Origin of the sequence: Micromonospora sp. CPCC 205561 (assembly GCF_036906775.1) — a bacterium.
In the GTDB taxonomy this organism is placed as follows: Bacteria; Actinomycetota; Actinomycetes; order Mycobacteriales; family Micromonosporaceae; genus Micromonospora.
The window spans coordinates 1-55993 of the sequence record NZ_JBAKHV010000021.1 but is presented as its reverse complement, the minus strand read 5'-3'; the positions used below and the strand labels follow the sequence as shown (position 1 = coordinate 55993).

The following is a 55993-nucleotide window of genomic DNA, read 5'->3' as shown; positions in this document are numbered from 1 at the left end:
GCCGGGCCACCAGTTCCTCGCCGCGCGCCTTGGTCTCGACGATGGCCAGCTTGCAGTACTCGATGCCGGTGCAGGCCATGGTGCCCCGCCGCCAGGCCGAGGGCCGGGCCTCCAGCCCGATCCCGCGCAGCTCCCGCGCCAGCGAGTCGGTCCGCTCCGGCGGCACGTCGAGCACCAGCAGCTTCTGGTACGGGGTGAGCCGCACCCGCCCGCTGCCGTGCGCCTCGACCACGTCGGCCAGCCGGGCCAGCTGCCCCCCGGAGACCCGCCCGACCACCGGGGCGGCCCCGACGTAGTTGCGCCCGTCGCGCTGCGGGTGCACCCCGATGTGGTCCACCGGGCGGTCGGGCAGCCGGGGAGACGGGCCGTCGAGCAGGTCCCGGCCCAGGTACTCCTTCTCCAGCACCTCGCGGAACTTCTCCACGCCCCAGTCGGCCACCAGGAACTTCAGCCGGGCGCGGTTGCGCAGCCGGCGGTAGCCGTAGTCGCGGAAGATGCCGACCACACCGGCCCAGACGTCCGGCACCTCGGCCAGCGGCACCCAGACGCCGAGCCGCTGGGCCAGCATCGGGTTGGTGGCGAGGCCGCCGCCGACCCAGACGTCGAAGCCGGGGCCGTGCTCCGGATGGTCCACCCCGAGGAAGGCGACGTCGTTCGCCTCGTACGGCGTGTCGACCAGCCAGGAGATCGAGGTCTTGAACTTGCGGGGCAGGTTGGAGAACTGCTTGTCGCCCACGTACCGCCGGACGATCTCGTCGATCGCCGGGGTCGGGTCGAGCAGCTCGTCGCGGGCCACGCCGGCGACCGGGCTGCCCAGCACGATCCGGGGGCAGTCGCCGCACGCCTCGGTGGTCTGCAGGCCGACCGACTCCAGCCGGCGCCAGATCTCCGGCATGTCCTCGACGCGGATCCAGTGGTACTGGATGTTCTGCCGGTCGGTGATGTCGGCGGTGTCCCGGGCGAACTCGCGCGAGATGTCGGCGACCACCCGCAGCTGCGCCAGGTCGAGCTGGCCCCCGTCGACCCGGACGCGGAGCATGAAGAACTCGTCCTCCAGCTCGTGCGGCTCCAGCACGGCGGTACGGCCGCCGTCGATGCCCGCCTTGCGCTGGGTGTAGAGGCCCCACCAGCGGAACCGGCCGCGCAGGTCCTGCGGGTCGATCGAGGCGAACCCGCCGTGCGCGTAGATGTTCTCGATCCGGGCCCGCACGTTCAGCGGGTCGTCGTCCTTCTTGATCCGCTCGTTGGGGTTGAGCGGCTCGCGGTGACCGAGCGCCCACTGACCCTCACCGCGAGGCCGGCGGGGGGTCCGGGCCGGTCGGGGGGATGTCGGATCCCCGGCCCGGGCCGGAATGCTGCTGACCGCCATGGCGGCGTCCTCCGTTGTCTGCGGTGCCTCGGGGATACGCGGGGCGCGCGGCCGACCCGTGGGAACGGGCTGGCGACAACGGTGTCGGAACAGCCGGCGCGAGGCGCGCCCGAGACAGATTTGTCGGGCGTCGTCAGTGGGCCGGACAGATCGCGCTGCGCACGCGGCCGTAGTCGACGTGGCGACGGGCCACGAAGCGGCGGACGACAGCGGCGGTCATGGCAGTCATGCTGCCACACCCGGTGGGGGCCGGCCAACGAGCGCGTGCGGGATCCCACATCACGGGCCCGGGCGGCACGAGTCGCGGTCGCCGGGTGACGGGGGCGGCGGATCGGCGTACCGGACGGCCGGACTGTGTGACGCTGCGGTATGTGACCGGTTCCGCTGACCCGCCCGGCGACCGCGTCCCGCCGGTCCGCGAGGCGGCGGGCGGCCCGGATCGCACGGGTCGGATGGTCTGCATCGGACCGGCGCTGGCCACCCTGGCCGTCGTGCTGACCGGTATCGGCCACGCGCAGCCGTGGCGCGACGAGCTGGCCACCTGGAGCGCGGCGAGCCGGTCGCCCGGGGAGCTGTTCCGCCTCGCCGGCACCATCGACGCCGCCACCAGCCCGTACTACCTGTTCATGCACGCCTGGGTGGCGGTCCTCGGCGACTCGGCGACCGCGCTGCGGCTGCCCGCCGCGCTGGCCATGGCCGGCACGGCCGGGCTGACCGCGCTCCTCGGGCGGCGGCTGCTCGGCGCGCGGGCCGGGCTGCTCGCCGGGCTGCTCCTCGCGGTGCTCCCCGGCACCTCCCGGTACGGCCAGGAGGCCCGCCCCTACGCGCTGGCCGCCTTCCTGGCGGTGCTGGCGACCCTGCTGCTGGTCGAGGCGACCGCCCGACCCGGCTGGGCGCGCTGGGCCGGGTACGCCGCCGCCGTGGCCGCGCTCGGGCTCACCCACCTGGTCGCGCTCACCCTGCTCGCCGCGCACGCGGTGGCGGTGCTGGCCGACCGACGCGCCGGGGCGTCCGGGCGTACGGTGCGCTGGATGCTCGCCCTGCTGCCGACCGGGCTGCTGCTGGCCCCGCTGGCGCTGCTCGCCCGGGGCCAGCGGGCCCGGCAGCTCGGCTGGGTGCAGGTCGCCCGCCCCGACGACCTGGCCGCGCTCGCGGGCGGGGTGGCGCAGAGCGGCGTGGTGGGCGGGGTGCTGGTCGGCCTCGCGGCGCTCGGCGCGGCACGGCTGGGCCGGCGCGCCCTGCTGCCCGGGCTCGCCGTGCTGCTGCCGGTGCTGCTGGTCTTCGCCGTCGCGCTGGTCGTGCCGCTCTGGGTGCCCCGCTACCTCGTCTTCGTGGTGCCCTTCGGCTGCCTGCTCGCCGGCGCGGCGCTGGCGATGGTGCCGCTGCCGCCCGCGCTGGCCGTCGTCGCCCTGGCCGGGCTGCTCGGGCTGCCCGACCAGGCGGCGCTGCGGCGTACCCACGAGTGGCCGCGCAGCGCGACGGTCGACTACCGGGGCGTGGCCCGGATCGTCGCCGACGGCCGGCGACCGGGCGACGCGGTGGTCTACTCGCCCCGGGAGAGCTGGCTCTTCCTCGACCTGGGGCTCGCGTACCACCTGGGCGACCGCCGCCCCCGCGACGTGCTGGTGACGGAGGACCAGGCCCGCCGGGGCGACCTGTGGGCCGCCGAGTGCGCCCGTCCGGCCGAGTGCCTGGCCGGCGCGGATCGGGTCTGGCTGGTCGTGGCCGGTCGCCGCGACGATCCGCTGGCCGCCGTCGCCGGCGCCAAGGGCGACGCGCTGCGCGCCGGGTACACCGTCGAACGGGTCTGGCCGCGCCCGGGACTGACCGTCGCCCTCCTCACCCGCTGACAGACCCGCTCCCGGCTTCCGCCCGGGTTCCCGACTGCGGCTCGGTCGTTGACGGTGGGCGGGTCCGGCGGGCTTCCGCGCGGGTTCCCGATCAGCTGATCGTGACGCCCCCGCGCCCGGCGGCGCCACCGCCAAGGTCGGGGCCAGGGCCGGCGCCCGGCGGCGCCACCGCCAGCGTCAGGTCGACCGTGCCCCGGGTCAGCCGGCGGGGCGTCCCTCGGGGGCGCTGCGGGCCAGGGGCACGACGAGGGTGGCCTCGGTGCCGCCCTTCGCGCCGTCGCGCAGCTCGATGGTGCCGCGCAGCTCGCCGGTGATCAGCGCCCGGACGATCTGGAGCCCGAGGTTGCCGCCCCGCTCCGCGTCGAAGCCCGGCGGCAGCCCGCCCCCGTTGTCGGTGACCGAGACGTGCAGCATCTTGCGGAACCGGTGCACCGACACCACCACCTCGGGCTCGACGGGAGCCGGCGGTTCCTCCGGCACGGCCGGCAGGGGCCCGCCCGGACCGGTCGGGGCGGCCGAGCCGCCGGGGTGCGGCGCCGCGGGGCCCGGGGTCTCGGCGGGCGGTGGGAAGCCGTGCTCGACGGCGTTGAGCAGCAACTCGTTGAGCACCATCACCAGCGAGGTGGCGACCTCGGCGGGGAGCACCCCGAAGCTGCCCTCGCGCCGCATGCCGATCGTCGACTCGGTCGCGGCCACCTCGGTCGCGGCGCTGGCCACCCGGTCCACGATGCCGTCGAACTCGACCGCCTCGTCGCTGGACATGGAGAGGGTCTCGTGCACCAGCGCGATGGAGGCGACCCGGCGTACCGACTCCTCCAGCGCGACCCGGGCCTCCGGCATGGAGACCCGGCGGGCCTGGAGCCGCAGCAGGGCGGCGACGGTCTGGAGGTTGTTCTTCACCCGGTGGTGGATCTCCCGGATGGTGGCGTCCTTGGTGATCAGGGCGCGGTCGCGGCGGCGTACCTCGGTGATGTCGCGGACCAGCACCAGCGCGCCGATCGGCACTCCCGCCGGCATCAGCGGCAACGCCCGGGTGAGCATCGTCGCGCCGCGCGCGTCGATCTCCCGGCGGGGCGGGGCCTCGCCGCGCAGCGCGGCCAGGATGCCGTTCGCCGCGTCCGTCCCCTCCAGCGGGTCGCCGGCCAGCCGACGGTGCAGCACCGCCAGGTCCTCGCCCACCAGGTGCGAGGCGTAGCCCAGCCGCCGGTACGCCGACTGCGCGTTCGGGCTGGCGTAGGTGACCTTGCCGCCGGCGTCGAGCCGGACCAGCCCGTCGCCCACCCGCGGCGCCGAGGTGGTCTCCCCGGGGTGGCGCGGCGGCGGGAAGGTGCCGTCGGCGATCATCTGGGCCAGGTCGTCGGCGGTGGTGAGGTAGTTCAGCTCCAGCTGGCTCGGGGTGCGCGCGGTGGAGAGGTTGGTGTCGCGCCCCACCACGGCGACCACCTCCCCGGCCTCGCCGTCGGCGGTGCGCAGCCGGACGGGGATCGCCTCGTGCCGGGCGGGCACGTCGCCGTACCAGACCGGGTCGCCCTCCCGCCAGATCCGGCCCTGCCGGTGGGCCACCTCCAGGTGCGCCACCTCCGGGCCGCCGACGATCCGCCCCACCTGGTCGTCCAGGTACGCGGTGGGGGCGGTCGTCGGCCGGACCTGGGCGACGCAGAGGAACGCCCCGTCGCCGTCGACGGGCACCCAGAGCAGCAGGTCGGCGAAGGAGAGATCGGAGAGCAACTGCCAGTCGCCGGCGATCCGGTGCAGGTGGTCGATGTCGGCCGGACGGAGGCGGGTGTGCTCCTCGGCGAGGTCGCGCAGCGTGGACACGTCGACCAGCGTGCCACGCCGGGCGTCACATCGTCGCGGTGACCTTCTTCAGGCCGCGCGGCGCGTCCGGGTCCTCGCCCCGGGCGAGCGCCAGCGCCAGCGCCAGGCGCTGCAACGGCAGGATGTCCAGCAGCGGCGCGTACCGCTCGTCGACCTCCGGGACGGCCATCCGGGTGGCGCCCTCCACGTCGGCGGAGCCGACCACCACCACGTCGGCACGACGCTCGCCGAGGCGGGGCAGCACCTCGCCCATGGAGCGGCCGCCCGGCCCGGAGCCGACCACGGCGAGCACCGGCACGTCCGGGTCGGTCATGGCGAGGGGGCCGTGCAGCAGGTCGGCGCCGGAGAACGCGAGCGCCGGCAGGTACGAGGTCTCCATCAGCTTCAGCGCGGCCTCGCGGGCGGTCGGGTACGCGTACCCCCGCCCGGTGGTGACGAGCTGGCCGGCGAAGCGGTAGCGGGGCGCGAGCTGGGCCGGAGTGGGGTCCTCCAGGGTGCGGGCGGCCAGCTCGGGCAGGCCGGCGAGCGCCTCGCGCTCCTCGGCGGGCAACGCGCCGTCGCCGGCCCGGACGCCCTCGACCAGCATCAGCAGGGCGAGCAGCTCGGCGGTGTAGGTCTTGGTGGCGGCCACCGCGCGCTCGTGCCCGGCGGCGATGTCGACGCTCAGCTCGGCGACACCGGCCAGCGGGGAGTCGGGCGCGTTGGTGACCGCGAGGGTCAGCGCGCCGGACGCGCGGGCGGTCCGCAGCACCTCGGCGAGGTCGGGCGAACCGCCGCTCTGGCTGACGCCGACGACCAGGGCGTCGGAGAGGTCCGGCTTGGCGCCGTAGAGGGTGACGACGCTGGGCGAGGCGAGACCGGCGGGCAGGCCGAGCCGGATCTCGGTCAGGTACGCCCCGTAGAGGGCGGCGTGGTCGGAGGTGCCCCGGGCGGTGAAGACCACGTGCCGGGGGCGGCGCTGCGCGATGACCGCCGCCACCCGGGCGATCGCCCCGGCGTTATCGGCGGAGAGCAGCCGGTCGTAGCCCGCCGGCTGCTCGTCGATGTCGGCGGCCATGCCGGCCCCTGCACGTGTCACGGAAACTCCTCCCACTGCGCGGTTGCCGCGCGTTTCCTGCTCAGTCTTGCAGGTTTACTCGCCACCAAGCAATCGAACGCGCAGGAGTGCGCAGATGATCACCATGTCGGCCCAACATCACCTAGGCTTGCCCGGCCCCACCGCAAGCCCGACGAGCGAGAGGACCACGTGCCCGAGGACGACCGGCCGCTGCCGCCGGCGGAGGAACTCACCCTGGCCCGGCTCGCCATCGACGACGGCGACCTGGCGCACGCCGCCGGTCACGTCGCCGCCGCGCTGGCCCAGGCGCCCACCCTGCCCGAGGTGCACGAGGCCCTCGCCCGGCTCGCCGCCGCCGACGGCGGGGGCGGCGTCGAGCTCTTCCCGCTGCGGGGCCACGCCTTCGTCGGCGCCGTGGTGGCCCGTGCCCACCTGCTCGCCGCCGCCGGGCGCCCCGCGGAAGGGCTGGACCTGCTGGTCGCGGCGACCGGACACGCGCCGGGGACGGACTGGGCCGGGGTGCCGTGGGTGACCGCCCCGGAACTCGCCGACCGCCTCGAAGCGGACCGGACCGCGCGGATCCTGATGCAGGTCTGCGCCGCCGTCACCGACCCGGTGCCGAAGGCCGGCCGGGCGGCCCTGGCCCCCTACCTGACGCTGGCCCGCAACGCGGTCACCGTCCACCCCGGGCACGCCCTGCTGCTGGGCGCGGCGTCCGCGCTGGCCCGGCGGGTCGGCGAGGTCGCCCTCGCGATCCACTGGGCCGCCCGGGGCGTACGCCTGGAGCCGTCGAAGATCGGCGAGGTCTGGCTCGGGTACGCGTACCGCAGCGCGGGGCGCACCCGCGAGGCGCTGGCGGCGCTCGGCCGCGCCGTGGCGCACGACCCCGACGACCTCACCGTCTACGCCGACATCGCCGGGACCCTCGCCGACACCGGGCGGCTCGACGAGGCGCTCGACTGGATCGACCGGGCCCTCGCCCGCGACCCCACGTTCGACTGCGCGGTGCACACCGGCCACCGGCTGCGGCACCAGCGCGACGGCGACGTGGCGCACCTGGTCGCGCTCGCCGACTTCGTCCGGGAGCACCCCGACGACACCCACGAGCACGGCGACCTGGCCGAGAGCTGCCGCGGCCGGCCCTGGCTCGGGCAGGTCACCCCGGCCACCGGGGCGGTCGTGGACGCGCTGCGCCGGGCCGTCGCGGGCGACCAGCGGGATCCCGACGTCGTGCGACTGGACGCGCCCGCGCCGCCCAGCGCGACGCGTACCGCCGCGACGGCCGCGCCGGAACTGCGGATCGAGGTCGCCGCCGTGCCCGAGCCGGACCCGCGCGAGCCACGGCGGGCGGGCGCCCGGCAACTCTGGCACCACGACGGGACGCGACTCGTCCCCGCCGTGCCGGCGCCCTCGCCGGAGGCCGTCGCGCGGCTGCGGCAGCTCGCCCACCCGGCCTGGCCACACCCGCCGGCGGCGTACGACGCGGCGGTGGGCCTGGCCACGCTGACGCTGCCCGACCTGCTCGGCCTGCTGGCGCATCCGCCGGAGGCGCCGCCCACCGCGCTGGGCCGGGTGTTGGGGCAGGACCCGTCGCTCTGGGTGCGCTGCGTCCAGGTGTGGAGCTGTCTCGGCCTGCTGCACCACCGCACCGACGAACCGTGGGCGACCTCGACGCGGCGCCGGGTGCTGCTTGAGCTGGTCTGGGGCGTCGAGGACTGGGTCACCGAGGCGGCCCTGTTCGCCCTGGTCACCGCCGCCTGGGTCGATCCCGGGGTGCGCCCCGACGTGGCCCGGGTGGTGACCGCTCGGCTGGCCGACGCGGCCGTGGTCGCCCGGTCCCGGCCGGTGCCGATCGCGCTCTCGCTGGCCCACCTCGCCCTGGCCAGCCCGGCCCTGGACCCGGAGACGGCGGCCCTGGCCGCCGCGCTGACCGCCACCAACCGCCGGGTGCCCCGGCCGCGTTCCCGCCTGGGCCGCCTCTGGCGGCGCCTGACCCGCCGGTGAGCCCGACCGTCCGCCGGTGCGCCCGCCTCACCCGCCGGTGCGCCCGCCTCAACCGCCGGTGAGCTCCAGCCGGAGGCCGAGCAGCTCCACCCCGTCCAGGGGCGCCCAGTCCAGCCGGGGCACCCGGACGAAGCCCCGCCGCCGGTAGAGCCGCTGGGCGGCGGCGGCGAAGCCGCTGCGGACGCAGATGACCAGGGCGGAACAGCCCAGCCCGGTACCCCGCGACACGCAGGCCTCGACCAGCGCCGCACCGACGCCCCGCCCCTGCGCGGCCGGGTCGACAGCGAGCATCCGGAACTCCGCCTCGCCCGGCCCCGACAACTCGGCGTAGCGGGTGCCGGGCAGGACGAAGGTCACCGAGCCGAGCGCCTCGCCGGTGGCGTGGTCGACGGCGACGAGCACCTCGCCGTCCTCCGCCCGGGACGCCACGTCGGCGAGCACGGCGGCGTACCCGTGCTCGTTCTTGAGCTGGCCGTCCGCCTCGTACGCGGCGACCGTCAGCCGGGCCACCGCCGGGAAGTCGGCCGGCTCCGCCCGACGAACCGAGAGGCCGGTCAACCGATCACCGCGATCAGGTCCCCGTCCTGCACGACGTCGCCCTCGTTGACCGCGAGCTGCGTGACGACACCGTCGGACTCGGCGACGACCGGGATCTCCATCTTCATCGACTCCAGGATCACCAGCGTGTCCCCCTCGGACACGGTGTCCCCGGCCGACGCGACGACCTTCCAGACGTTCGCCACCATCTCGGCGCGGATCTCCTCGGCCATCTCCACGGCCCCTTCTCTCGCGGTTGCCCTGCCGACGTATCCAATCATGCGGGCGCCCGCCGACGGGCGTGGAGCGGCCCGGGACCGCGCCCCGCCGCCCGGGGCACCCGAGCACCGGCCGGGACCGGACCGTGGCTCGTCGGGCGGTCGGCCGGCCCCGGCGTGTCGGCGGCGCGGCGCGGCCCCGCCCGCCCCGGCGCACCACGGCGGATGCCGGCGGCACTAGCATCAGCGGGTCGGACCCCGGCGCCGGGAGGACCGGTGCCCGCACCGGCTCCGAGGTCGTGCGCAGGCGGATCCGACCATCACGAGGAGGTCACCATGGCGAAGAAGGCCCGCAAGAAGAAGGCCCGCAAGAAGAGCGGCGCGAACCACGGCAAGCGCCCCAACTCCTGACCGGCGGCCGGGCCCACGGCCCGGCGTCGATCAGCCACCGGCGGTTGCGTCCTGTCCGCGGCCGACCTCAGTCGGCCAGCTCCCGCGACTCGGCGCTCTCGAAGACCACCAGCTCGGTGAGGCGCAGCCGCAGCCGCTCCCGGAGCTGGTCCGGCGCGGTCTCGTTGCCGCAGCAGCGCGCGACCAGCGCCCTCACCTCCTGCTCGATGCCGTACTCGCGAAGGCAGGGCCCGCACTCGTCGAGGTGGTGCCGGATCAGCGTGCGCCGTTCCTCGGCGCACTCCAGGTCCAGGTAGAGGTAGACCTCCGCGAGGACCTCTCGGCAGTCCGTCGCGTGCGGCTCTCCACAGCTCATGTCACACCTCCCGGCCGGCGGCAGCGGTGGAGCCCTTCTTCGACGCCGCGGCGCTGAAGCCCCGCTCCGCGGCGTACTGCTCGAGCAGCTTGCGAAGGTTGCGCCGGCCGCGGTGCAGGCGCGACATCACCGTGCCGATCGGCGTGCCCATGATGTCGGCGACCTCCTTGTAGGAGAAGCCCTCGACGTCGGTGAGGTAGACGGCCAGCCGGAACTCCTCCGGCAACTGCTGGAGGGCCTCCTTGACGTCGCTGTCCGGCAGCCGGTCCAGCGCCTCGGTCTCGGCCGAGCGCAGCCCGCTGGAGGTGTGCGACTCGGCCTCGGCGAGCTGCCAGTCGGTGATCTCGTCGGTCGGCGCCTGGATGGGCTGGCGCTGCCGCTTGCGGTAGGAGTTGATGTAGGTGTTGGTCAGGATCCGGTAGAGCCAGGCCTTCAGGTTCGTGCCCTGCTCGAACTGGTGGAAGGCGGCGTACGCCTTCAGGTAGGTCTCCTGGACCAGGTCCTCGGCATCCGCCGGGTTGCGGGTCATCCGCAGCCCGGCAGCGTAGAGCTGATCGACGAAGGGCATCGCGTCCCGCTCGAAACGGGCCCTGCGCTCGTCCGTCTTCTCGGTGGTCAACCGCACATCCCCTCGCGTCGGATGCTTTCCCGCCGAGGATACGCGTACGGACGTGCCCGCAGATCCACTTCCGACGGGTGTGCTCGTACTCACCGCGACCGGGCCGACCGGCGGCACCACCGCGGGCCATTCCGGGCCGCCCAGCAGCCGACGCAGCTGCCGCGCTCCCCCCTCGTCCCGTTCCCGGACCCGCGTGTCGGTCGGCACCGGTCTCCCCCCTCGCCAGAAATGTCTTCCCGCGGGGTGCAACACCCACAGCGGTGCGGGGCATTCCGGCCGACCGTCCCGTTCCGGGTCCCGACCTCGGCGGCAGCCGCCGTCCCGTTCCTGGTCCCGGCCCCGGCGGAGGCCGGCGCTGGGACCAGGAAGGGCCTGGGAGGACCGGTGCCGCCACCCGGACGGGCACCCGGCACCAACCGATGCAACGAACGCCGCCGCGACCGGACACGGTCCGCCGGACCGCCGCCGCCGGCGGGCGCCGGGGCACCCACCCGGCGGCGGCGTGGCGCCGGCGGTGTCGGGGCCGGGCGGGGGCGGCGGTCAGGGCCGCGCCCAGCCCTGCCCGCGCAGCCAGTCGCGCACCGCCTCGGCCGTGCCGGCCGGGTCCCCCCGCAGGTCGTGCCGCTCCCCCGGGCGGATCAGCACGCGCACCCCCGGCGCCGGCGCCGGCACCCCGAAGGGGTCCCGATCGCCGTTGACCACGAGGGTCGGCACGCCGGTGTCCAGTTCCGCCGCCCGCGACCGCTCCGGGCGGCCGGGCGGATGCAGCGGGAATGCGAGCGCGACGACGCCGGCGGCGCCCACCGCCCGCGCGGTGCGGCAGGCCACCCGCGCGCCGCTGGAGCGTCCACCCACCAGCAGGGGTACGCCGGGATGCCGCGCCCGCAGCCGGGCGAGCACAGCGGTCCACGCCTCGTCGAGGTGCCCGGCCGGCGCCGGGGCACGTCGGCCCGCGACCCGGTAGGGCTGGGTCACCCGGGCCACCGCCAGGCCGGCGCCGACCGCCGCGTCCCGCAGCGCGCGCAGGTCCGGCGCGTCGACGTCGCCGCCCGCGCCGTGGCCCAGCGCCAGCAGCGCCACCGGCGGCCCCTGCGGCAGGTCGGTGACGACCCGGGCGGGCCCGCGCGGGGTGGGGATCTCGTCGTCCTGCGGCACCGGCCCATTCTGGGGCGTGCCCGGCACGACGCACGGCCGCCCCGCCGGCCCGGCGGGGCGTCAGCCGGTGGTCAGCTCAGCGGCACGGCGGCGGGCGAGGCGGTCAGCCGCACCGGGTGCGGCGCTCAGCTCAGCGGCACCAGGGTGAGCAGCCGGTCCCGGACCGGTGGACCCGCCTCGTCGACCGCGTCCGGATCCGGTTGCACCTCGTCGCGCCAGGCGACCAGCATCGCCCGTCGCTCGCGGGGCGTGGTGCCGCCCCAGACGCCGTGACAGTCGCCCACGTCGAGCGCCCAGGCCAGGCAGGAGCCCTGCACGTCACAGCCTCGACAGAGCGCGACGGCCGCGTCGGCCGGCTCGTTCGGCGCCGGAAAGAACGTTTCCGGGTCGACGTTCTGGCATGTTCCTCTGGTCCGCCATGCCTCGTCCTGTCGCCGCTCCCGCAACGCCCGCAACAGCCGCGGATCCCGTCGCGCGGCGGCCACCTCGTGCGGCCGGGGCATACGAGCCCGTGTCATCCACCCACCTCCCCCGTGGGACCGGCAAGATCGGTGGGCATCGTCCGCCCCGTGCGAATCGGCGCCCACTACCGGCGCTGTGTTGTATCGCACTTGCGGACACCGGGACAAGACTCTGCGGCGAATACGGGTGGACGACAGCGCGACGTTTCGCCCGCAACTCTGGCAAATCACACCCGACAATGTGTCTCGCTGTCAGAAAAGCGTCAGCTCCTCCGGCCCCGCCGCGGGGGCGGTCGGCACCCGCTCGGTCAACTGCGGCCCGTCGTTGCGCACGTCGCCCACGGCCGCCCCCACCGGGCGGATCTCCAACCCCGCCAGCCACTGCGGCGAGGGTGGGGCGAGCAGCTCGGCGGGCTCGCCGGTCGACGTCAGCCACGCCTCCCACCGCTGCCGGGGCAGCAGCAGCGGCATGCGGTCGTGCACCTCGGCCAGCTCCCCGCGGGCGGCGGTGGTGAGCACGCTGAAGGTGAGCAGCGCACCGGCCGGGCCGTCCCAGACCGACCAGATGCCGGCCAGGGCGAGCACGGACCCGTCGAGCGGGGTCATGAAGTAGGGCTGCTTGCGCCCGTCGGCCGCGCGGACCCACTCGTACCAGCCGTCGGCCGGGACGAGGCAGCGGCGGCGGGCGAACGCGCCCGCGTACGCCCGGCTGGTGGCGACCGTCTCGGCACGCGCGTTGATCATGCGGGCGGCGCTGGCGGCCGACCGGGACCAGGACGGCACCAGCCCCCAGCGCCCGACCGACAGCGCGCGGTGCCCCTCCGGGCTGACCCGCACCAGCGGCACCGGATCGGTGGGCGCGACGTTGTGGTCGGGGCCGAGACGGCCGTCGGTCTCGTCGAGGGACTCGAACAGCCCGCTCAGCTCGCCCGCGCCCCGGGTCGTCGCGTACCTCCCGCACATGCCGCACACGCTAACGCGCCGCTCGCCGCCCGGCTGTCCCGCTGGCCGGGAGGAACGGGTGGCGGCCGGCGTCGCGCGCCGCCGTACGCGGCAGAATGTAACCGTGGGGAACCTGATCGCGACCCGGCCGCCGCAGCCTTGGACCGCTCCGACCGCCTCCGACCCGGTGGCGGTCACACTGCGCCTGCCCGGTTCCAAGTCGATGACCGCGCGCGCCCTGGTGCTGAGCGCGCTCGCCAGCGGCCCGTCGACCCTGGCCGGGCCGCTGCGGGCACGGGACACCGAGCTGATGGCCGCCGGGCTGCGCGCGATGGGCGCGCACATGTCGATCAGCGACGACGAGCGCTGGCTCGTCCGCCCCCACCCGCTGGTCGGGCCCGCGCACGTCGACGTCGGCCTGGCCGGCACGGTGATGCGCTTCGTCCCGCCGGTCGCCGGCCTGGCCGACGGGCGGATCACCTTCGACGGCGACCCGCAGGCCCGCACCCGGCCGCTCGGTCCGCTGATCGGGGCGCTGCGCTCCCTCGGCGTACGGGTGGACGCCCCCGCCACCGGCAGCCTGCCGTTGACCGTGCTCGGCGCCGGGCGGGTGGCCGGCGGCGAGGTGGTGATCGACGCCTCCGCCTCCAGCCAGCTGGTCTCCGGGCTGCTGCTGGCCGCGCCGCGCTTCGACCGGGGCGTGGTGGTCCGGCACGTGGGCCCGCCGGTGCCCTCCGCGCCGCACCTGCGGATGACGGTGCAGATGCTCCGGGCGGCCGGCGCGGCGGTCGACGACGGCACGCCCGACGTCTGGGTGGTCGAGCCGGGCCCGCTCACGGGGCGCGGCTGGGAGATCGAGCCCGACCTGTCCGGCGCCGTCCCGTTCTTCGCCGCCGCCCTCGTCACCGGCGGCGAGGTGACCCTGCGGGGCTGGCCGCGCAGCAGCTCCCAGCCGGTCGAGCAGCTCCGCTCGCTGCTGCAGCGGATGGGCGGCGAGGTGACCCTCTCCACCGGGGGGCTGACCGTGCGGGGCACCGGCACGGTGCACGGCCTGGCGGCCGACCTCTCCGACGTCAGCGAGCTGACCCCGGCCCTGACGGCCCTGGCCATGCTCGCCGACTCGCCGTCCCGGTTCACCGGCGTCGGGCACATCCGGGGCCACGAGACCGACCGGTTGACCGCGCTCGCGCGGGAGTTCGCCGCGCTCGGCGCGGACATCACCGAGTCCCCCGACGGGCTGGAGATCCGGCCCCGGCCGCTGCACGGCGGGGTGTTCGAGACCTACCACGACCACCGGATGGCGCACGCCGCCGCGGTGGCCGGGCTGGCCGTCCCGGGCATCGAGCTGAGCGACGTGGCATGCACCTCGAAGACCATGCCCGAGTTTCCGGCACTATGGTCGGCGATGGTGACCGGCAAGAGCTGACACGACGGGGGGGCGGTCCTGGCGACCAGACGGCGGGAGTACGACGAGGACGACGTACGGGTCCGACCCGGTAGGGCGTCGCGCCCGCGCACCCGCACCAGACCCCGGCACGACGACGCGGTGGACGGCTTCGTGATCGCCGTCGACCGGGGCCGCTACACGTGCGTGCTGTCCGCCGCCGGGGCGGACGTCCCCCTGGTCACCGCCATGCGGGCCCGGGAACTGGGGCGCAAGTCGGTGGTGGTCGGCGACCGGGTCAACCTGGTCGGCGACACCTCGGGCGCGGCCGGGGCGCTGGCCCGGATCGTCCGGATCGCCGAGCGGACGTCGGTGCTGCGGCGCACCGCCGACGACGACGAGACCACCGCCGAGGGACGGCTGGAACGGGTGGTCGTCGCCAACGCCGACCAACTGGTGATCGTCAGCGCGCTGGCCGACCCTCCGCCGCGTACCGGGTTCATCGACCGGTGCCTGGTGGCCGCGTACGACGCCGGCATCGAGCCGCTGCTCTGCCTGACCAAGGCCGACCTCGCCGGGCCGGAGGCGGTGCTCGGCTACTACGCCGAGCTGGAGCTGCCGTACGTGCTGGTCCGCCCGGACTCCGACCTCGACGCCCTGCGCGCCCTGCTCGCCGGGCGGGTCTCGGTCATGGTGGGGCACTCCGGGGTGGGCAAGTCGACGCTGGTCAACCGCCTCGTACCGGACGCCGCCCGGGCGGTCGGCACGGTCAGCGCGATCGGCCGGGGCCGGCACACCTCCACGAGCGCGGTGGCGCTGCCGCTGCCCCTGCTGCCGGGCCCCGACGACCCGCGCGGGCCCCGGCCCGACGCCGGACGCACCGCACCGGGACCGGGCGTCGCCGCCGGCTGGATCGTGGACACCCCGGGCGTACGCAGCTTCGGGCTGGCGCACGTCTCCGCCGACAGCCTGCTGCACGGCTTCCCCGACCTGGTCGAGGGGACGGTCGACTGCCCCGCCAACTGTCCGCACACGCCGGACGAGACCGACTGCGGGCTGGACGCCTGGATCGCGGCCGGCAAGGCCGATGCGCGCCGGCTGGCCTCGTACCGCCGCCTGCTGGCCTCCCGGTCCGGCGAGGGCGACGCCAGAGAGCCCGACCAGCGGAATCCGGGCGACCCGCTGGCGGGGTCCTGAGCCGGACGCCGCTACCGTTTGTCGCATGCCCGGGTACGCCGACGACATCGCCCTCGCCCACCAGCTCGCCGACGCCGCGGACGCCGTCTCCACGGCCCGCTTCCGCGCGCTCGACCTGCGGGTGGAGGCGAAGCCCGACCTGACTCCGGTCTCCGACGCGGACACCGCGGTGGAGCGGGAGATCCGCGCGCTGCTCGCCGCGCACCGGCCGGCGGACGGCCTGCTCGGCGAGGAGTACGGCGAGCAGCCCGCCACCGGCCCCGGCGGCCGGCGCTGGGTGGTCGACCCGATCGACGGCACGAAGAACTTCATCCGCGGCGTGCCGGTCTGGGCCACCCTGATCGCCCTGCTGGAGCACGACCGCCCGGTCGTCGGGCTGGTCTCCGCGCCGGCGCTCGGGCGCCGCTGGTGGGGCGCGCTCGGCGAGGGGGCGTACGCGGGGCCGGACGCCGCCGGTGGCGCCCCGATCCGGGTCTCCGCGGTCCGGGACCTCGCGGACGCGAGCTTCTGCTACTCGTCCCTGACGGGCTGGGAGTCCGCCGGCCGGCTGGACGCGATGCTCCAGCTCATGCGGGACACCTGGCGCAGCCGGGCGTACGGGGACTTCTACGGCTACATGCTGCTGGCCGAGGGCGCGCTGGACGTGATGGTGGAGCCGGAACTGTCGCTGTGGGACGTCGCCGCGCTGGTGCCGATCGTCACCGAGGCGGGCGGGGCGTTCACCGATCTGGCCGGACGGCCCGCCCCCTCGGGCGACGTCGGCACCGAGAGCAGCGCCGTGGCCAGCAACGGCGCGCTGCACGCCGACATCCTCACGCGGCTGGGTCGGCCAACCGAGCACTGACCCCCGGCAGCCTCTATCCTCGCCAGGTGGTCTCCTCCGGCTGGTGCTTCCTCGCGGCGATGATCATCGCGTACGGCGTCGCCAACCTGCTCCAGTCGGTCGCCGCCGCCCGCACCACCGTGCACCACACCTTCGATCCGGGGCTGCTGCTGCGGCTGGCGGGGCACCGCACCTACCTGGTCGGGCTGGGCTGCCAGGTGGCCGGTTTCGTGCTGGCCCTGCTGGCCCGCCGGGACCTGCCGCTCTTCCTGGTGCAGTCGAGCGTCGCCGCCGGGCTCGGGGTCACCGCACTGCTCGGCGTGCTGGTGCTGAAGTGGCGGCTGCCGGCCGCCGAGGTGGCCCTGCTGGTGCTGCTGTTCGCCGGGATCACCGCGCTGGTGCTCTCCGCCGAGCCCGCGCCGGCCAAGCCGCTCGGCACCGCCGGCATGATCGCCCTGGCGCTGGCGCTCGTCGTGATCGCGGTGGTCGGCTTCTTCGCGGTACGCCTGCACGGCGCGCCCGGCTCGGTGGCGCTCGGCGCGCTGGCCGGGTTGGCGTTCTCCGCCGCGGCGGTGGCCGCCCGGCCGCTCGCCTCCGCCCCGACGGCGGAGGCGTTCGTCCAGGATCCGCTGCTCTACCTGCTGGTCGTCCACTCGGTCGTCGGGCAGCTGCTGCTCGGCCTGGCCATGCAGCGGGGCTCGACCACGGCGGCCGTGGCGGCGATGGACGCCGCCGGGGCGGTGCCCGCCGCGATCGTCGGCCTGCTGCTGCTCAACGACAAGATCTGGCCCGGCCGGGAGTGGCTCGCCGCCGTCGGCTTCCTGGTCACCCTCGCCGCCGTGATCGGCCTCACCCGGTACGCGGAGCCCCAGCACCACCACGCTGTCGTCGGGGAACCCGACCGGGGCATGGTCGGCGTCGGGGCCCCCGGCCGCCCCCTCTGAGGAGGCGGGGCGGGGTCCGGCCCCTCACGCCGCCTCGACCGGCTTGCGGCGCCCCACCACCCGCTCGTAGAGGCGCTCCAGCGCGCCCGCCGTCCGCTCCCAGGTGTAGCTGCACCGCACCCGGTCCACGGCGGCGTGCCCGTACGCGAACCGCCCGGCGTTGTCGGCGAGCAGCCGGCGCAGCGTCACGCCCAGCACGCGGACGTCGCCCGGCGGCACCAGCCGGCCGGTGACCTCGTCGACCACCGCGTCGGCGATCCCGCCCATGGCGTAGCCCACCACCGGCACCCCGCACGCCATCGCCTCCAGCGACACCCGGCCGGCGGAGGAGTAGTGCGGCGTGCACGCCACCACGTCCGCCGAGCGGTACCAGGTGGCCATCTGGTCGTGCGGCACCGCACCCACCAGCTTGACCTGTTCGGCCACTCCGTTCCGCTCGGCCAGCTGGCGCAGCCGGGCTGCCTCGGCGTGGTTGGCGAGCTGCTCGGCGGGCGGGCCGCCGGCGATCACCAGCTCGGCGTCGCCGACCAACCGCATGGCCCGGATCAGGTCCTCCTGGCCGTGCCCGGGCGAGAGCCCGCCGACGGAGAGGATCCGGGCCCGCTGGTCGCGGGGGGCGGCCTCGCCGTCGGGGTGGAACTGGGCGATGTCGACGCCGGCCGGCACCATCGCCACCGAGGCGCGTTGCAGCCCCATCCGGGTCAGCTCGTCGACCTCGTCGTTGCACTGGGCGACCGCGATGTCCACCGCCCGGGTGAGCGCCCGCTCCAGCGGGATCCGCTCCCCCGGCCCGTCGTACTGCCGGCCGAGGTGGCGCAGCTGCTCGACGCCGAGGGAGTGGAAGGTCTGTACCACCGGCAGGTCGGTCTCGCGGACGGCGTGCGCGGCGGCCAACCCGCCGATCCAGTAGTGCCCGTGCACCACCTCGGGCCGCCACTCGCCCGCCCACCGGTCGGCCAGCCAGGCGCCGAAGGCGGCCACGTGCGGGACCAGCTCGGCGGTGGGCAGCGGGGCGGCCGGGCCGACCGGCACCCGCTCCACCCGGTAGCCGTCGAGGGCCGCCCTCTCCGGCAGGCCCGGATCGGCACGGCGTTCGTACACCCGGACGTCGTGGCCCCGCGCGGCGAGTTCGGCGGCGACCCGGGCGATGTGCTGGTGGGTGCCGACGGTCGGGCCGTCGGTACCCCTGGGCGGGCCGGCGTGCGCGCAGACGAGGCCGACGCGCATGGGTCACCTCCATGCGATCTTCTCAAGCGGTGGTCCTCGGTCAGAGGGTCCCATTAACCAGACCCCCGGGAGCCGAAACCTGGCAGATCGGGAAGAGCCCGGCGGGTGCTTGCGCGAGGGCAAGTGTCCCGCCGACGATCGCGGCTGGGCGAACGCGGGCATCCCGCCGAAATCGGTCGCATGACCCCTGCGATCGGGGGTACCGATGAAGAATGCCCCTGACGCGCAGCCTCGCCGACGCGACCGTCGTACTCACCGGTGCCTCCAGCGGCATCGGCACGGCCACGGCGTACGCCCTCGCCCGCCGCGGCACCGCCGTCGTGCTGGCCGCCCGGAGCGAGGCCGCCCTGGAACGGGTCGCCGAGCGCTGCCGGGAGCTGGGCGGCCGGGCACTGGTGGTGCCGACCGACGTGACCGACCCCGCGGCCGTCGAGCTGCTCGCCGCCCGCGCGGTGGCCGAGTTCGGCCGGATCGACGGCTGGGTCAACAACGCGGCGGTCGGCGCGGTGGGGCTCTTCGACGAGATTCCCGTGGCGGAGTTCCGCCGGGTGATCGAGGTGAACCTGCTCGGCGCCGCGTACGGCATCCGGGCGGCGCTGCCCCACCTGAGCGCGGCCGGCGGCGGGGTGCTGGTGAACAACGCCTCGGTGCTGGCCGAGGTGGCGATGCCGTACCAGTCGGCGTACAACGCCGCGAAGCACGGCATCCGCGGCCTGGCCGACACGGTCCGTCAGGAGATGCGGGTCACCGGGCGGGGCGACATCTCCGTCTGCACGGTGCTGCCGGCCACCATCGACACCCCCTTCTTCCGGCACGCCGCCAACCACAGCGGCCGGGAACTCGTGCCGCCGCCCCCGGTCTACCCGCCCGAGATCGTGGCCGAGACGATCGTCCGGCTGCTGCGCCGCCCCCGGCGCGAGGCGTACGCCGGCGGGGCCGCCCGGCTGATCGGCCTCCAGTGGCGGCTCGCCCCGGCGGTCGCCGAGCGGGTCCTCGGCTGGTACGCGCACCACACCCAGTTCGGGCCCGCCCCGCAGCCGGAGAGCACGGGCAACGTCTTCCACGCCGACGCAGCGGCGCGGCGCGCGGGCGGCTGGCACGGCCGGCGGCGGCACCTGGTCCGGATGACCGCCGCCTTCGGACTGGCGGCGGCGGGGACGGCGGTCGGGACGGTGGCCGCGATGACCCGCCGAGCGAGGACGGACCGCTGATGCCCGCCGCGGAGCGCTCGCGTGCGGGGCCCGGGCCCCGGGTGCACAATGAGGCGATCATGCCAACCCACGTGCCCTGCCTGGTGGAGACGGACGAGGCGTCCGGCGTGGTCCGGCTGACCGGCGTGCTCGACCGCTCCGGCGTCGACGCGGTCCGCGACGGCCTGCTGGCCCGGCTCTGCGAGCGGCCCGGCCCGGTGGTGGTCGACCTGTCCCACCTGCGGGTGAGCGACCCCGCGGCGGGGGACGTCTTCGCCGAGGTACGCCGGGAGGTACGGGACTGGCCCGCCGCGGACCTGCTGGTATGCGACCCGGCGGGGGCGGTCAGCGGGGTACCGGCCTGGCCGACGCTGGGCGGGGCGATGGCGGGGCTGGCCGCCGAACCGATGGTCGCGTCGATCGTCACCGACCTGCCACCCGTCGTCGGCGCCGCCCGGCAGGCCCGCCAGCTCGTCAACGAGGGATGTGACCGCTGGGGCCTGGCGGAGCTGGCCGAGCCGGGCTGCATCGCGGTCACCGAGATGGTGAACAACGTGGTCGCCCACGCGCACACCGGGATGACGCTCCGCCTGGCGCCCCGGAACGACACCCTGCATCTCGCGGTACGCGACCACTCCCCGCGGCAGCCCACGTTCGCCGGGCCGTCCCCGCCGGACACCGCCGGCGGTCGCGGTCTGCTGCTGATCGACACGATCGCCCGCAGCTGGGGCACCAGCCCGGTGCCGGACGGCAAGGTCGTCTGGTGCGTGCTGCACGCCGCCGACGAGACCGCCGCCCGACGCGGCTGACCCGGCGGCCCCGATCCTGCCCCGGCGTCACCCCAGGTGCCCATTGCGCCCGGATGCCACGGCCGGTGCCGGTTATGCCGGGAGGGAGGTGGGTAGTGGTCAGACATGCGCGACGACGAGTACCCGACCCCCGTGTCCGACCCCGAGGCGGAGGGCCTGCCCGACACCGCCGACGACGACTCGACCGCCAACGACGACGTCCTGACGGGGCGCGAGGCGGACGGCCCGGAGCCGGCACAGCTGCCGGGTGACCGGACCCCGGTCGCCGTGGACCGGTTCGGGACCACCGCGGAGGAGCAGCTCGACGGCGAGTCGCTCGACTACAAGCTCGACCGGGAGCAGCACGAACGCCCCTCCGACGACCCGCTGGCCGGCCCCGTGGACCCGGACATCGCCGCCGAGGCCGACAGCGAGGAGGCCGCGGCACAGGCCCAGTTGGACGCCGACGTGATCGACCCCGGCCCCACCTCCGACCCGAACTCGCCGGTCTCGCTCTACGACCACGGCAAGCTCGGCAGCGTCGCCGACGGCCAGGTCGGCCGCCTCGTCGAACCGGACGAGGGGGCGCACACCGACCAGGAGACCGACTCCGTGGCGTACGACGCCGGTTCGGCCGGCGGCGGCGCGAGCGCCGAGGAGCTGGCCATCCACGAGACGCGCCCGCCGCACTCGGTCTGAGACGGCCCCGGGGGCCGTCGGGAGTCCCTCCGGGTCCTCCCGGCGGTTCCCGGACCCGGGGCCCTCAGTCGTCCAGTCCCCGCTCGATCGCGTACCGGGCCAGCTCGACCCGGTTGTGCAGCTGGAGCTTGCCGAGCGTGTTCTGCACGTGGTTCTGCACGGTCCGGTGGGACAGCCCGAGCCGCTCGGCGATCTGCTTGTAGGAGAGCCCCTTGGCTACCAGGCGCAGCACCTCGGTCTCCCGGTCGGTCAGCCGGGGTGCCGGGCCGACGCCCGAGGGTTCCCGGCCGGCCGTGCCGGCGTCGCCGGGGGCGGCCGCGAGCCGCCGGTACTCGCCGAGGACCAGCCCGGCCAGCCCGGGCGTGAAGACCGGCTCCCCGGCCGCCGTGCGGCGCACCGCCTCCAGGAACTCCGTCGGGGCGGCCGACTTCACCAGGTAGCCGGTGGCCCCCGCCTTCACCGCGTCCAGCACGCTCTGCTGCTCGCCGCTGGCCGAGAGCATCAGCACCCGCACCTCCGGCAGCACGGCGCGCAGCCCCCGGATCACCTCCACCCCGGAGACGTCCGGCAGTTGCAGGTCCAGCACCACCACGTCGGGCCTGGTCGCGGCGGCGACGCGGACGGCCTGCCGCCCCTCGCCGCTGGTGGCGACGACCACGTGCCCGGCCTCGGTGAGGTCCCTGGCCACCCCCTCACGCCACATCGGGTGGTCGTCGACCACCATGATCCGCACCGTCATGTCGGCCTCCTCGGGACGATCAGTTCCAGCTCGGTACCGGCGCCGGGCGCTGAGGTGATCCGCACCGTACCGCCGAGGCAGGCGAGGCGGCCCCGGATGGACCGGGCGACGCCGAGCCGGCCCTCGGCGGCGGCCTCCTCCAGCCGACCGTCCGGGAAACCCGGACCCTCGTCGCGCACCGACACCGTCACCGTCGCCCCCTCGTCCTCGACCAGCACCCAGGCCCGCCCGCCCGCGTGCCGGGCGACGTTGTCCAGGGCGGCGGCCGTCGCCGCGGCCAGTTCGTGGGCGACCCGCCCCGGCAACGGCACGGGGGTCGCCGGCGCGGAGAGCGAAACCGTCGCCGAGGCGTACCGGCCGAGCAGCCCGCGCAGGTCCACCGGCCCGCCGTCGGCGTTGGCCGCGACCGGCGCGGTGCCGGCGATCAGGGCGCGCAGCGCGGCCTCCTGCTCCCCCGCGAGCCGGGCCAGCTCCCCCGCCTCGCCGTCCAGGTGGGCGCCGCGCCGCTGCACCAGCGCCAGCACCTGGAGCACCGAGTCGTGGATGTCGCGGGCCAGCCGCTCCCGCTCCCGGGTGGCGGCCTCCAGCTCCACCGCCCGGTGCAGCCGCTCCTCGGCCGTCCCGGCCAGCCGGGCGACGTGCCCGACCACGGCCCCGGCGAGCAGCAGCAGGATGACCCCGGTGAGCGACGACTGGCCGATCCGTTCGCGGGTGGCGAGGTCCGCCGCCCCGAGCGCCAGGGCCGCCACGGTGCCCCGGCGCCGGCCGCCGGAGACCGCCCAGGCCAGCACCGGGCCGGCCATCCAGGCCACCGCCAGGGTGGGCACGCCGGCGGCGAGCGCCGCGCGCCCGACCACCCACGGAGTGGCCAGCAGGATGCCGAGGACGACCGCCAGGTCCGCCAGGAGCAGTGGCCAGCCCGGCCGGGCGGGGCGGGCGTAGCCGACCGCGGTCACGCCGGTCCAGAGCGCCATCAGCAGGACCAGGCCGCCGGCCGCGAGCGGGTGCGCGTACCGGTCGGCGTCCCGAACGGCCAGCGCGCAGACGTACGCGAGGGAGGCCACCCGGAACACGGCGATGGCCCGCCAGAGCGGGACCTCGAAACCACCGGTCGGCGTCGGCACGCCCGTCACGATGCCACAGCCCCGGGAGCGGCCCACGTACTGCCGGATGCACCCCGGGAAAACCTGGCGTACGGTGGAAAAGCCGCGAAAACCTCCGAGATCCGCTGTCGGGACGGGGCCATGACGAATGCGGAACCGGGTGCACAGCGTACGGTTGTGCCCATCGAATCTTCCCTCCTCATCGCCGAAGCCTTCGATCAGGCTCAGGTGACCGAGCTTCGACACTCGGTCACCTCCTACGCGCGTGCGGCGGGGCTGAACGGTCAACGCCTGGACGACTTCGTGCTGGCGGTCAACGAGCTGATCACCAACGCCGTCCGGCACGGCGGGGGCCGGGGCTGGCTGCGACTGTGGCGACAGTCGGAGCAGCTCGCCTGCGAGGTCTCCGACCACGGGCAGGGGATCAGCACGCAGCGGCTCGGCGACCGGAGCCGGCCGGCGGCCGACACCGCCGGCGGCTGGGGCCTCTGGCTGGCCCGGGAGCTGAGCGACAGCATGGCCGTCGAAACCGGCGAGCACGGCACCACGGTCCGGATCACCGCCGCGGTCACCACCCCCGAACACGCATCCCACCCCCACCACGCCTGACCCCCACCACGCCTGACCCCCACCCCCGCCCTCCCCCCGCCCTCCCCTCGCCCTCCCCCCACTCTCCCTCGCGATCTTGCACTTTCGGCCCCCGTAAATCGGGGTAAAGCGCCCTCCCTCCGGGCCGAAAGTGCAAGATCGGCGGCCGAACGGGGGCCGGCGGGGGCGGGAGCGGCGGGCCGGGCGGGAGCGGGCAGGGAGCGGGGTGGCGGCCGGAATGGGTGGGGGTCAGGCGAAGAGGGCGCTTACCGATTCGCCGTTGTGGATGCGACGCATCGCCTCGGCCAGGGCCGGCGCCACCGAGAGGACCTTCAGCTTCGGCACCCGCTTGTCGGCCGGGATCGGCACCGTGTTGGTGCAGACGATCTCCAGTACCCCCTCCTGCTCGCTGAGCCGGTCCAGCGCCCCGCTGGAGAAGAGGCCGTGCGTGCAGGCCAGCCGGATGGAGCGGACCTTGAGCCCGCGCAGGTGCTCCATCAGCTCGATCACCGTGCTGCCCTTGGCGATCTCGTCGTCCAGCACGATGACGTCCCGGTCGGCCACGTCGCCGATCACCGCACTGATCTTGACCCGGTCGTCGCTGAACCGCTGTTTCGCCCCGGCGGCCACCGGGGTGCCGAGCCGCCGGGCGAACGCCGCCGCCTCCTTGGCGTTGCCGAGGTCCGGCGAGACCACCACCGTGTTGCCCAGGTCGTGCCGGGAGAAGTGGTCGGCCAGCTCGCGCAGCGCGTGCAGGTGGTCGACCGGCACGTCGAAGAACCCGTGCACCTGCGGCGAGTGCAGGGTCATCGCCAGCACCCGGTCCGCGCCGGCCGAGGTGAGCAGGTCGGCGACGAGCCGCCCGCCGATCGAGATGCGCGGCGCGTCCTTCTTGTCGGAGCGGGCGTACGCGTAGTGCGGCAGCACCACGGTGATCCGGCCGGCCGAGGCGCCCCGGGCCGCGTCGATCATGAGCAGCAGCTCGACCAGATTCTCCTGCACGGGCGGCACCAGCGGCTGGATCAGGAAGACGTCCCGCTCCCGGCAGTTGGCCTGCAACTGCACTTCCAGGCAGTCGTTGGCGAACCGGGACACCCGTACCGGATGCAGCGGAACGCCGAGGTGGGCACAGATCTCGGCGGCGAGTTCGGGATGGGCTGTTCCACTGAACACGGCGATGTCACGCACGTCTGCACATCGTACGGACGACGGGCCGGTTGCGACGCGTCGGCCGGCGGGACCCGGCCGGTCCGGGTACGGTGCTGCCGTGACCCCCGAGTACGTCGCCGCCATCGACCAGGGCACCACCTCCTCGCGGTGCATCGTCTTCGACCGCGCCGGGCAGATCGTCTCCGTGGCGCAGCGCGAGCACCGGCAGATCTTCCCCCGGCCGGGCTGGGTGGAGCACGACGCCGAGGAGATCTGGGACAACGTCCAGCGGGTCGTCCGGGAGGCGCTGCGCGATGCCGGCACCGACGCCGCCGGGCTCGCCGCCGTGGGCATCACCAACCAGCGGGAGACCACCGTCGTCTGGGACCGGGCCACCGGCCGGCCGGTGGCCAACGCCGTCGTCTGGCAGGACACCCGCACCGGGCCGCTGCTGCGCGAGCTGGACCAGGCGTACGGCGAGCAGCGGTTCCGCTCCCGCACGGGGCTGCCGCTGGCCACCTACTTCGCCGGGCCGAAGCTGCGCTGGCTGCTGGATCACGTCGACGGGCTGAGCGGGCGCGCCGAGGCCGGCGAGCTGCTCTTCGGCACCATGGACAGCTGGCTGATCTGGAAGCTCACCGGCCGGCACGTCACGGACGTCACGAACGCCAGCCGCACCATGCTGATGGACCTGGAAACCCTCGACTGGCACCCGGAACTGCTCGACGCGTTGGGCGTGCCGGCCGCGATGCTGCCGCAGATCCGCAGCTCCGCCGAGGTCTACGGGGAGGCCACCGGCGTGCTGGCCGGGGTGCCCGTGGCCAGCGCGCTCGGCGACCAGCAGGCCGCCCTGTTCGGGCAGACCTGCTTCCAGCCGGGCGAGGCCAAGTGCACCTACGGCACCGGCAGCTTCCTGCTGCTCAACACCGGCGCCAGCCCGGTCCCCTCCACCCACGGCCTGCTCACCACGGTCGCCTACCGCATCCACGGCCAGCCCGCCGCGTACGCCCTGGAGGGAGCGATCGCGGTCACCGGCTCGCTTGTGCAGTGGCTGCGGGACAACCTGGGGCTGATCTCCACCGCCGCCGAGGTGGAGGAGCTGGCCCGCACCGTCGACGACAACGGCGGCTGCTACGTCGTGCCGGCCTTCTCCGGGCTGTTCGCCCCGCACTGGCGCAGCGACGCGCGCGGCGTGGTCGCCGGGCTGACCGGCTACATCACGAAGGGCCACCTGGCCCGGGCGGCCCTGGAGGCGTCGGCCTGGCAGACCCGCGAGGTGGTCGACGCGATGAACGCCGACTCCGACGTGGCGCTGCGCCGGCTCCGGGTGGACGGCGGGATGACCGCCAACGGGCTGCTGATGCAGTTCCTCGCCGACGTGCTCGACGTGCCGGTGGTCCGCTCCCGGATCGCCGAGACCACCTGTCTCGGCGCCGCGTACGCGGCCGGCCTGGCGGTCGGCTTCTGGCCGGACCTGGCCACGCTGCGCGCCCAGTGGCGCTCCGACGCGCAGTGGGAGTCGACGATGGACCCGGCACACCGGGAGCGGGAGCTGCGCAACTGGCGCAAGGCCGTCGAGCGCACCCTGGACTGGGTCGACTGACGGGGACCGACCGGCCGGTTTCGGCGTGCCGGCCCGCGCGCACCGTGGGAATCAGGCCCAGCGGTTGCCGGTGAGCTTCTCGTAGACGTCCACGTAGCGGGCGCGGGTCGCCTCGACCACCTCGGCCGGCACCTCGGGCGCCGGCGCCTGCTTGTCCCAGCCGCTCTCCACGGCCCAGTCCCGCACGTACTGCTTGTCGTAGGAGAACTGCGCCCGACCCGGCTGGTACGACTCCGCCGGCCAGAACCGGGACGAGTCGGAGGTCAGCAGCTCGTCGCCCACGGTCAGGGTGCCGTCCGCCGCCCAGCCCAGCTCGATCTTGGTGTCGGCGATCAGGATCCCCCGGTCGGCGGCCAGCTCCGCGCCCCGCCGGTAGACGTCGATGGTGATTCCACGCAGCCGCTCGGCCGTCTCGGCGCCGACCTTCTCCACCACGTCGGCGAAGGTGATCGGCTCGTCGTGCTCCCCCACCGGCGCCTTGGTGGACGGGGTGAAGATCGGCTCGGGCAGGATGGACGCCTCGACCAGGCCGCGCGGCAGCGGCACGCCGGAGACCGCGCCGGTGCGCTGGTACTCCTTCAGGCCGCCGCCGGTCAGGTAGCCCCGGGCGACGCATTCCACCGCGACCATCTCCAGCCGCCGGCAGCGGATCGCCCGGCCGGCGAACTCCGCCGGCACGTCGGTGGCGGAGAGGACGTGGTTCGGCACCAGGTCGGAGAGCTGCTCGAACCACCACAGGGAGAGCGCGGTGAGCAACCTGCCCTTGTCAGGAATCGGCGTCGGCAGCACCACGTCGTAGATCGAGATGCGGTCGGAGGCGACCAGGATCAGGTCCTCGCCGTCGGCGTAGACGTCCCTGACCTTGCCCGAGTGCAGAAGTTCCACGCGCCCTAGTACACCACGCGGGCCCCGTACGGCGTCCGCCGGTGGCCGCGCGCATCGATGCGTACGCCCGGTCCGCGGCGGTGTGGCCGGTCGTACGTTGACACCCTCCCGGCCCGCCTGCGTGAATGGTCCGGCCGTCCGCCCCCTCGGCCCACCAGGAGCCTTCCGTGCCCGCTGCCCGATTCCCGCTCGCCCGCGCCGGGGCGGAACCGGGCCGGCGCCGGGTGCTCGCCGCGTTGCTGGGCGCGCCGGTACTCGCCGCCGGGTGCAGCGAGGACCAGACGGCGGCGGTGGAGACCGGGCCGGTCGAGCTGTCGGTCTTCTGGTACGGCGGGGCGAAGCGGGCGGAGCTCACCGAGCGGGTCCTGCGGCTCTACACCGACCGCAACCCCCGCGTCAGCTTCCGGATCACCTGGCAGGGCGCCGACGGCTACTACGCCCGGCTGGCCACCCAGGCGGCGGGCGGCAACGTGCCCGACCTGATCCAGCTGGACGACAGCATGCTCACCGAGTACGCCCGCCGCGAGATCGTCCTGGACCTCAGCGGGTACGTCGCCGACCACCGCCTGGACCTGCGCACCCTCCCCCCGGGCCTGGTGCGCTACGGGCAGGTCGACGGGCGTACGGTCGGCGTCGCCGCGGGACAGACCGCGGCGGCCCTGGTCTACGACCGCACGCTGCTGCGCCGGCTGCGGCTGCCCGAGCCGGAGACGGGGATGTCCTGGGCGGAGTACGTCGCCTGGGCGCGGCGGGTCACCCGGGTCGGCGAGGGCAGGGTGGCGGGCACCATGGACGCGTCCGGCGACACCCGGGCGTTCTGGCTCTGGCTACGCGGCCAGGGCGGCGAGCTGTACCGGGGCCGGCAGCTCGGTTTCGGCGCCGACGCGCTGACCGAGTGGTTCGAGCTGTGGCGGCGGGCGCGCTCCGGCCGGGCCACTCCGAGCGCCGCCCTGGTGGAGCAGGCCGACGGCGGCGAACCGGTCCGGCAGCTCGTGGTCACCGGCGCCACGGCCGCCTCGTTCGTCTGGTCGCACCAGCTCCCGGAACTCCAGCGGCTGACCCGTGCCGAACTCGGCCTGGCCGCGATGCCGGGGCCGCCGGAGGCGCAGTGGCACCGGGCGTCGATGTACTGGGCCGCCTTCCGGGGCACCCGCCACCCCGCCCTGGTCGCCGACGTGATCAACTTCCTCACCGGCAACGGCGAGGCGGGGACCGTACTCGGCCACGAACGCGGGCTCAGCCCGAGCCTGGCGGTGCGCAGCTACGTCGCGGGCAGCATCACCGACGCCGCGCAGCGCCGCGCGGCGGCCCTCGGCACGGCACTGGCCGACCGGCTGGGGCCGGCGCCGAGCCCACCGCCGCCGGGTCACCCGCGGGTGCGTGCGCTCCTGCTCGCGGCCGCCGAGAGCATCCGCAACGGCGCGGCCGGGCCCAGGACGGCCACGTCCCGTTTCATGGCACAGGCGGACGCCGCGCTGGCCGGCTAGCGTGCCCGCCGACCAGCCCGGCGCGTGCCGGTGGCGCTGTGCGGACTCAGCGCGGCGGTCCGCCGCGGCGGTTGCGCATCATCCGCAGCAGCAGGAAGACGACCACGGCGACCACGACCAGGCAGCAGAGCAGGCCGAGGAAGCCGAAGCCGCCGCCACCGCGCCGCCGCCGGGCGGCCTCGACCACCAACTCGCCCGTGCCGGTGGACGCCCAGGCCGCGACGGGGACGAACACCGACAGCGCGACCGCACCGAGGACCGCGCTCAGCCGGCCCCACCACTTTCCGAATGAAGACATACCCACATCCTCGCCGACAACCGCAAACACGGCACGTCGGTCGGCGGGAACGCCCTGTCGGTGTGGTCGCCGGCCCTTCCCGGCGCGCGTCCCACCGGGGGCCGAAGGGCGTCCACCCAGGCCCGGAGATGCGGAAAGACCCCGGAGATGATCTCCGGGGTCTTTCCGTCAGTAGCGGGGACAGGATTTGAACCTGCGACCTCTGGGTTATGAGCCCAGCGAGCTACCGAGCTGCTCCACCCCGCGTCGGCTCACATAGCTTAGCGCACCCGCCGCCCGGATGATCAGCGGACCCCCCGATGCCGCCGTCCGCCGTCCGCCGCCCGCCCGGTGCCCCGTCGAGCCGCCGCGGGCGCCCGACGAGCCACCGCCCGGTCAGTGCCGCAGCGGCGCCCGGACAAACCGAACGGCCCCGAGGGAGTCCCTCGGGGCCGTTCGACGTGGTAGCGGGGACAGGATTTGAACCTGCGACCTCTGGGTTATGAGCCCAGCGAGCTACCGAGCTGCTCCACCCCGCGTCGGTTCGTACACCGTATCCCACCGACCCCGGTCGCCGCAAAACGACCCCGGACGCCGTACGCGTCAGCGCAGCCAGGCGTCGATCGCGGCGACCGCCCGCCGGCTGTCGGCGTCGACCTGTGACCGCGTCGCGGAGGTGCCCTCCCAGCCCTGTTCCCAGAGCACGGTCACCACGTCGCCGACCCGGATCGCCCGGACCAGCCGCAGCTCCTCGCCGCCTGTGGGGTTGCCGTCGATGTCGCGGACCGGCGCCCGGATCTCGAACAGCACCGACCCGTCGCCGAGGCCGCCGTCGGCCAGCAGCCGCGGGCGCTCGGTCGTCGCGTTGCCGCCGGCCACCCCGGACTGCTCCGGGCAGCCCCGCACCGCCGCCCGCAGCTCACGCAGGAAGTCGGCGGCCCGCCCCGGGCGGTAGATGGTGATGCTGTGCGCGTAGCTGCCCTCCGGGACGTACCCCGTCGGGGTCCCCGGCAGCCTGTAGGCCAGGTGCCGGGTCCGGCGCTGCACGATGCCGGCGTCGCTGCGGTAGCGGGCGCCGCAGAGCGCCGGCAGCGCGGCGGTGTCCCGGAAGACGGGTTCCATCCCCGTCCGGTTCTCGGCCGCCTGGGCGAAGAAGGCCCGGTCCGGCACCGTGGCCGGCGTGCGTGGCGGCACGGGCGCGTTCCCCACCGTCGCCACGGGCGTGGCGGTCGGCCGGGGCGGGGTGCCGGCCGGGGTCCGCGGCGTCGCCGTCGGCTCCGTGGCCGGGGTCGGCGCCGGGGCACCCGACGGCGGCGGGAGCGCGGCGGGCGGCGGCAGGGGTTGGCGCTCCTCGGCGAGCACCAGCCCGCTGCCGGTCACCAGGCCGGCGAGCAGCAGTGCCGTCCCGAGCGCGACGCCGGTGACCCGGAGCCGGCCCCGCCGGTCGGCGCGCCGCCGCAGCTCCTGCGGGACGACCAGGGTGCGCTCGTCGGCGTGCCGGGCGAGCGACCGGTAGAGATCTGACAGTTCACGCGACATCGTTCGCCTCCAGTTCCTCGGCGGCGGGCAGGTCGGGCAGCAGCGTGGCCAGCCGCGCCCGGCCCCGCGACAACCAGGACTTGACGGTGCCGTCAGGCACCCGGGTCTCCCGGGCGATGTCCTGCACCGACATGTCGAAGAGGTAGTGCAGGGCGAGGGCCTGCCGCTGGGCGGCCGGCAGTCGGCGCAGCGCGCCCGCCAGCAGCACGGCGTCCTCGTTCGGTGGCGGCACCGGCTCGGGCGGGCCGCTGCGGCTCAGCGCCGCGCGCCACCGTTGCAGCCGGCGCCACCGGTCGGTGGCCAGCCGGGCGATCACCAGCCGCAGCCAGGCCTCGGGCGTCGGGTGGGCGGCGAGCCGGCCCCACTGCCGCCAGGCGCGGGCGTACGCCTCCTGCACCAGATCCTGGGCCTCGCCGTGGTCACCGGTGACGGCGTGGCCGTAGCGGAGCATCCGCCGGGAGGTGCTCCGGTAGAACTCGTCGAAGCTCGTCGCGTCCCTCATGTCTTCGACCACGCTTCCCGATCGTTGGCGCCTCTTGCAGGAAGGACGGCGCCAGGCCGGTGGCGGTTGCGGGTGCCGGGCCGGTCGTCGGGAACGCGACAGCGCCCCCGGCCTGGGGACCGGGACAGGTCCGTGGCCGGGGGCGCCGCCGAGGATGGTCAGCCGCCCGGTGGCGGGGCGGGGCTGCCGCTGGGTGCCGGGGACGCCGGCGGGCTGGCACCCGGCGAGGGGGAGGCCGGCGCGCTGGCACCGGGGGTCGGCGCGGCGGCCGTCCGCTGGGCCTGCTGGAAGGCGGTGAGCGCCTCGTCCAGCGCCTTCAACGCGCGGCCGTACCGCTCGAAGTCGCCGGACGTCTGGGCGGCCCGGACCTCCGCGATGGCGGTCTGGACCCGGTTCGCCGCCTCGGCCAGCTCGCCGGTCAGCGCCGGCGGCGTGCCACCCGGCGGCGTGCCACCCGGCGGGGTGCCGCCCGGCGGCGGCGTGCCCGGGGCGGCGGCCTGCTTGCCCTGCTCGACGAGCTGCTTGATGCCGTCGGAGACGCTGTTGGCCAGCACCACGTAGGAGCCGCCGTCGCCGTAGGACATCAGCACCCGCTGCAACAGCGGCGGCGCGTTCTGCGCGGCGGTCTTCACGTAGACCGGCTCGATGTAGAGCATGCCGTCGCCGAACGGCAGGGAGAGCAGGTTGCCGTACTGCACCTGGGCCTGCTGGGACTGGAGCAGGTTGAGCTGCTGCCGGATGTTGGCGTTCTGGGTCATCGACTGGTGCACCTGCACCGGGCCGGAGACCCGGGTCTGGTCGGGCAGGTCGAGCACCTCGAGCCTGGGCTGCCCGTCGACGTACGACCCGGAGATCAGCGCGGCGAGGTTCTCCCGCCCGTTCGGGGTGACCGCCGAGGTCAGCTGGAAGCGCGCCGAATCCTGGCCCGGCAACTGGGTGAACAGGTAGTACGGCGGCTGCTTCTGGCCGGTGTCGGGAGCGTCCGGCACGTTCGGCACCTGCCAGAAGTCGGTCGCCGAGTAGAAGTCGCCGGGGTTCGTCACGTGGAACCGGGTCAGCAGGTTGCGCTGCACCTTGAACAGGTCGGCCGGGTAGCGGAAGTGCTCGGCGAGAGCGCCGGGGATCTCGGCCTTCGGCACCACGAGGTCGCCGCCGAACGCCTTGTTCCACGCCTTGAGCACCGGGTCGGTCTCGTCGAACTCGTAGAGCCGGACGGTGCCGTCGTACGCGTCGACCGTGGCCTTGACGGAGTTGCGGATGTAGTTGACGTTCTCGCGGGCGAGCTGGAAGGTGCCCCGCCCGGTCAGCTCGTCGGCGGTCTGCTCCTGGAGGTTGATCCGCTCGGCGTACGGGTAGGTCGCCGCCGTGGTGTAGCCGTCGATGATCCACTGGATCCGGCCCTCCACCACGGCCGGGTACGGGTCGCCGTCCAGGGTGAGGAACGGGGCGACCTTCTCCACCCGGTCGCGCGGGTTGCGCACGTAGAGCAGCTTCGACTCGTCGTTGACCGCGTCGGAGAGCAGGAAGTTCGACTCCTGCTCCTTGATCGCGTAGAGCAGCCGGCGGGTGAACGAACCGATCTCGACGCCGCCCTCGCCGGTGTAGGTGTAGGACTCGCCGCCCTCGCCGACCGGGCGGTCGAACTCCGCCTTGCGCTCCGCGTCGGCCTGCCCGACGATCGCGTAGTCACCCTCGTCCATCCGCTCGCCGTAGTAGATCCGCGGCTGCTTCGCCGGGATCTGTTCCGTCTGCGCGGCGCACTGCTCGCTCGCCTGCTGGCCCTGCTCCTTCTGCTGCTCCTGAGGGTCGCCCAGGAAGCCGGAGACGAAGAAGGGCTGACCGCCGCAGACCACCCGGTTGCCGGGCGCGGCCACGAGCCCGTAGCCGTGGGTGTAGACGGTGTGCCGGTTGATCCAGGTGTTCTGCTGGGGGGTCAGCTGCCGGTAGTTGACCTCGCGCAGGCCCACCACGTAGTCCTGCACCTTGCCGTTGACCCCGTACCGGTCGACGTCCAGCTTCTCGCCGAAGTCGTAGAACTGCCGGACCTGCTGGCGCTGGGTGTACGTCTCGGAGACCAGTTGCGGGTCGAGCAGCCGGATGTTCGGCACCACGGAGGTGTCCGTGGTGAGGCTCGCCGGCGGGGTCAGGTTGCTCGCCGCGTACGGCGTGGTGGTCGCCGCCTCCAGCCCGAACGCCGAGCGGGTCGCCTTGATGCTGCGCTCGATGAACGGCGCCTCCTTCTCCTTCGCGCTGGGCTTGACCTCGAAGGTCTGCACCGCCCAGGGGTAGATGCCGCCGATGGCGACGGCGGAGACGCCCAGCAGGGCGAGCGAGATGCCCGGCCAGACCAGGTTCCGCATCCAGGCGTTGGAGAAGACGATGATCGCGATCGCCACCACGATGGAGATGTAGGCGAGGATCTCCTTGGCCGGCAGCAGCGCGTTGACGTCGGCGTAGCCGGCGCCGAAGACCGGGCCCTCGCCGTACTCCAGCAGCATCGCCCGCCGGTCCAGCACGTACGCGAGCGCCTTCAGCAGGACGAAGACCGCGACGAGCGTGCTCAGGTGGGCCCGGGCGGCGTTGGTCATCCGGTCGCCGATGCCCTGGAGCCGGACGCCGCCGAAGATGTAGTGCACGGCGAGCGCCCCGATCACGGAGAGCACCACCGCGGTGAAGCCCACCCCGAGCAGGTAGCGCAGGAACGGCAGCTGGAAGACGTAGAAGCCGACGTCGACGCCGAACTCCGGGTCCTTCACGCCGAAGTCCCCGCCGTTGCGGAAGAGCAGCCACTGGTTCCACCGGCTCTGCGCCGACAGCCCGGCGAAGAGGCCGACCACGCCGGCGACCAGCGCGACCCAGACACCGAGCCGCGGGCCGAGCAGCATCCGGTAGCGCTCCAGGGTGGCCTGCTCCGGCGAGTGCGGGCGCATCCGGGGACGCAGCCGCTGGGCCAGCCAGAGGTTCCCGCCGACGATCGCCGCCATGCCCAGCCCGACCGCGAGGAAGAGCAGCAGCCGGGTCCGCAGCACCCCGGTGAAGACTTCGGTGTAGCGGACCTCGTCGAACCACAGCCAGTCCGTCCACGCCTGGACACCCCAGCCGAGCAGGGTGAAGAGCACGAACACCCCGACCAGGACACCGATCGTGACGCGTCCGCGTCGGCTCATCCTCGGCAGGGGGCTGCTGCTACGCATGACCACTGTTGGCTCCGCACGCTCGATGTGATCGGCTCCGACCAGGCACCCAGAGTACGGGGTGTTCCTGAACGTGTCGGTCCAAGGTCACACGGCGATCGTGCGGAGTCGCGCCGGGAGGGCGGGCGTCGATGCCCGGACCGGCTTACGGGCGGGTCAGCAGCGGGTGGCCTGGCCACCGGCGCGCAGCGCGTCCAGCGCGGTCAGCGCCTCGTCGAGCGAGCCCACCTTCAGCAGCGGCAGCCCGGGCTGCGGGTTGCGCACGGCCTCGGCGCAGTTCGCCGCCGGCACCAGGAAGGCCACCGCGCCGGCCTCCTTCGCGCCCACCAGTTTCTGCGCGATGCCGCCGATCGGCCCGACCCGGCCGGAGTCGTCGATCGTGCCGGTCCCCGCGATGATCTTCCCGCCGGTGAGGTCCGCCGGGGTCAGCTTGTCGACGATGCCGAGGGCGAACATCAGGCCGGCGCTCGGCCCGCCGATGTCCTCCAGGTCGATGTTGAGGGTGAACGGGTGCGGCTGCTGCTGCTCGATCTCGACCCCGATGCGGGGACGGCCGTCCTGCTCCCGGCTGGTGACCTCCGCCGTCGCGGCGGCGCCGTCGCGGGTGTAGCCGATCTTCAGGGCGGTGCCGGCCGGCTTGGCCCGGATCAGCTCGGTGAGCCGGGCGGCCAACGGCACCGGCTCCCCGTCGACGGAGGTGACCACGTCGCCGGGCCTCAGCGCGCCGGCCGCCGGCCCGTCGGCGGCGACGGTCTTGACCACCACCCGCACCTGGTACCCCAGCTCGCGCAGCGCCGCGGTCTCCGCGCTGGTCTGGGAGACCTTGAAGTCCTCCGCGTTGCGCTCCTCGACCTGCTCGCGGCTCTCCCCGGGCGGGTAGACCAGCTCGCGCGGCACCACCGCCTCGTCGTCGGAGAACCAGCCCTGGATCGCCGAGCGCAACTTCACCGTGGGCTGCACGCCGACCGTGGTGAGCCGCAGCTGCCCGGCGGAGGTGGAGGTCTCCCGGCCGGTGACCTGGATGACCTCCTTGCCGTTCTCCTTGCCCAGCGTGTCGACGGTCGGCCCCGGGCCGAGCACCACGTACGGGATGGGCGCGCCGAGCACGCCGATGCTGAGCAGAGCGGTGAGCAGAGCACCGACCAGGACGGTCACGCCGCGACGTCTCATGCGGCAGAGAGTACCGACCGGGGCGGGGCCGGCCGGCGGGTGAATCACGACTTCGCCCTCAGCGGAACGCCAGCGGCGACGACCTGGGGCGCGGCGCGCGTACCGTAGACGTCGTGCCTGATATTCCGTTCGGTTTCGCGCTCCCGGGTGGGCAACCACCAGACCCCAACGATCCCGCGCAGATGCAGCAGTTCATGTCGCAGTTGCAGCACCTGCTCTCCGCGTCGGGCAGCGGGCCGGTCAACTGGGACCTGGCCCGGCAGGTGGCCGCCAGTCAGCTCGCCGCCGCGGGCGATCCGGCGGTGTCGCCCTTCGAGCGAAACGCGGTGGAGGAGGCGTTGCGGCTCGCCGACCTGTGGCTGGAGCCGGCCTCCGCCCTGCCCTCGGGCATCCAGACCTCGGTGGCCTGGAACCGCAATGAGTGGATCTACAAGACCCTCGACGTGTGGCGCAAGCTCTGCGACCCGGTGGCCAGCCGGATGGTCGGCGCGATGGGCGACCTGGTGCCGCCGGAGGCGCGCGCCCAGCTCGGCCCGATGCAGTCGATGGTCGCCACCCTCGGCGGCGCGCTCTTCGGCGGCCAGCTCGGCCAGGCGCTCGGCTCGCTCGCCGCGGAGGTGCTCTCCGCCGGCGACATCGGGCTGCCGCTCGGCCCGGCCGGCACGGCCGCGCTGATCCCGGCCAACATCCGGGCGTACGGCGAGGGCCTGGAGCTGCCCGAGGACGAGGTACGCCTCTACGTGGCCCTGCGCGAGGCCGCCCACCAGCGGCTCTTCCAGCACGTGCCGTGGCTGCGCGGGCACGTGCTGAGCGCGGTGGAGATGTACGCCGCCGGCATCCGGGTCAACCGGGAGGCGATCGAGGAGGCGATGGGCCGGGTCGACCCGACCGACCCGGAGTCGATGCAGGCGATCGCCCTGGAGGGCATCTTCACGCCGGAGGACAGCCCGGCGCAGAAGGCGTCACTGGCCCGGCTGGAGACCGCCCTGGCCCTGGTCGAGGGCTGGGTGTGCCACGTGGTGGACAGCGCGGCGGGTGGCCGGCTGCCGAACGTGGTGAGCCTCGGCGAGGCGTTCCGCCGGCGCCGGGCGGCCGGCGGCCCGGCCGAACAGACCTTCGCGGCCCTGGTCGGCCTGGAGCTGCGTCCGCGCCGGCTGCGCGAGGCGGCGGCGCTCTGGGCGGCGCTGACCGAGCACCGGGGCATCGCCGGCCGGGACGCCCTGTGGGGCCACCCCGACCTGCTCCCCTCCGACGACGACTTCGCCGACCCGGTGGCCTTCGCGATGTCCGAGTTCGACCTCGGCGAGCTGGAGAACTTCGACTTCTCCGCGCCGGGCGGCCCGGAGGAGAAGGCCCCGGGCGAGCCGGAGCGGCGCGGCCCCGACGACGCCGGGGACGGCGACACCCGCCCCTGACCACCCGATCTCGACGCCGCCCGACCCACCCGGGTCGGGCGGCTCAGGGTCGACGCCCGAGCCCCTGCTCCGCGCCGGGGGCGTCCCGGGTACGCGGCTGGCCGCTCGGCCGACCCGGTTGAGCGGCACGGTCGGGGACCGGTGTCCCGGCAGGTGCCGGGCGAGCCCCGCCGGCGACCGGTCAGCGGGGCTGGGCGGTGCCCGAGAGCAGGGCCCGGGTGGTCTCCCAGCCCTCCACCGCGGGGTCGAGGAAGGCCAGGTCGCCCGGCCCCCGCAGGCGCCGCCAGGCCGGGGTGACCGCCAGGTCCCCGGGTCGGGGCGCGGCCGCGCGCACCGTCGCCGGCCGCGTGGTGTCCAGGTCAAGCACCGGCAACCAGGCCGGCACGGGCAGCCGTGTGGCCACGCCGAGCAGCCCGGGACCACCGCCCTCGACCGGGGCGACCGCCACCGGCCGGGTGGTCAGCGGACGCAGCAGCTTGCCGATCGTCAGGCCCGGCACGTCCGGCGCGTCGCCGGCGATCACGGCCGCCTGGTCGTAGCCGGCGTCGGTGAGGGCGGCGAAGACGGCGTTCGGGGTCGCCTCGGGCACCTCGTGCACGGGTGTGCCCGGCCACACCACCGCGTCGGCCAGCCGCCGGTCGGTCGGGGTGACGGCGACCGCCGTCTCCACCTCGTTGAGCGTGGCGAGCAGGTCGACCACGTCCTCGGCGAGCGCCGCCCGCCAGTCCGCCGGGTCGATGCCGGGCGGCGCCCAGGCCACCGGTCCGAGCAACGCCACCACCACACGTCGGGCCATCCCCCGACCCTAGCCCGGTCCCGCCCGCGGCACCGGCACGCGACGACGGCACCGGACCACGGCACCGGGGCGGAGTCCGGAGGAGGTCAGTCGGTCGGCGGGGTGCCGGAGGCCGCCGCCACGCCCTCCAGGTAGCCCCGCGCCCGCTCGCACCTCGGGTAGCGCGCCACGAGCGCCCAGAACCGGGCGTTGTGGCTGGGCACGATGAGGTGGGCCAGCTCGTGCAGCAGCACGTAGTCGATCACCCAGTCGGGCATGTCCTGGACGCGGTGCGAGAGGCGGATGGTGCCGTCGGCCGGGGTGCAGGACCCCCAGCGGCCGTTCTGGTTGGTGACCCAGCGGACGCTCGTCGGCGCGGCCTTCGTGCCGTACTCGGCGAGGTAGAGGCTGATCAGGCGGGTGGCCCGGGCGAGCAGCTCGGCGTCGGAGCGGGCCAGTCGCCCCTCCCGGGCGGCGAGCCGGGCGAGCATCCGGTCGACCCACTCGCTCTCCTCGGCCCGGGAGAACTGGTCGGGAATGAGGACGACGACCCGCTCACCGTCGCGGTACGCGGACACCGTGCGTCGCCGACGCTGGCTGCGTCGTACCTCGACGACCGGCTTCCGCGTCCCTGCCATCAGAGCGCCGCGCAGCCTCGGATTCCTGCCACGAGGGAAAGCTAATGGGTACTGACCAGGGGTCCGCAAGGGTCAACACCCCGACACACGCCCGGAAAATGGTGATTGGTCGCCAGGAGTCCCGAAAAAATTCTTGCCGGGCCGCGGCAATCCGTTGCCGTCACGCTCTGTGGCGACCGCCCGCGGCTGCGACCGCGGCACCGCCCACGTTAGGTGATCACTCCGGCGGGCGCAGCTCGGGGTGCCCCGCAGGGGGCATCTGACCGGGTTCGGCCGGCGTGTCCCCGCCAAACTGACTTATCAGACGTAATTCGCCATGCACACTCTCGACGTCGACTTGCTCACAGTGACGAAGCACAGCTGACATGGAACCGCCCAGACCTGGGTAGGGTCCGCGGACCAGCGGTCACGACGATGGCCGTGGGAGAGACACCCAGCGCCGGCGCCCGAGTGGCCCGCCGCCGGGAAACCCGCCGGGACGTATCGGCCGGCGGACGAGACGAGGAGGGCACCGTGGCCGACCAGGCCCAGACCTACAACGGTTACTGCGTCAAGTGCAAGGAGAAGCGGGACTTCGAGGGGCGCGTCGAGGTCTCGAAGACCGGGATGAACATGGCCAAGGGCAAGTGTCCGGTGTGCGGCACAACAGTGAACCGCATCCTGGGCAAGGCGAAGGTCTGACCCGTACGGATGCACCGGAGAGGGCGGCCGGCGGCCGCCCTCTCCGGCTCGACCGCACCTGATCGACCGGCCCAGGGCGGGCCGGCCGGCGGTGCACCCGCTGTCGGCTCGCCGACATGGTTACCAGCCGGTTGTGGATATCCCGGGAATTCCTGTGGACAGCCCTGGACAGACCACCGGACACCTGTGGACAACGATCGACCGTGAGCACGGACGCGGTCACCATTCGTGCCATGCGCCGTGCCACGCTTCCCCGGCCCACCCTGCTGCCGGGGCTCACCAGACTCTGGCGGGACCGCCACACCCTCCAGCTCGGCGTCGAGCCGGGCCAGGCCGTCCTGCTGGAGATCACCGATCCGCGGGCGGCGCGGCTGCTCGACCTGCTGGACGGCACCCGCAGCGAGCGGCTGGTCCTGGAGCACGCCGTCGCCGCCGAGGTGGCCCCCGACGAGGCCCGCGCCCTGCTCGACGCCCTGCGGGCCGCCGGCCTGGTCGTACCCGCGCACACCCTGCTGCCGAGAGACCTGGCCGGACCGCCCCGGGCCCGGCTCGCCGCCGAGGCCGGGGCTCTCGCCCTGGCCGCCGCCCGACTGCCCGACACGCCCGCCCGGGTGCTGCGCCGGCGGCTGGCCGCCCGGGTGGTGGTCACCGGCGCCGGCCCCCTGGGCGCGCCGGTCGCCCTCGCGCTGGCCCAGGCCGGCGTCGGGCACGTCCGCCCCGAGCTGGCCGGTCCGGTGCGCCCGGCGGACCTGGTCGGCACCGGCATCCCGGCCGCCGCGCTCGGCCGTCCGCTCGCCCCGGCGTTACGCGACGCCGTCGAGCGGGCCGCCCCCGGCACGGGCACCGGTCCCCTCCGGCGGGGCCGCGTCGACCTGGTCGTCCAGCTCGGTACGGACCGGCCGGCGGCCCTGCTCGCCGCCGGCCACGCCCAGCGACGCCAGCCGCACCTGCTGGTCGGGCTCCGAGGGGGCGTGCCCGTGGTCGGTCCGCTCGTCCGCCCGCCCGCCGGCCCCTGCCTCCACTGCCTCGACCTGCACCGGACCGATCGTGACCCGGACTGGCCGGCGCTCGCCGCCCAGCTCGCCACGAATCCCGGTGGACAATCGTGCGCCACTGCGACGCTCCTGGCCGCCGGGGCGTACGCGGCCGCGGAGGTGCTGACCCAGCTCGACGGGGGCACCCCGGAGACCCTGGGCTGCGCGGTGGAGATCACCGGCGCGGGCCGGTTCCGACGCCGGAGGTGGCCGCCGCACCCCTCCTGCGGATGCTCCCGTCGGCGCCGGTGACGCCCCCCCGAGGGCGGGTACGGGCACCCAGCCCGCCGGCAGAGCAGCCGCCGACCCCCGGAGTCGGTAACAATGGCCGGGTGACCGACATCCCGCGCCGGGCCGTGTCCCGGACCGCCAAGCTCGCCGCTCTGCCGCTCGGCTTCGCCGGTCGGACCGTCCTCGGCATGGGTAAGCGCGTCACCGGGCTCGCCTCCGACGTGATCTCGGCCGAGATCCAACAGCGCACCGCCGAACAGCTCTTCAGCGTGCTCGGGCAGCTCAAGGGCGGCGCGATGAAGTTCGGCCAGGCGCTGTCGGTCTTCGAGGCCGCCCTGCCCGAGGAGATCGCCGCCCCCTACCGGCAGGCCCTCACCAAGCTCCAGGAGGCGGCTCCGCCGCTGCCGGTGGCCAGCGTGCACAAGGTGCTCGCCGAGCAGCTCGGCCCGGAGTGGCGGGACCGGTTCGTCGAGTTCGACGACACCCCCGCCGCCGCGGCCAGCATCGGTCAGGTGCACCGGGCGGTGTGGCGGGAGCCCGGCTACAACCCGTCGGGCGCGCCGAACACCCGCGACGTCGCCGTCAAGATCCAGTACCCGGGCGCGGGCGAGGCCCTGCTGGCCGACCTCAAGCAGCTCTCCCGCCTGGGCGGGATGTTCCGGGCGATCCAGCCGGGGCTGGACGTCAAGCCGCTCCTGGCCGAGCTGCGGGAGCGGATCACCGAGGAGCTCGACTACGAGCTGGAGGCCGAGTCGCAGCGCGCCTTCGCCACCGCGTACGCCGACGACCCGGAGATCTACATCCCGGCGGTGGTCTCCGCGTCGCCCCGGGTCCTGGTCACCGAGTGGGTCGAGGGCACCCCGCTGGCGGACATCATCCGCGAGGGCACCGAGGAACAGCGCGACACGGCCGGCCGGCTGATGGCCGTCCTGCACCTCTCCGCGCCGCAGCGGGCCGGGCTGCTGCACGCCGACCCGCACCCGGGCAACTTCCGGCTGCTGCCGGACGGCCGGCTCGGGGTGATCGACTTCGGCGCGGTGGCCCGGATGCCGGAGGGCACGCCGGAGCCGATCGGTCGCATCGCCGCGCTCGCGCTGCGGGGCGACGCCGACGGGGTGGTGGCGGGTCTGCGGGCCGAGGGCTTCATCGGATCCACGGAGGAGATCGACGCCCGGGCGGTGCTCGAATTCCTGCGCCCCATGCTGGAGCCCATCGGCGCCGAGGAGTTCCGCTTCTCCCGGGCCTGGCTGCGCGCGGAGGCGACCCGGCTGGCCAGCCCGCGTTCGCCCGCGTACCAGTTGAGCCGGCAGCTCAACCTGCCGCCGTCGTACCTGCTCATCCACCGGGTGACGCTCGGGTCGATCGGCGTGCTCTGCCAGCTGGAGGCGAAGGCGCCCTACCGGGGCATCCTGGAGCGCTGGCTGCCCGGCTTCGCCCCGTCGGCCGAGCAGCCCTCGGCGGGCGGCTGAGCGACGGCGGCTGACGTCCGTTCCGGCGGCACGGGACGCGGCACGCGCGGAGGGGCGGTGGCCGGAATCGGCCACCGCCCCTCGGCATCGGTGTGGATCTAGAGAACGCCCAGGTCGCGCGCCGCTCGTGTACGGCTGTTCATGGCGACGGAACGGGCGGAACGGGTTGCCTCAGTGCTCGTGGTGGAAAGACCGGCCTGAGGCCGGCGCATTCGAGCCCGGGACAACGCTTCGTGAAGTAGTTGCATCTCGGCGACTCCGTTAAGAACGTTCAGCATGGTGGTCAGCTCTCTCGTCGCCGGTGTGGCACCGGCGTGGGTGGGACGGATCGGGTGCATGTCAGGCCGCCAGCCGGACCGCGGTGCGCGACTCGGACAGCCCGCTGGCCGCCAGTCGCGCCTCGGCCTCGACCCGGAGCGCCGCGTCGCGGGCGAGGTCCTCCTTACGCGGACGGCCACGGGGCCGCTTGCGCGGGACGACCGCGCCACGCTCGAAGATCTCGCCGCCCCAGACGCCCCAGGGCTCGGCCCGCTCCACCGCCCCGGCCAGGCACTCGACGCGCAGCGGGCAGTCCCCGCAGAGCGACTTGGCCAGCTCGAGCTCGGCGGGCGAGTCGGAGAACCACAGGTCGGGGTCGAACTTCCGGCAGGGCAGGTTCGCCTCCATCTCGACGCTCACGTCGAGTGGGGCCAACGCCAGACTCATCGCCCGGTCACCTCTCTCTCACTTCGATCTCGTGGATCGCATTTCCGACGTACCTGACGGGCAAAAAACTGAGGCCGCGGATCCCGGTAGCGGGTTCCGCGGCCTCGAGGTGAGCCGGTGGTCTGATGATCAGACCGGTCTACCTCGAGGTGGAACTCCGCGGGCGTCCATGTGGCGCTTGACAGCATCGACACCCTTGCCCGTGAAGCCACTGGTCCCCTGGATTCCGTTCGGCGCGGGGGCGAGGATCAGCTCGGCCTGAGTCTCGACCCGGTGCACCTGGGAAACCGACGGTCGCGCAGCGGCGAGGGCCACCCGGACAGCCGACAGCGAAGCGACGGCAGCGGGCAGCGCCGCCGGACGCTCGTAGATGTAGACGATCTCCATGGGGGCCACCTCCTCTGACGTTCACTCGTGCCGAAACGGTCTCTACCCCTCGTGAGCAGCCAGAATGGCGCCGCTCGCGAGGTGTGCCATGAGGCTATTCCTCGCCACGGGGCGAGGGCAAACGAATTTACGGCGAGATTTCGAAAGTTTTCTCAGGGCAGACGTCGTCGACCCCCGCGCCCGCCACCAGAGCCAGCACCGCCTCCCCGTAGAGGCCGAGCTTGCGGGGCCCGATGCCGGCGATCGCGATCAGCTCCTCCGTCCTACCGGGACGCCGCTCGGCGAGCGCGACGAGCGTGGCGTCGGTGAAGACCACATAGGCCGGTACCCGCTGCCCGGCGGCCACCCGCTGGCGCCACTCGCGCAGGCGTTCGTGCAGCTCCTCGTCGATGTCCGACGGGCAGGTCGGGCAGCGGCCGAGCTTGCGGTCCGGCCCGGCGAGCAGGGTGGCGCCGCAGATCCGGCAGGACACGATCTGGGTCCGGCGGCGCTCCGGGCGGCGCGCCGCCGGGCCCGCCCCGGCCCGCTCCGCTCCGCCGGAGCGGTCGAGCTGCGGCAGGAACCGGGAGGGCCGCCGGGCCCGCCCGCCCGGGGAACGGGCCGAGGCGTACGACAGCCAGAGCCACTGCCTGGCCCGGGTGATGCCGACGTAGAGCAGCCGGCGCTCCTCCTCGACCTGCTCGACGGTCTTGGCGTACGTGGTGGGCAGGGTGCCCTCGGAGAGGCCGACCAGGAAGACGGCGTCCCACTCCAGGCCCTTGGCGGAGTGCAGCGAGGCCAGCGTCACCCCGTCGACGGTCGGCACGTGCTGCGCGGCGGCCCGACGGGCCAGCTCGTCGTTGAAGTCGGCCAGGGTGACCGGGCGCTCGACCGAGGCGGCGGGCCCGATCGGCAGCACCTCCGGCGCGGCGGCGTACTCCTCGGCGAGCTGCACCAGGGCGGCGAGCGCCTCCCAGCGCTCGCGGGCGGCGCCGCCGGTCGGGGCGGCGTCGGGGGCCCAGCCGACCGCGCTGAGCGCCTCGACCACGGCGGTGGGCAGCGGGGTCTCCCCGGGGATCGACCGGGTGGCGGCCCGCAGGGCGACCATCGCCTGCCGGACCTCGGCGCGCTCGAAGAACCGCTCCGCCCCCTGCACCACGTACGGCACCCGCGCCTCGGTCAGCGCCTTCTCGTACGCCTCGGACTGCGCGTTGGTCCGGAACAGCACGGCGATCTCCCTCGCCGGCGTGCCGGCGTCGACCAGGGCGCGGCAGCGGGCGGCGACGGCGTTGGCCTCGGCCGGCTCGTCGGTGAAGATCCGCAGCTCGGGCTCCGGGCCGGGCGGGCGCTGGCCGACCAGCTCCAGGCGCAGCCGCGCCTCGGCGCCCCGCGCCTGCGAGATCACCGCGTTGGCCAGCCCGACGACCTGCGGGGTGGAACGGTAGTCGCGGACCAGCCGGACCACCGTCGCGCCCCGGTTCCGACGCGGGAAGTCGACCAGATAGGACGAGGTGGCCCCGGTGAACGAGTAGATCGTCTGGCTGGCGTCGCCGACCACGGTCAGGTCGTCCCGCCCGCCCAGCCACGCCTCGAGCAGGCGCTGCTGGAGCGGGTTGACGTCCTGGTACTCGTCGACCACGAAGTGCCGGTACTGGGCGCGGACCTGCTCGGCGACGTCGCGGTGCTCCTCGATGCCCCAGACCGCGGCGCGCAGCATGTCCTCGAAGTCGATCACACCGTTGGAGCGCTTGAGCCGCTCGTACGCCGCGAAGACCTCGGCGACCCGGGCCGGCTCGTGCGGGGTGTCCCGCATCGCCTTGGCCGCCGCGACGACGTACTCCCCCGGCTCCACCAGCGACGACTTGGCCCACTCGATCTCGCCGGCCAGGTCCCGGGCGGCCGCCCGGTCGGTACGCAGGCCGGCCTTGGCCGCGGCGAGCGTGACCAGGCGGACCTTGCTGTCCAGCAGCTCGGGCATGGCCCGCCCCTCCAGCAGGCGGGGCGCGAAGTAGCGCACCTGGCGCAGCGCCGCCGCGTGGAAGGTGCGCGCCTGCACGCCGCCCACGCCGAGCGCGGTGAGCCGGGCCCGCATCTCGGCGGCGGCGCGGGCGGTGAAGGTCACCGCGAGCACGTGCCGGGCGGAGATCTCCCCCGAGAGGGCCCGGTGGGCGATGCGGGAGGTGACCGCCCGGGTCTTGCCGGTGCCGGCGCCGGCCAGGATGCAGACCGGGCCGGCGGGGGCGGTCACCGCCGACCGCTGCTCCGGGTCGAGCCCCGCGAGCACGCGTTCGGATGCTGAGTGAACCGCCACAGCGAGGAATTGTCTCAGCTCCGCCGGACGTTGCAGCGATTAGCCTGGGCTTGATCGGCAAGCCGCCGCGCGGACCGTTGGAGGATCTCACCATGCTGACGATGTATTCCACCCCCTGGTGCGGCTACTGCCACCGGCTCAAGTCGCAGCTCGACCGGGAGGGCATCGGCTACGAGGTGGTCGACATCGAGCAGGACCCGAAGGCCGCGGAGTTCGTGATGCGCGTCAACGGCGGCAACCAGACCGTCCCGACGCTGCGCTTCGCCGACGGCAGCGCCCTGACCAACCCGTCGATCACCCAGGTCAAGCAGCACCTCGCCACGATCGACGCCTGACCGACCCAGCACCCGCCCGGGGGGCGGCGGCCGTCCGGGCCGCCGCCCCCGCGGCGTACCGCCCGGTGGCGCCGCCGGCCCTCCGCCCGGGCCGCCGGTGGCGACGGGACGAGCCTCAGCGCCCCGGGCCCGGGGGCGTCGTGCCGACCACCTCCGGGCCTGCGGGCACCACCCCGTCCACGGGCCGGCGGGGGACGGGGAGCCGGGCGGTCGGCGGCGGGCTGAGCGTGCGGCCGTGCCAGAGGAAGCCGCCGGCCAGCAGGGTGGCCAGCCCGATCAGGGCGAACAGCACCCGGTAGTCCAGCACCCCGACGAGCAGCGCCCCCGCGCCGATGGAGAGCGCCTGCGGGCCGCTGACCACGGCCTCCGAGGCCGCGGCGACCCGGCCGATCAGCCCCGAGGGGGTACGCCGCTGGATCAGCGTGTGCAGCCCGACCATGGTCAGCGGCAGCGACACGCCGGCCAGCAGCACCGCGAGGAAGCCGAGCCAGAGGTTCGGGTACACCAGCGCCAGCGAGGCCGGCCCGAAGAACGCCACGCCGGCGGCGAGCGTGCCCACCTCCCCCGCACGGCGCACAACGGCCGGGGAGAGCAGCCCGCCGACCAGCCCGCCGATGCCCTGCACGGTGACCAGCACACCGACGAACGCGGCGTCCCGGCGGAGCCCCTGGTCGACGTAGGCGAAGATCAACGATTCGCTGAAGCCCATCGCCAGCGAGCCCAGCCCGTAGCCGAGCAGCGCCCGGCGCAACGCCGGCTCCCCGGCCAGGTGCCGCAGCCCCGCGCCCACCTCGGCGGACCAGCGCAGCCCCCGACCGGCGGGCGGCGTCTCCGCCGTGCGCAGCGCGCCCACCACGACGGCCGCCGACACGAAGCCGAGCATTCCGATCACGGCCAGCGTCCAGCCGCCGACGGCCGCGTAGAGCCCCGCGCCGGCCAGCGGACCGATCAGCCGCAGGCCCTGGCGCACGGTCTGCAGCACGCCGTTCGCGTCGGCCAGCAGCTCGACCGGCACGAGCTGGCGGATCAGGCCGCTGAGCGCGGCGCTGAGCGTGATGTACGAGAGGCCGTACAGGGCCGCCACCGCGTAGATGATCCACACGTCGGCGCGGTCCCGCACCGTCAGCAGCGGGGTGAGCAGCGCGGCCGTCACCAGGTTGGCCGCCACGAAGAACGGGCGGCGGGGGTAGCGGTCGACGAACCACCCGACCAGCGGAGCCAGCGTCATCGGGGCGATGACCGCGAAGATGGTGGCGCCGGCCAGCCCGTCCGACCCGGTCAGGTCCTTCACCCAGATGGCGAGGGCCAGTAGCAGGATCGACTCGGCGGCCATGCTGGCGAGCAGGCCGCCGAAGAGCAGGCGGAAATCCGGGCGGCGCAGGACGGTGCGCATGGGGGTCCCTCCGGGCGGGGGTGGTGCGCGGCGTGGCGCGGTCGGGGTGGCGCGGACGGGTCCGACGGCGTCGTTGCGGGTGCCGTTCCCTTCCACGGTCTCTTTTCTGCGAGACACGCCCCCGCCGGGACCTCCGGCGAGGGTTGCGCCGTCCATACTGACCGTGGGGGGCGAATTCCATACAGTTACCGTCGCGTCCGCGGCGGCCCACGGGAAAGAGGACGTCGTGCCTCCTGCCTCACCCAGCCCGATCATGCGTCGCCGCAGGTTGGGTACGGTACTGCGCCGGCTGCGCGAGGCCGCCGGCCTCACCGGTGACCAGGTCATCGAGCGGATCGGCTGGGCCTCCGCGTCCAAGTTGTCCCGCCTGGAGAACGGCCGCAGCCGTCCGGATCCGGACGACGTCGGGGTCCTGCTGGATCTCTACGGTGCCGACGAGGCCCTGCGCGGGGAGCTGCTCGACATCACCCAGGCGGCCGGGGACATCCGCGGGTGGCTGCGCAACTATCCCGTGATGACCCAGCAGCAACGCGCCTTCGCCGAGCTGGAGGCGGGCTGCGTGGAGATCCGGGAGTACAACCCGGTCCTGGTGCCGGGCCTGCTCCAGACGCCCGGCTACGCGTCGGTGCGGATCGCCTCCGCGCGGCAGGTCGGCGAGGAGGCCGGCGACCCGGAGGCGGAGGAGGACGTCGACACCGAGGTGCGGGCCCGCGGCGCCCGGCAGGCGCTGCTGACGCGGGGGACCGACGCCCCCCGCTACACGGCGGTGCTGGAGGAGACGGCCCTCGGCGGCCGGGCCGGGCCGCCCGAGGTGCTGCGCGAGCAGCTCGTCCAGCTCTGCGAGCTGGCGATGCTGCCGAACGTCACCCTGCACGTGCTGCCCCGGGACACCCAGATCGGCACCTGGTACCTCCCGCCGACCGCCTTCTCGGTCTACCGGTTCGCGGATCCGCTCGATCCGGAGACGCTGGCCATCGAAGGGGGGTTCACCGACGTCATGTCGACCGAGGCAAACACCCTAAATCGCTATAAAGTGGTATTCGAGTGGCTGCGCGCGGCAGCGCTCTCCGAGTCGGACACCCATTCCTGGCTGATCGAGGCGACGGGACGGTTGCCCGGCACGGCAGCCGCGTCCACGGTGGCGTACGGGCCGGCAACGGCGCCGACCCAACGCCGCCGGCACTCCGGGCGTCTGACGGAACGGTGACCACGGGGGACCTGCCGTCGGGTCGCGCGGCGCCACTCGTTCCATCGGAGCGGTTCACCTCAGGAGTGACACGATGAACGAGATCCACGACACGTCGTCCGTATCCGCCCTGCTCGCCGGCGCCCCGTGGCGCAAGAGCACGCGCAGCCAGACCTCGAACTGCGTCGAGGTCGCGCCACTGAGGACCGGGCCGGCCGCGGTGGCCCTGCGGGACAGCAAGGACCAGGGCGGTCCGGTGCTGCTGTTCAACCGGGCGGGCTGGCTGGGCTTCATCGCCGGCGCGAAGAACGGACAGTTCGACCTCAACTGATCACACCGACCGTCACGGGGCCGCCGGCAGTCAGCCGGCGGCCCCGTCGCGTCCGCGCCCGGCACCCCCGCCGACCAGGCATCCACTGATCGGACGAGGCTGCGAACCGATCATCGCGTTTCACTTGCTGGGAAGGCCGCCGGGCGTAGCATGGCGACAGAGTGACGTGGAACTTCCACCCGTTCCCCACCGTCGCGGTTCATCCGGAGACCCACATGCGTTTCCTGATCGTTCGCACCGACATCCGCGCCGCCGCCGACGCGGACATCGCCGCCGCGTGGACGTGCGGCGGCCGCCTCCGCGACGAGACCACCGCGCCCGAGCCGCGCCGGCAGGTCGTGCACGCCGAGGAGCGCGACGCCGCGCTGCTGCTGGCCCGAGCCCTCGCCGCCGTCGGCGCCGTCCGCTCCGGGAGGCAACGGGTCAAGGTGCTTCCGCTCGACGGGCCCGGCCGCGGCCGACCGGCGCCCGACGACCGGGGCGGCTGACCCGACCGAGAGACGTCCGTCGTGGTCGGACCGGCTCCCCCGCCGTGTTCCTTGCCCAGCCGGCCACGGCGGCCCGTGTTCCCGGTCCGTGACCGTCGCGGCAACGACGGCCACGGACCGGGACCGCACGAGCACCGCGCGACCGCCGGGGACCGGACCCCGTCGCCGACGGGCTCAGCAGTGCCCGTCGAGCCACCGGTGGATCAGGAAGAGCGCGATGGACGACGGTGGCGGCAGCACCAGGCGGTCGCCGCCGGCGTCCACCGGCCGCCCCGCCAGCGCCGCGCCGATCTCCCGCCGGGAGAACCACCGGGCGTACGCGATCTCGGTCGGGTCCACGTGCACCGGGTGCTCCGGATCGGCGGTGGCCAGGAACCCGAGCATCAGCGAGCCCGGGAACGGCCAGGACTGACTGCCCGCGTACGCGATGTCGGCGACCGGGACGCCCACCTCCTCGCGGACCTCGCGCAGCACGGCGGCCTCGGCCGACTCCCCCGGCTCGACGTAGCCGGCGAGGCAGGAGAACCGCCGTTCGCCGGGGGTGCTCGGCCAGGTGGCGTTGTTGCCGAGCAGGCAGCGCCCGTCCGGGCCCGGCACGCCGTCGTGCACGAGCACGATCATCGCCGGGTCGGTTCGCGGCCAGATCCGCTCCCCGCCCGCGTCGACCCGGGACCAGCCGCCCTCGTCCACCTCGGTCGGCTGCCCGGTCGCCGACGAGTAGCCGTGCCGCAGGTGCCAGTTGGTCAGCGCCAGCGCGGTCGTGAACAACCCGGCGTCCCGGTCGCCGAGCAGGTGGCCGACCTCGCGCAGGTGCGCCGCGCGGGCCCCGGGCACCGCCGGCAGCGGGGCGTCCGCGGCGAAGACGGGCACCCCGTCCGGCTCGACGCCCAGGAACATCGGGGCCACCGGCTGCGGCAGCGCGGCCGGGTCGACCAGCACCAGCGTGGGCGGCGACGTGTCGGTCCGCACCAGCGCCCGGCCGCCCTGGGCGGAGTCCAGCACCAGCACCCGGGCCCGGCTCCACGCCTGTGCCAGCCACTCGGGGTCGGTACGCCGGTGCGCCGCCCGGTCCAGCGTGGAGCGGGCCAGCGGTGGCGCGGCCTCCCCGCTCACGGCCGGGCCGGCTCGGTGACGACCGGGGCCAGCGTCGAGAGCTGCGGCCCGATCCGCTCCGCGTCGCCCAGCACCACGACGGCCGCCCGGGCCGGCGCGAGGTAGCGGGCCGCCGCCTCGGCCACGTCGGTCACGCTCGCCTTCGCCAGCCGGGCGGCGTGCTCCGCGAGGAACTCCAGGCGCAGCCCGTTGCCGGCGTACGCGCTGGTCAGCGACGCGAGCCCGGCCTGGGTGGACATGCCGAGCTGGAGGGTGCCGAGGGCGTACTGGCGGGCCTGCTCCAGCTCGTCCTCCCCCGGCGGGAGGGAGGCCAGCCGGCCGAGCTCGTACGTCGTCTCCAGCAGCGCCGGCCCGGTGACCTCGGTGGCCACCTCGGCGGCGGCGACCAGCACCGACCCGGCCACGGAGTGCTCGACGAGCGAGTGCGGCCCGTACGTGTAGCCCTTGTCCTCGCGGATGTTCTCCACCCAGCGGGAGGAGAAGTAGCCGCCGAAGAGCAGGTTCGCCAGTTGCAGCGCGGCGTGGTCGGGATGGGTGCGCGGCACCGCCGGCAGCGCGATCCGCAGCGACGACTGCACCGATCCCGGCCGGTCGACCAGCAGCAGCGGGCCGGGCTCCAGCGGCGGGGCGGGCGGCAGGTCAGCGGTGTGCCCGGCGCCGTTCCACCCCGACAGGGCCTTCTCGGCGGCGTCCAGCGCCCGCTCGGGCTGCACGTCGCCGACCAGCACCAGCACCGCGTCGGCGGGGTGCACCCGCTTGGCGTGCAGCGTACGCAGCACGGCCGGCCGGACCGCGCGGACCGCCTCCGGCTCGGGGGTCTGCACCGCGTACGGGTGGTCGCCGTAGACCCGCCGGAGCAGGGCGGTGCGGGCCAGGTGCGCCGGCTGGCTGCGCGCGACGTGGATCCGGTCGACCAGCCGGTCCCGCTCCGTGGCCACGTCCTCAGCCGGGTAGGCGGCGCCGGTCAGCACCTCGGCGAGGAGCTCCAGCATCCGGTCCAGCCCGGTGACCAGACCCGCGCCGGAGAGCATCAGCCGGTCCGGGTCGATGCCGGCGGAGAGCCCACCGCCGACCTTCTGCAGCTCGGCCGCGATCTGCACGCTGGACATCGTCGCCGTGCCCGAGAGCAGGGTCTGCGCGAGCATCGCGCCCCGGGCGAGGTGTGCGCGGCCGAACGGCATCCACAGCCGCAGCTCCACCAGCGGGACCGCCGGGCGGCGTACGGCGATCACGGTCAGCCCGTTGCCGAGCGTGCGCTCGGCCTGCTTCGGCAGCTTCAGCCTGCGGTTCGGGCCGAGCGGTGGCAGCGCCCGGGGGGCGCTCTGCGGGGTTGCCGTCACTGGTCGTCCTCCGATCGCGGCTGCGGGGCTCGCGGCCCCGGCCCACTCCTCACGCTCAACGGGCCCCTCCCGCGATGACCTCGACGGACGCGCGGCGCTCGGGCCGCAGGGTGGCGGCGGCGGCGCGGACCTGCTCCTCGGTGACCTCGCCGACGAGCCGGGGCAGGTCGTTGAGCAGCCCCGGCTCGCCGCGCTGCTGCTCCAGCACGGCCATCTGCAACGCCCGGCCGAGCACCGCGTCCGTGTCGCGCAGCAGGTGGGTCGCCATCCGGGCCTGGGTGCGGGCCAACTCCCCCTCGGCCAGGCCGTCGCCGGCCAGCCGGTCCAACTCCTCGTCGACGGTGCGCAGCACCTTCTCCACGTCGCCGCCCGGAGGCAGGTGCGCCTGGAGCAGCAGCGCCGTCGGGTCCCGCACGTCGAAGGGGTCGCCCATGAAGCCGACGTAGCCGCCGAGGCTGGTCACCGCCCGGTCCCGCTGGACCAGCCGCTCGACCAGCCGGGAGGCGTCACCGTCGGTGAGCACCTCGGCCAGCACGACGTACGGCAGGTAGCCGGCGAAGTCGGTGATCGGGTCGGGCACCCGCCAGGCCCCGGCCACCGCGGGCAGCGGGGCCAGCTTGTCCGTGTACGAGGTGCGCCGCTCCTCGGTGAGGTCGGGCTCGGTGAAGTCGGGCCGCTTCGGCGCGGGCCGGGCCGGCACGTCGCCGAAGTGCCGCTCGATCAGCGTGGTCGCCTCGGCGACGTCGATGTCGCCGCTGACCGCCAGCACCGCGTTGCCGCTGGCGTAGTAGCGGCGGAAGAAGTCGGCGGCGTCCGCGACGGTGGCCGACTCCAGGTCCACGAAGGAGCCGTAGCCGTCGTGCGCGTTCGGGAAGGTGTCGAACATCACCGGGGGCAGGGTCAGCCAGGGGAAGCCGCCGTACGGGCGGTTGAGCACGTTGACCCGGATCTCCTCCTTGACCACGTCGACCTGGTTGCGCAGGTTCTCCTCGGTCAACCGGGGGCCGCGCATCCGGTCGGCCTCCAGGAAGAGCGCCCGCTCCAGGGCGTTGCTCGGCAACGTCTCGTAGTAGTCGGTGTAGTCCAGGTGGGTGGAGCCGTTGAAGGTGCCGCCCGCCCCCTGCACGTGCCGGAAGTGGGCCAGCTTCTCCAGGTTCTCCGAGCCCTGGAACATCAGGTGCTCGAAGAGGTGGGCGAAGCCCGTACGCCCCTCGGGCTCCGAGCGGATCCCGACGTCGTAGACGACCGCCACCCCGATCACCGGGGCGCTGCGGTCGGGGGTCAGGACCACCCGCAGGCCGTTGTCGAGGGTGAACCGCTCGACCGGGTACTTCGTCGCTGGAATTCTCGATCTCCGCGCCGCCACGCGTCGACCCTAGCGCGTCGGCACCCCCCTCACCGGCGTCCTTCCCCCAGCCGTCCCACCGCGCGGGCCGGGCGGTCGGCGCGGCGCCTCCGCAGGCTGCGGGCGGGGCGCCGAACACTCGCCGCAAGACCCACTCAGCCAGTAGGAATGGCCGCCTTTCCGGGACGGAGATCCCGGAATGTGGTCGACCCTTGACGCCAGTCCAGCGCCTGCCCCACTCTTCCTACCAACTAAGTAGGAATACTGCGGATTGGATGGACGATGAGGCGGCTTCCCCTGCGTCGGTTGGTCTCCCTGGCCACCCTCGCCGTCGTCGGCGCGGCGACCCTGGGCGGCGCCGGCGCCTGCGGCGACGACAGCGAGGGCGCGGGCGGCGGCTCCGGCCCGACGACCCTGCGGCTCGGCTACTTCCCCAACATCACCCACGCCCCGGCGGTGGTCGGCGTGGAGAAGGGCATCTTCGCCGAGAAGCTCGGCACCGACGTCAGGCTGGAGACGAAGACCTTCAACGCCGGCCCCGCGGCGATCGAGGCGATCTTCTCCGGCGCGCTCGACGCCACGTACATCGGCCCGAACCCGACCGTGAACGCCTTCTCGAAGTCCAAGGGCGAGGCGGTCCGGGTCATCTCCGGCGCGGCCTCCGGCGGCGTCGCGCTCGTGGTCAGGCCCGGCATCACCACTGTGGAGCAGCTGCGGGGCAAGAAGATCGCCACCCCGCAGCTGGGCAACACCCAGGACGTGGCCATCCGCTACTGGCTGAAGGAGAAGGGCCTGCGGACCACGAAGGAGGGCGGTGGCGACGTCAAGATCATCCCGCAGGAGAACGCCCAGACGGTGGAGACCTTCAACAGCGGGGCCGTCGACGGTGCCTGGGTGCCCGAGCCGTTCGTGTCCCGCCTGGTCAACGCCGGGGGCAAGGTGCTCGTCGACGAGCGCGACCTCTGGCCGGACCGGAAGTTCGTGATCACCAACCTGATCGTCAGCACCCGGTTCCTCAAGGCCCACCCGGAGGTGGTGAAGAAGCTGGTCGAGGGCCAGGTGGCGGCGAACGAGTTCGTCAACGGCAAGCCCGACGAGGCCCAGCAGGCCATCTCCGACCACATCGGCAAGATCAGTGGCAAGCCGCTCGACCTGAAGCTCATCAAGCAGGCCTGGCCGACGCTGGAGTTCACCAACGACCCGATCGCCTCGTCGCTGGAGACCGGGCTCGACCACGCCGTCGCGGTCGAGCTGACCCAGCCCGTCAGCCTCGACGGACTCTACGACCTGACGCACCTCAACGAGGTGCTCAAGGCCCGGGGCGGGACCGAGGTCGCCCAGCCATGACGGCGACCACGACGACACCCCGCAGCGCGACCGGCTCGGTCGCGCTGCACGGCGTCACCAAGGTGTACGGGCGCGGGGCGAACGCCGTCCTCGCCCTGGACGGGGTCTCCCTCGACGTCGCGCCGGGCGAGTTCGTCTGCCTGGTCGGCGCCTCCGGCTGTGGCAAGAGCACGCTGCTCAACCTCGTCGCCGGCCTCGACCGGCCCAGCGGCGGGCGGATCGAGCTCGGCGAGGGCGCCGAACCGGGGCTGATGTTCCAGGAGCCCGCCCTCTTTCCCTGGCTGACCGTCGAGGGCAACGTCGAGGTGCCGCTGAAGCTGCGCGGGCTGCCCCGGGGAGCGCGCCGCGACCGGGTCGCCGAACTGCTGGGCACCGTGCACCTGGCCGACTTCGGCCGCAAGCGCCCGCACGAGCTCTCCGGCGGCATGCGGCAGCGGGTGGCGCTGGCCCGCACCCTCGCCCTCGACACGCCGGTGCTGCTGATGGACGAGCCGTTCGGCGCGCTGGACGCGATGACCCGCGACATCCTGCACGACGAGCTGGAGCGGATCTGGACGGAACGGCGGCTCACCGTGCTCTTCGTGACGCACAACGTCCGCGAGGCGGCCCGGCTCGCCGACCGGATCATCCTGCTCTCCAGCCGGCCCGGCCGGATCATCTGGTCCACCCCGGTCGACGTGCCCCGACCGCGTCGCATCGACTCCCCCGAGGTCGCCGCGATCGCCTCCGAGGTCACCGACCGCCTGCGCGAGGAGGTGGGCCGCCATGGCCGGTGACACCCTCACCACGGTGCCGCGTACGGACGCGGAGATCTCCGGGCTGGACGCCCTGGAGCTGGCCGACCGGGGGGAGAGCCGGTCCCGGGCCAGCCGGTTCTGGGCGGCGACCTGGCCGAAGCTGGCCGCCCTCACCATCGCCGTCGGCGCCTGGCAGGTCGTGGTCTGGACCGGCTGGAAGCCCGAGTACTCGTTGCCCGGCCCGGTGGCCGTGGGGCAGGAGCTGATCCGGCAGGTCAGCGGCGTACAGCTCTGGGACGGCCTGGCCACCACCCTGCGCCGGGCCGCCCTCGGCTACCTCTTCTCGGTCGCCGTCGGCCTGCTGCTCGGCCTCGCGGTGGCCCGGTCGCGGATCCTGCGGGCCGCCATCGGCTCGATGATCACCGCGTTGCAGACCATGCCGTCGATCGCCTGGTTCCCGCTGGCGATCCTGCTGTTCGAGCTGAGCGAGAAGGCGATCTTCTTCGTGGTGGTGCTCGGCGCCGCGCCGTCCATCGCCAACGGCGTGATCGCCGGGGTGGACTACGTGCCCCCGCTGCTGCTGCGCGCCGGCCGCAACCTCGGCGCCCGGGGCCTGAACCTCTACCGCTACGTCATCGCCCCCGCCGCGCTGCCGGCCATCGTGGCCGGCCTCAAGCAGGGCTGGGCGTTCTCCTGGCGCAGCCTGATGGCCGGCGAACTGATCGTCGTCGGCATCTCGCAGACCTCGCTGGGCGCGCAACTGACCTACTCCCGGGAGCTCTCGGACTCGCCCTGGCTGATCTCCACCATGATCGTGATCCTGGTGCTGGGCCTGGTGGTAGACGCCGCGTTCGGCGCGGCGGACAAGGCGATCCGGCGCCGCTGGGGCGTCCTGGACCAGTCGGGGCAGTGAGATGTACGTCTCCGCGCGTAGTGACTACGCGCTCCGGGCCATGCTCGCCGTCGCCGCGGAGGATCCGCTCGGCGGCGGCGCGCCGGTCAAGGCCGGCGCCCTTGCCGGCAGCCAGGACATCCCGCTGAGCTTCCTCCAGGGCATCCTCGTCGACCTGCGCCGGGCCGGCCTGCTGGTGAGCCACCGCGGCACCGAGGGCGGGTACGCCCTGGCCCGGCCCGCGGTGGAGATCAGCGTCGGCGACGTGCTCCGCGCGGTCGGCGGGTCCCTGGCGACCGTCCGCGGGCTGCCGGCGGAGCGTGCCGGTTACGAGGGGGTGGCGACCGGCCTGCGCGACGTCTGGCTGGCCGTGCACGGGGCGATCTCGCTGGTGGTCGACCGGACCACCCTCGCCGACCTGCTCGGAGCGGGACGGCGCCCGACCGCCGCCGGCTGAGCGCCACCGGCGGCGGACATGTTCGGCCCGGGCGCGACCGCGGGGCCCGCGGGCCCCGCCCGCGCGGTGGGCACGCCCACCGGTCAGGGCCCGCGCGGCCCGGCCGCCGCGGCGGGTGGG

The 55993-nt window shown here is 74.7% G+C and carries 53 protein-coding genes, 2 tRNA genes and 1 pseudogene (1 of these 56 cut by a window edge); 25 read left to right on the top strand and 31 right to left on the bottom strand.

What is annotated here, in order from left to right; translation table 11 throughout:
• Nucleotides 1–1369 carry the 5' portion of a nitrite/sulfite reductase gene (locus V6V16_RS13730; RefSeq protein WP_334562395.1) on the bottom strand. The gene continues 347 nt to the left of window position 1, outside the view, so the window shows 1369 of its 1716 coding nt (coding positions 1–1369); it begins with the start codon at nt 1367–1369; its stop codon lies off the left edge, out of view.
• A gap of 452 nt (nt 1370–1821) precedes the next feature.
• On the opposite strand from V6V16_RS13730, the gene V6V16_RS13725 reads away from it, so the two are divergent.
• On the top strand, nt 1822–3219 hold the full coding sequence (locus V6V16_RS13725; RefSeq protein WP_334562426.1) for a glycosyltransferase family 39 protein: 1398 nt from the start codon (nt 1822–1824) through the stop codon (nt 3217–3219).
• A gap of 198 nt (nt 3220–3417) precedes the next feature.
• Here the strand turns inward: V6V16_RS13725 and V6V16_RS13720 are convergent, their stop codons facing one another.
• Nucleotides 3418–5037, bottom strand: coding sequence for a histidine kinase N-terminal domain-containing protein (locus tag V6V16_RS13720; RefSeq protein WP_334562394.1), 1620 nt, complete (start codon nt 5035–5037; stop codon nt 3418–3420).
• A 25-nt stretch (nt 5038–5062) separates the two neighbouring features.
• Complete coding sequence (locus tag V6V16_RS13715; RefSeq protein ID WP_334562425.1) at nt 5063–6094, bottom strand: SIS domain-containing protein; 1032 nt, start codon at nt 6092–6094, stop codon at nt 5063–5065.
• A gap of 189 nt (nt 6095–6283) precedes the next feature.
• On the opposite strand from V6V16_RS13715, the gene V6V16_RS13710 reads away from it, so the two are divergent.
• Nucleotides 6284–8098 carry a tetratricopeptide repeat protein gene (locus V6V16_RS13710; RefSeq protein WP_334562393.1) on the top strand — a complete coding sequence of 605 codons (1815 nt, stop codon included), beginning with the start codon at nt 6284–6286 and terminating at the stop codon, nt 8096–8098.
• Nucleotides 8099–8146: 48 nt separating this feature from the next.
• On the opposite strand, the gene V6V16_RS13705 is transcribed toward V6V16_RS13710, so the two are convergent.
• Complete coding sequence (locus tag V6V16_RS13705; protein WP_334562392.1) at nt 8147–8656, bottom strand: GNAT family N-acetyltransferase; 510 nt, start codon at nt 8654–8656, stop codon at nt 8147–8149.
• Nucleotides 8653–8874 carry a biotin/lipoyl-binding carrier protein gene (locus V6V16_RS13700; RefSeq protein WP_334562391.1) on the bottom strand — a complete coding sequence of 74 codons (222 nt, stop codon included), beginning with the start codon at nt 8872–8874 and terminating at the stop codon, nt 8653–8655. Before V6V16_RS13700 ends, V6V16_RS13705 begins: the two co-directional genes overlap by 4 nt.
• 315 nt (nt 8875–9189) lie before the next feature.
• Between V6V16_RS13700 and V6V16_RS27910 the strand changes: the two genes are divergently transcribed.
• On the top strand, nt 9190–9264 hold the full coding sequence (locus V6V16_RS27910) for a 50S ribosomal protein bL37 (protein WP_369700219.1): 75 nt from the start codon (nt 9190–9192) through the stop codon (nt 9262–9264).
• A 67-nt stretch (nt 9265–9331) separates the two neighbouring features.
• Here the strand turns inward: V6V16_RS27910 and rsrA are convergent, their stop codons facing one another.
• The 5 genes from rsrA to V6V16_RS13670 form a co-directional block, all read right to left on the bottom strand.
• A complete protein-coding gene (rsrA, locus tag V6V16_RS13690; protein WP_334562389.1) occupies nt 9332–9619 on the bottom strand; it encodes a mycothiol system anti-sigma-R factor in 288 nt (95 codons plus the stop codon).
• 1 nt (nt 9620) lies between these two features.
• Nucleotides 9621–10445, bottom strand: coding sequence for a sigma-70 family RNA polymerase sigma factor (locus V6V16_RS13685; protein ID WP_334562388.1), 825 nt, complete (start codon nt 10443–10445; stop codon nt 9621–9623).
• A gap of 333 nt (nt 10446–10778) precedes the next feature.
• The gene (locus V6V16_RS13680) at nt 10779–11393 is read right to left on the bottom strand and encodes an alpha/beta hydrolase family protein (RefSeq protein WP_334562387.1); all 615 of its coding nucleotides are present in this window, start codon (nt 11391–11393) and stop codon (nt 10779–10781) included.
• A 125-nt stretch (nt 11394–11518) separates the two neighbouring features.
• Complete coding sequence (locus V6V16_RS13675; RefSeq protein ID WP_334562386.1) at nt 11519–11911, bottom strand: WhiB family transcriptional regulator; 393 nt, start codon at nt 11909–11911, stop codon at nt 11519–11521.
• Between the two features lie 195 nt (nt 11912–12106).
• Nucleotides 12107–12817 carry an SOS response-associated peptidase gene (locus tag V6V16_RS13670; RefSeq protein ID WP_334562385.1) on the bottom strand — a complete coding sequence of 237 codons (711 nt, stop codon included), beginning with the start codon at nt 12815–12817 and terminating at the stop codon, nt 12107–12109.
• Between the two features lie 103 nt (nt 12818–12920).
• Between V6V16_RS13670 and aroA the strand changes: the two genes are divergently transcribed.
• From aroA to V6V16_RS13650, 4 genes and pseudogenes are all read left to right on the top strand, one after another.
• Nucleotides 12921–14222: a 3-phosphoshikimate 1-carboxyvinyltransferase gene (gene aroA, locus V6V16_RS13665; protein WP_334562384.1), complete on the top strand. Its 1302-nt coding sequence runs from the start codon at nt 12921–12923 to the stop codon at nt 14220–14222.
• 18 nt (nt 14223–14240) lie between these two features.
• A complete protein-coding gene (gene rsgA, locus V6V16_RS13660; protein ID WP_442934082.1) occupies nt 14241–15377 on the top strand; it encodes a ribosome small subunit-dependent GTPase A in 1137 nt (378 codons plus the stop codon).
• Nucleotides 15378–15402: 25 nt separating this feature from the next.
• On the top strand, nt 15403–16221 hold the full coding sequence (gene hisN, locus V6V16_RS13655; RefSeq protein ID WP_334562383.1) for a histidinol-phosphatase: 819 nt from the start codon (nt 15403–15405) through the stop codon (nt 16219–16221).
• Nucleotides 16222–16280: 59 nt separating this feature from the next.
• A pseudogene (locus tag V6V16_RS13650) lies at nt 16281–17214 on the top strand (hypothetical protein).
• Here V6V16_RS13650 and V6V16_RS13645 read toward each other — a convergent pair.
• Entirely contained in the window at nt 17169–18371 is a 1203-nt protein-coding gene (locus V6V16_RS13645) for a glycosyltransferase (protein ID WP_334562382.1), read from the bottom strand. The pseudogene V6V16_RS13650 and the gene V6V16_RS13645 overlap by 46 nt on opposite strands.
• Before the next feature lie 212 nt (nt 18372–18583).
• Between V6V16_RS13645 and V6V16_RS13640 the strand changes: the two genes are divergently transcribed.
• The 3 genes from V6V16_RS13640 (at nt 18584) to V6V16_RS13630 (ending at nt 21048) form a co-directional block, all read left to right on the top strand.
• Nucleotides 18584–19582 carry an SDR family oxidoreductase gene (locus tag V6V16_RS13640; protein ID WP_334562381.1) on the top strand — a complete coding sequence of 333 codons (999 nt, stop codon included), beginning with the start codon at nt 18584–18586 and terminating at the stop codon, nt 19580–19582.
• A 59-nt stretch (nt 19583–19641) separates the two neighbouring features.
• A complete protein-coding gene (locus V6V16_RS13635; RefSeq protein WP_334562380.1) occupies nt 19642–20370 on the top strand; it encodes an ATP-binding protein in 729 nt (242 codons plus the stop codon).
• Nucleotides 20371–20475: 105 nt separating this feature from the next.
• On the top strand, nt 20476–21048 hold the full coding sequence (locus V6V16_RS13630; protein WP_334562379.1) for a DUF5709 domain-containing protein: 573 nt from the start codon (nt 20476–20478) through the stop codon (nt 21046–21048).
• Nucleotides 21049–21112: 64 nt separating this feature from the next.
• Here V6V16_RS13630 and V6V16_RS13625 read toward each other — a convergent pair whose 3' ends face one another.
• Nucleotides 21113–21787, bottom strand: a complete 675-nt coding sequence (locus tag V6V16_RS13625) for a response regulator transcription factor (RefSeq protein ID WP_334562378.1) — start codon at nt 21785–21787, stop codon at nt 21113–21115.
• Complete coding sequence (macS, locus tag V6V16_RS13620; RefSeq protein ID WP_334562377.1) at nt 21784–22911, bottom strand: MacS family sensor histidine kinase; 1128 nt, start codon at nt 22909–22911, stop codon at nt 21784–21786. The genes V6V16_RS13625 and macS overlap by 4 nt, the downstream gene beginning before the upstream one ends.
• A 120-nt stretch (nt 22912–23031) precedes the next feature.
• Here macS and V6V16_RS13615 point away from each other — a divergent pair, with 120 nt between their 5' ends.
• Nucleotides 23032–23499, top strand: coding sequence for an ATP-binding protein (locus tag V6V16_RS13615; RefSeq protein ID WP_334562376.1), 468 nt, complete (start codon nt 23032–23034; stop codon nt 23497–23499).
• A 228-nt stretch (nt 23500–23727) separates the two neighbouring features.
• Here V6V16_RS13615 and V6V16_RS13610 read toward each other — a convergent pair whose 3' ends face one another.
• Nucleotides 23728–24666, bottom strand: a complete 939-nt coding sequence (locus tag V6V16_RS13610) for a ribose-phosphate diphosphokinase (RefSeq protein WP_334562375.1) — start codon at nt 24664–24666, stop codon at nt 23728–23730.
• 79 nt (nt 24667–24745) lie between these two features.
• On the opposite strand from V6V16_RS13610, the gene glpK reads away from it, so the two are divergent.
• Nucleotides 24746–26230, top strand: a complete 1485-nt coding sequence (gene glpK, locus V6V16_RS13605; RefSeq protein WP_334562374.1) for a glycerol kinase GlpK — start codon at nt 24746–24748, stop codon at nt 26228–26230.
• A gap of 51 nt (nt 26231–26281) precedes the next feature.
• Here the strand turns inward: glpK and V6V16_RS13600 are convergent, their stop codons facing one another.
• Nucleotides 26282–27115: a phosphoribosylaminoimidazolesuccinocarboxamide synthase gene (locus V6V16_RS13600; protein ID WP_334562373.1), complete on the bottom strand. Its 834-nt coding sequence runs from the start codon at nt 27113–27115 to the stop codon at nt 26282–26284.
• Nucleotides 27116–27282: 167 nt separating this feature from the next.
• Here V6V16_RS13600 and V6V16_RS13595 point away from each other — a divergent pair, with 167 nt between their 5' ends.
• Complete coding sequence (locus tag V6V16_RS13595; protein WP_334562372.1) at nt 27283–28602, top strand: ABC transporter substrate-binding protein; 1320 nt, start codon at nt 27283–27285, stop codon at nt 28600–28602.
• Between the two features lie 46 nt (nt 28603–28648).
• Here V6V16_RS13595 and V6V16_RS13590 read toward each other — a convergent pair whose 3' ends face one another.
• The 7 genes from V6V16_RS13590 to V6V16_RS13560 form a co-directional block, all read right to left on the bottom strand.
• The gene (locus V6V16_RS13590; RefSeq protein ID WP_334562371.1) at nt 28649–28900 is read right to left on the bottom strand and encodes a hypothetical protein; all 252 of its coding nucleotides are present in this window, start codon (nt 28898–28900) and stop codon (nt 28649–28651) included.
• Nucleotides 28901–29072: 172 nt separating this feature from the next.
• Nucleotides 29073–29146, bottom strand: a tRNA-Met gene (locus V6V16_RS13585).
• Nucleotides 29147–29341: 195 nt separating this feature from the next.
• A tRNA-Met gene (locus V6V16_RS13580) sits at nt 29342–29418 on the bottom strand.
• Nucleotides 29419–29482: 64 nt separating this feature from the next.
• On the bottom strand, nt 29483–30418 hold the full coding sequence (locus tag V6V16_RS13575; RefSeq protein ID WP_334562370.1) for a hypothetical protein: 936 nt from the start codon (nt 30416–30418) through the stop codon (nt 29483–29485).
• The gene (locus V6V16_RS13570; protein ID WP_334562369.1) at nt 30408–30920 is read right to left on the bottom strand and encodes a SigE family RNA polymerase sigma factor; all 513 of its coding nucleotides are present in this window, start codon (nt 30918–30920) and stop codon (nt 30408–30410) included. Before V6V16_RS13570 ends, V6V16_RS13575 begins: the two co-directional genes overlap by 11 nt.
• 158 nt (nt 30921–31078) lie before the next feature.
• Entirely contained in the window at nt 31079–34120 is a 3042-nt protein-coding gene (locus tag V6V16_RS13565) for a UPF0182 family membrane protein (protein ID WP_334562368.1), read from the bottom strand.
• 150 nt (nt 34121–34270) lie between these two features.
• Nucleotides 34271–35284, bottom strand: a complete 1014-nt coding sequence (locus tag V6V16_RS13560) for a YlbL family protein (protein ID WP_334562367.1) — start codon at nt 35282–35284, stop codon at nt 34271–34273.
• Nucleotides 35285–35397: 113 nt separating this feature from the next.
• Here V6V16_RS13560 and V6V16_RS13555 point away from each other — a divergent pair, with 113 nt between their 5' ends.
• Nucleotides 35398–36699 (top strand): zinc-dependent metalloprotease, encoded by a 1302-nt coding sequence (locus V6V16_RS13555; protein WP_334562366.1) that lies wholly within the window; start codon nt 35398–35400, stop codon nt 36697–36699.
• Between the two features lie 181 nt (nt 36700–36880).
• On the opposite strand, the gene V6V16_RS13550 is transcribed toward V6V16_RS13555, so the two are convergent.
• Together V6V16_RS13550 and V6V16_RS13545 are read right to left on the bottom strand one after the other, a co-directional pair.
• Nucleotides 36881–37495, bottom strand: coding sequence for a hypothetical protein (locus V6V16_RS13550; protein WP_334562365.1), 615 nt, complete (start codon nt 37493–37495; stop codon nt 36881–36883).
• 86 nt (nt 37496–37581) lie between these two features.
• Nucleotides 37582–38112 (bottom strand): M48 metallopeptidase family protein, encoded by a 531-nt coding sequence (locus V6V16_RS13545; protein WP_334562364.1) that lies wholly within the window; start codon nt 38110–38112, stop codon nt 37582–37584.
• Between the two features lie 513 nt (nt 38113–38625).
• On the opposite strand from V6V16_RS13545, the gene V6V16_RS13540 reads away from it, so the two are divergent.
• The 3 genes from V6V16_RS13540 (at nt 38626) to V6V16_RS13530 (ending at nt 41527) form a co-directional block, all read left to right on the top strand.
• Complete coding sequence (locus V6V16_RS13540) at nt 38626–38793, top strand: DUF5679 domain-containing protein (protein WP_012014940.1); 168 nt, start codon at nt 38626–38628, stop codon at nt 38791–38793.
• A gap of 233 nt (nt 38794–39026) precedes the next feature.
• The gene (locus V6V16_RS13535; RefSeq protein ID WP_334562363.1) at nt 39027–40079 is read left to right on the top strand and encodes a TOMM precursor leader peptide-binding protein; all 1053 of its coding nucleotides are present in this window, start codon (nt 39027–39029) and stop codon (nt 40077–40079) included.
• A gap of 80 nt (nt 40080–40159) precedes the next feature.
• Nucleotides 40160–41527 carry an ABC1 kinase family protein gene (locus V6V16_RS13530; protein WP_334562362.1) on the top strand — a complete coding sequence of 456 codons (1368 nt, stop codon included), beginning with the start codon at nt 40160–40162 and terminating at the stop codon, nt 41525–41527.
• Between the two features lie 339 nt (nt 41528–41866).
• Here the strand turns inward: V6V16_RS13530 and V6V16_RS13525 are convergent, their stop codons facing one another.
• From V6V16_RS13525 to V6V16_RS13515, 3 genes are all read right to left on the bottom strand, one after another.
• The gene (locus V6V16_RS13525) at nt 41867–42232 is read right to left on the bottom strand and encodes a WhiB family transcriptional regulator (RefSeq protein ID WP_334562361.1); all 366 of its coding nucleotides are present in this window, start codon (nt 42230–42232) and stop codon (nt 41867–41869) included.
• Nucleotides 42233–42361: 129 nt separating this feature from the next.
• Nucleotides 42362–42619, bottom strand: a complete 258-nt coding sequence (locus tag V6V16_RS13520) for a hypothetical protein (RefSeq protein ID WP_334562360.1) — start codon at nt 42617–42619, stop codon at nt 42362–42364.
• 127 nt (nt 42620–42746) lie between these two features.
• Entirely contained in the window at nt 42747–44909 is a 2163-nt protein-coding gene (locus V6V16_RS13515) for an ATP-dependent DNA helicase UvrD2 (protein WP_334562359.1), read from the bottom strand.
• Nucleotides 44910–45001: 92 nt separating this feature from the next.
• On the opposite strand from V6V16_RS13515, the gene V6V16_RS13510 reads away from it, so the two are divergent.
• Complete coding sequence (locus V6V16_RS13510) at nt 45002–45244, top strand: mycoredoxin (RefSeq protein WP_334562358.1); 243 nt, start codon at nt 45002–45004, stop codon at nt 45242–45244.
• A gap of 115 nt (nt 45245–45359) precedes the next feature.
• Here V6V16_RS13510 and V6V16_RS13505 read toward each other — a convergent pair whose 3' ends face one another.
• Complete coding sequence (locus V6V16_RS13505) at nt 45360–46637, bottom strand: MFS transporter (protein WP_334562357.1); 1278 nt, start codon at nt 46635–46637, stop codon at nt 45360–45362.
• 226 nt (nt 46638–46863) lie between these two features.
• Between V6V16_RS13505 and V6V16_RS13500 the strand changes: the two genes are divergently transcribed.
• The 3 genes from V6V16_RS13500 (at nt 46864) to V6V16_RS13490 (ending at nt 48642) form a co-directional block, all read left to right on the top strand.
• Nucleotides 46864–47844 carry a helix-turn-helix domain-containing protein gene (locus tag V6V16_RS13500; protein WP_334562356.1) on the top strand — a complete coding sequence of 327 codons (981 nt, stop codon included), beginning with the start codon at nt 46864–46866 and terminating at the stop codon, nt 47842–47844.
• 73 nt (nt 47845–47917) lie between these two features.
• Nucleotides 47918–48154: a DUF397 domain-containing protein gene (locus V6V16_RS13495; protein ID WP_334562355.1), complete on the top strand. Its 237-nt coding sequence runs from the start codon at nt 47918–47920 to the stop codon at nt 48152–48154.
• Nucleotides 48155–48369: 215 nt separating this feature from the next.
• Nucleotides 48370–48642: a hypothetical protein gene (locus V6V16_RS13490; protein ID WP_334562423.1), complete on the top strand. Its 273-nt coding sequence runs from the start codon at nt 48370–48372 to the stop codon at nt 48640–48642.
• A 174-nt stretch (nt 48643–48816) separates the two neighbouring features.
• Here V6V16_RS13490 and nudC read toward each other — a convergent pair whose 3' ends face one another.
• The 3 genes from nudC to V6V16_RS13475 are packed head-to-tail and all read right to left on the bottom strand — an operon-like array spanning nt 48817 to nt 52461.
• Nucleotides 48817–49755 carry an NAD(+) diphosphatase gene (gene nudC / locus V6V16_RS13485; protein WP_334562354.1) on the bottom strand — a complete coding sequence of 313 codons (939 nt, stop codon included), beginning with the start codon at nt 49753–49755 and terminating at the stop codon, nt 48817–48819.
• On the bottom strand, nt 49752–51095 hold the full coding sequence (locus V6V16_RS13480) for a M16 family metallopeptidase (RefSeq protein ID WP_334562353.1): 1344 nt from the start codon (nt 51093–51095) through the stop codon (nt 49752–49754). Before V6V16_RS13480 ends, nudC begins: the two co-directional genes overlap by 4 nt.
• 55 nt (nt 51096–51150) lie before the next feature.
• On the bottom strand, nt 51151–52461 hold the full coding sequence (locus V6V16_RS13475; RefSeq protein WP_334562352.1) for a M16 family metallopeptidase: 1311 nt from the start codon (nt 52459–52461) through the stop codon (nt 51151–51153).
• Between the two features lie 261 nt (nt 52462–52722).
• Between V6V16_RS13475 and V6V16_RS13470 the strand changes: the two genes are divergently transcribed.
• Genes V6V16_RS13470 through V6V16_RS13455 form a run of 4 tightly spaced genes read left to right on the top strand, consistent with a single transcriptional unit; the run spans nt 52723 to nt 55873 of the window.
• The gene (locus V6V16_RS13470) at nt 52723–53787 is read left to right on the top strand and encodes an ABC transporter substrate-binding protein (protein WP_334562351.1); all 1065 of its coding nucleotides are present in this window, start codon (nt 52723–52725) and stop codon (nt 53785–53787) included.
• A complete protein-coding gene (locus tag V6V16_RS13465) occupies nt 53784–54563 on the top strand; it encodes an ABC transporter ATP-binding protein (RefSeq protein WP_334562350.1) in 780 nt (259 codons plus the stop codon). Before V6V16_RS13470 ends, V6V16_RS13465 begins: the two co-directional genes overlap by 4 nt.
• On the top strand, nt 54553–55437 hold the full coding sequence (locus V6V16_RS13460) for an ABC transporter permease (RefSeq protein WP_334562349.1): 885 nt from the start codon (nt 54553–54555) through the stop codon (nt 55435–55437). Before V6V16_RS13465 ends, V6V16_RS13460 begins: the two co-directional genes overlap by 11 nt.
• Before the next feature lies 1 nt (nt 55438).
• A complete protein-coding gene (locus tag V6V16_RS13455; protein ID WP_334562348.1) occupies nt 55439–55873 on the top strand; it encodes an RrF2 family transcriptional regulator in 435 nt (144 codons plus the stop codon).
• Nucleotides 55874–55993: the final 120 nt, after the last annotated feature.

Bases quoted from the DNA above. Each gene is read 5' to 3' on its own strand.
- V6V16_RS13615 (WP_334562376.1), top strand. From the start codon at position 23,032: ATGACGAATGCGGAACCGGGTGCACAGCGTACGGTTGTGCCCATCGAA.
- hisN (WP_334562383.1), top strand. From the start codon at position 15,403: ATGCCCGGGTACGCCGACGACATCGCCCTCGCCCACCAGCTCGCCGAC.
- V6V16_RS13460 (WP_334562349.1), top strand. From the start codon at position 54,553: ATGGCCGGTGACACCCTCACCACGGTGCCGCGTACGGACGCGGAGATC.
- V6V16_RS13505 (WP_334562357.1), bottom strand. From the start codon at position 46,637: ATGCGCACCGTCCTGCGCCGCCCGGATTTCCGCCTGCTCTTCGGCGGC.
- V6V16_RS13550 (WP_334562365.1), bottom strand. From the start codon at position 37,495: ATGGCCCGACGTGTGGTGGTGGCGTTGCTCGGACCGGTGGCCTGGGCG.
- V6V16_RS13545 (WP_334562364.1), bottom strand. From the start codon at position 38,112: ATGGCAGGGACGCGGAAGCCGGTCGTCGAGGTACGACGCAGCCAGCGT.
- V6V16_RS13630 (WP_334562379.1), top strand. From the start codon at position 20,476: ATGCGCGACGACGAGTACCCGACCCCCGTGTCCGACCCCGAGGCGGAG.
- V6V16_RS13715 (WP_334562425.1), bottom strand. From the start codon at position 6,094: ATGGCCGCCGACATCGACGAGCAGCCGGCGGGCTACGACCGGCTGCTC.
- V6V16_RS13490 (WP_334562423.1), top strand. From the start codon at position 48,370: ATGCGTTTCCTGATCGTTCGCACCGACATCCGCGCCGCCGCCGACGCG.
- V6V16_RS13535 (WP_334562363.1), top strand. From the start codon at position 39,027: ATGCGCCGTGCCACGCTTCCCCGGCCCACCCTGCTGCCGGGGCTCACC.
- V6V16_RS13465 (WP_334562350.1), top strand. From the start codon at position 53,784: ATGACGGCGACCACGACGACACCCCGCAGCGCGACCGGCTCGGTCGCG.
- rsrA (WP_334562389.1), bottom strand. From the start codon at position 9,619: ATGAGCTGTGGAGAGCCGCACGCGACGGACTGCCGAGAGGTCCTCGCG.
- V6V16_RS13675 (WP_334562386.1), bottom strand. From the start codon at position 11,911: ATGACACGGGCTCGTATGCCCCGGCCGCACGAGGTGGCCGCCGCGCGA.
- V6V16_RS13670 (WP_334562385.1), bottom strand. From the start codon at position 12,817: ATGTGCGGGAGGTACGCGACGACCCGGGGCGCGGGCGAGCTGAGCGGG.
- V6V16_RS13520 (WP_334562360.1), bottom strand. From the start codon at position 42,619: ATGGAGATCGTCTACATCTACGAGCGTCCGGCGGCGCTGCCCGCTGCC.
- V6V16_RS13470 (WP_334562351.1), top strand. From the start codon at position 52,723: ATGAGGCGGCTTCCCCTGCGTCGGTTGGTCTCCCTGGCCACCCTCGCC.
- V6V16_RS13590 (WP_334562371.1), bottom strand. From the start codon at position 28,900: ATGTCTTCATTCGGAAAGTGGTGGGGCCGGCTGAGCGCGGTCCTCGGT.
- V6V16_RS13635 (WP_334562380.1), top strand. From the start codon at position 19,642: ATGCCAACCCACGTGCCCTGCCTGGTGGAGACGGACGAGGCGTCCGGC.
- V6V16_RS13640 (WP_334562381.1), top strand. From the start codon at position 18,584: ATGCCCCTGACGCGCAGCCTCGCCGACGCGACCGTCGTACTCACCGGT.
- V6V16_RS13725 (WP_334562426.1), top strand. From the start codon at position 1,822: ATGGTCTGCATCGGACCGGCGCTGGCCACCCTGGCCGTCGTGCTGACC.
- V6V16_RS13570 (WP_334562369.1), bottom strand. From the start codon at position 30,920: ATGAGGGACGCGACGAGCTTCGACGAGTTCTACCGGAGCACCTCCCGG.
- V6V16_RS13525 (WP_334562361.1), bottom strand. From the start codon at position 42,232: ATGAGTCTGGCGTTGGCCCCACTCGACGTGAGCGTCGAGATGGAGGCG.
- V6V16_RS13455 (WP_334562348.1), top strand. From the start codon at position 55,439: ATGTACGTCTCCGCGCGTAGTGACTACGCGCTCCGGGCCATGCTCGCC.
- V6V16_RS13625 (WP_334562378.1), bottom strand. From the start codon at position 21,787: ATGACGGTGCGGATCATGGTGGTCGACGACCACCCGATGTGGCGTGAG.
- V6V16_RS13560 (WP_334562367.1), bottom strand. From the start codon at position 35,284: ATGAGACGTCGCGGCGTGACCGTCCTGGTCGGTGCTCTGCTCACCGCT.
- V6V16_RS13645 (WP_334562382.1), bottom strand. From the start codon at position 18,371: ATGCGCGTCGGCCTCGTCTGCGCGCACGCCGGCCCGCCCAGGGGTACC.
- V6V16_RS13495 (WP_334562355.1), top strand. From the start codon at position 47,918: ATGAACGAGATCCACGACACGTCGTCCGTATCCGCCCTGCTCGCCGGC.
- V6V16_RS13575 (WP_334562370.1), bottom strand. From the start codon at position 30,418: ATGTCGCGTGAACTGTCAGATCTCTACCGGTCGCTCGCCCGGCACGCC.
- V6V16_RS13510 (WP_334562358.1), top strand. From the start codon at position 45,002: ATGCTGACGATGTATTCCACCCCCTGGTGCGGCTACTGCCACCGGCTC.